This window comes from Allobosea sp. (assembly GCF_035999205.1).
GTDB lineage: Bacteria > Pseudomonadota > Alphaproteobacteria > Rhizobiales > Beijerinckiaceae > Allobosea.
In genome coordinates, this window is record NZ_DASYHA010000018.1 from 223,107 (window position 1) to 279,837 (window position 56,731).

The 56,731-nt window shown below is 66.6% G+C and carries 51 protein-coding genes (2 of these 51 only partly in view); 32 read left to right on the forward strand and 19 right to left on the reverse strand.

Features of this window, described 5'->3' with window-relative positions; all coding sequences use genetic code 11:
• Positions 1–67 carry the beginning of an MFS transporter gene (locus VGN82_RS07130; protein WP_327526302.1) on the reverse strand. Its footprint begins 1,145 nt before the window's first position, so only the first 67 of its 1,212 coding nucleotides appear in the window; it begins with the start codon at positions 65–67; its stop codon lies beyond the left edge, outside the window.
• A 46-nt stretch (positions 68–113) separates the two neighbouring features.
• Positions 114–557: a VOC family protein gene (locus tag VGN82_RS07135; RefSeq protein ID WP_327526303.1), complete on the reverse strand. Its 444-nt coding sequence runs from the start codon at positions 555–557 to the stop codon at positions 114–116.
• A gap of 112 nt (positions 558–669) precedes the next feature.
• Between VGN82_RS07135 and VGN82_RS07140 the strand changes: the two genes are divergently transcribed.
• Entirely contained in the window at positions 670–1,113 is a 444-nt protein-coding gene (locus tag VGN82_RS07140; RefSeq protein ID WP_327526304.1) for a MarR family winged helix-turn-helix transcriptional regulator, read from the forward strand.
• Between the two features lie 217 nt (positions 1,114–1,330).
• Here VGN82_RS07140 and VGN82_RS07145 read toward each other — a convergent pair whose 3' ends face one another.
• The 6 genes from VGN82_RS07145 to VGN82_RS07170 form a co-directional block, all read right to left on the reverse strand.
• Positions 1,331–3,070: an ABC transporter substrate-binding protein gene (locus tag VGN82_RS07145; protein ID WP_327526305.1), complete on the reverse strand. Its 1,740-nt coding sequence runs from the start codon at positions 3,068–3,070 to the stop codon at positions 1,331–1,333.
• Between the two features lie 87 nt (positions 3,071–3,157).
• Complete coding sequence (locus VGN82_RS07150; protein WP_327526307.1) at positions 3,158–3,439, reverse strand: DUF2160 domain-containing protein; 282 nt, start codon at positions 3,437–3,439, stop codon at positions 3,158–3,160.
• Positions 3,439–4,191: a carbohydrate ABC transporter permease gene (locus tag VGN82_RS07155; RefSeq protein ID WP_327526479.1), complete on the reverse strand. Its 753-nt coding sequence runs from the start codon at positions 4,189–4,191 to the stop codon at positions 3,439–3,441. The genes VGN82_RS07150 and VGN82_RS07155 overlap by 1 nt, the downstream gene beginning before the upstream one ends.
• A 132-nt stretch (positions 4,192–4,323) precedes the next feature.
• Positions 4,324–5,226, reverse strand: a complete 903-nt coding sequence (locus tag VGN82_RS07160; protein WP_327526308.1) for a carbohydrate ABC transporter permease — start codon at positions 5,224–5,226, stop codon at positions 4,324–4,326.
• Positions 5,226–6,305, reverse strand: a complete 1,080-nt coding sequence (locus VGN82_RS07165) for an ABC transporter ATP-binding protein (RefSeq protein WP_327526309.1) — start codon at positions 6,303–6,305, stop codon at positions 5,226–5,228. Before VGN82_RS07165 ends, VGN82_RS07160 begins: the two co-directional genes overlap by 1 nt.
• An 11-nt stretch (positions 6,306–6,316) precedes the next feature.
• Positions 6,317–7,417 carry an ABC transporter ATP-binding protein gene (locus VGN82_RS07170; protein ID WP_327526310.1) on the reverse strand — a complete coding sequence of 367 codons (1,101 nt, stop codon included), beginning with the start codon at positions 7,415–7,417 and terminating at the stop codon, positions 6,317–6,319.
• A gap of 383 nt (positions 7,418–7,800) precedes the next feature.
• On the opposite strand from VGN82_RS07170, the gene VGN82_RS07175 reads away from it, so the two are divergent.
• The gene (locus VGN82_RS07175) at positions 7,801–8,475 is read left to right on the forward strand and encodes a DUF2161 domain-containing phosphodiesterase (protein WP_327526480.1); all 675 of its coding nucleotides are present in this window, start codon (positions 7,801–7,803) and stop codon (positions 8,473–8,475) included.
• A 79-nt stretch (positions 8,476–8,554) separates the two neighbouring features.
• On the opposite strand, the gene VGN82_RS07180 is transcribed toward VGN82_RS07175, so the two are convergent.
• Positions 8,555–9,085 carry a dihydrofolate reductase family protein gene (locus tag VGN82_RS07180; RefSeq protein ID WP_327526311.1) on the reverse strand — a complete coding sequence of 177 codons (531 nt, stop codon included), beginning with the start codon at positions 9,083–9,085 and terminating at the stop codon, positions 8,555–8,557.
• Between the two features lie 239 nt (positions 9,086–9,324).
• Here VGN82_RS07180 and VGN82_RS07185 point away from each other — a divergent pair, with 239 nt between their 5' ends.
• Entirely contained in the window at positions 9,325–10,557 is a 1,233-nt protein-coding gene (locus tag VGN82_RS07185; protein ID WP_327526312.1) for a hypothetical protein, read from the forward strand.
• Between the two features lie 261 nt (positions 10,558–10,818).
• Here VGN82_RS07185 and VGN82_RS07195 read toward each other — a convergent pair whose 3' ends face one another.
• Positions 10,819–11,724: a LysR substrate-binding domain-containing protein gene (locus tag VGN82_RS07195; protein ID WP_327526313.1), complete on the reverse strand. Its 906-nt coding sequence runs from the start codon at positions 11,722–11,724 to the stop codon at positions 10,819–10,821.
• 121 nt (positions 11,725–11,845) lie between these two features.
• Here VGN82_RS07195 and VGN82_RS07200 point away from each other — a divergent pair, with 121 nt between their 5' ends.
• The 10 genes from VGN82_RS07200 to VGN82_RS07245 all read left to right on the forward strand — a co-directional run bounded on the left by VGN82_RS07200 (position 11,846) and on the right by VGN82_RS07245 (position 21,070).
• Complete coding sequence (locus VGN82_RS07200; protein WP_414644216.1) at positions 11,846–12,883, forward strand: ABC transporter substrate-binding protein; 1,038 nt, start codon at positions 11,846–11,848, stop codon at positions 12,881–12,883.
• 156 nt (positions 12,884–13,039) lie between these two features.
• Positions 13,040–14,083, forward strand: coding sequence for an ABC transporter ATP-binding protein (locus VGN82_RS07205; protein ID WP_327526314.1), 1,044 nt, complete (start codon positions 13,040–13,042; stop codon positions 14,081–14,083).
• Entirely contained in the window at positions 14,080–14,958 is an 879-nt protein-coding gene (locus tag VGN82_RS07210; protein WP_327526315.1) for an ABC transporter permease, read from the forward strand. The genes VGN82_RS07205 and VGN82_RS07210 overlap by 4 nt, the downstream gene beginning before the upstream one ends.
• On the forward strand, positions 14,955–15,755 hold the full coding sequence (locus VGN82_RS07215; protein ID WP_327526316.1) for an ABC transporter permease: 801 nt from the start codon (positions 14,955–14,957) through the stop codon (positions 15,753–15,755). The genes VGN82_RS07210 and VGN82_RS07215 overlap by 4 nt, the downstream gene beginning before the upstream one ends.
• 7 nt (positions 15,756–15,762) lie before the next feature.
• Entirely contained in the window at positions 15,763–16,893 is a 1,131-nt protein-coding gene (locus VGN82_RS07220) for an NAD(P)/FAD-dependent oxidoreductase (protein WP_327526317.1), read from the forward strand.
• Positions 16,874–17,182, forward strand: a complete 309-nt coding sequence (locus VGN82_RS07225) for a (2Fe-2S)-binding protein (RefSeq protein WP_327526318.1) — start codon at positions 16,874–16,876, stop codon at positions 17,180–17,182. The genes VGN82_RS07220 and VGN82_RS07225 overlap by 20 nt, the downstream gene beginning before the upstream one ends.
• A complete protein-coding gene (locus VGN82_RS07230) occupies positions 17,179–18,633 on the forward strand; it encodes an NAD(P)/FAD-dependent oxidoreductase (RefSeq protein ID WP_327526319.1) in 1,455 nt (484 codons plus the stop codon). The genes VGN82_RS07225 and VGN82_RS07230 overlap by 4 nt, the downstream gene beginning before the upstream one ends.
• The gene (locus VGN82_RS07235; RefSeq protein ID WP_327526320.1) at positions 18,630–19,757 is read left to right on the forward strand and encodes an NAD(P)/FAD-dependent oxidoreductase; all 1,128 of its coding nucleotides are present in this window, start codon (positions 18,630–18,632) and stop codon (positions 19,755–19,757) included. The genes VGN82_RS07230 and VGN82_RS07235 overlap by 4 nt, the downstream gene beginning before the upstream one ends.
• A gap of 42 nt (positions 19,758–19,799) precedes the next feature.
• A complete protein-coding gene (locus tag VGN82_RS07240) occupies positions 19,800–20,147 on the forward strand; it encodes a Rid family hydrolase (RefSeq protein ID WP_327526321.1) in 348 nt (115 codons plus the stop codon).
• Positions 20,148–20,422: 275 nt separating this feature from the next.
• Positions 20,423–21,070: an alpha/beta hydrolase family protein gene (locus VGN82_RS07245; protein ID WP_327526482.1), complete on the forward strand. Its 648-nt coding sequence runs from the start codon at positions 20,423–20,425 to the stop codon at positions 21,068–21,070.
• A gap of 67 nt (positions 21,071–21,137) precedes the next feature.
• Here the strand turns inward: VGN82_RS07245 and VGN82_RS07250 are convergent, their stop codons facing one another.
• The 3 genes from VGN82_RS07250 to VGN82_RS07260 all read right to left on the reverse strand — a co-directional run bounded on the left by VGN82_RS07250 (position 21,138) and on the right by VGN82_RS07260 (position 26,307).
• The gene (locus VGN82_RS07250; protein ID WP_327526322.1) at positions 21,138–23,549 is read right to left on the reverse strand and encodes a response regulator; all 2,412 of its coding nucleotides are present in this window, start codon (positions 23,547–23,549) and stop codon (positions 21,138–21,140) included.
• An 86-nt stretch (positions 23,550–23,635) separates the two neighbouring features.
• Positions 23,636–25,081 (reverse strand): UdgX family uracil-DNA binding protein, encoded by a 1,446-nt coding sequence (locus VGN82_RS07255; RefSeq protein ID WP_327526323.1) that lies wholly within the window; start codon positions 25,079–25,081, stop codon positions 23,636–23,638.
• A complete protein-coding gene (locus tag VGN82_RS07260; protein WP_327526324.1) occupies positions 25,078–26,307 on the reverse strand; it encodes a putative DNA modification/repair radical SAM protein in 1,230 nt (409 codons plus the stop codon). Before VGN82_RS07260 ends, VGN82_RS07255 begins: the two co-directional genes overlap by 4 nt.
• A gap of 181 nt (positions 26,308–26,488) precedes the next feature.
• On the opposite strand from VGN82_RS07260, the gene VGN82_RS07265 reads away from it, so the two are divergent.
• Both VGN82_RS07265 and VGN82_RS07270 read left to right on the forward strand, forming a co-directional pair.
• Positions 26,489–27,034 (forward strand): biliverdin-producing heme oxygenase, encoded by a 546-nt coding sequence (locus VGN82_RS07265; RefSeq protein ID WP_327526325.1) that lies wholly within the window; start codon positions 26,489–26,491, stop codon positions 27,032–27,034.
• Positions 27,031–29,565 carry an HWE histidine kinase domain-containing protein gene (locus tag VGN82_RS07270; protein ID WP_327526326.1) on the forward strand — a complete coding sequence of 845 codons (2,535 nt, stop codon included), beginning with the start codon at positions 27,031–27,033 and terminating at the stop codon, positions 29,563–29,565. Before VGN82_RS07265 ends, VGN82_RS07270 begins: the two co-directional genes overlap by 4 nt.
• A 47-nt stretch (positions 29,566–29,612) precedes the next feature.
• Here VGN82_RS07270 and VGN82_RS07275 read toward each other — a convergent pair whose 3' ends face one another.
• Positions 29,613–30,644, reverse strand: a complete 1,032-nt coding sequence (locus VGN82_RS07275; RefSeq protein WP_327526327.1) for a cupin — start codon at positions 30,642–30,644, stop codon at positions 29,613–29,615.
• Positions 30,645–30,843: 199 nt separating this feature from the next.
• On the opposite strand from VGN82_RS07275, the gene VGN82_RS07280 reads away from it, so the two are divergent.
• The 4 genes from VGN82_RS07280 (at position 30,844) to VGN82_RS07295 (ending at position 34,294) form a co-directional block, all read left to right on the forward strand.
• A complete protein-coding gene (locus tag VGN82_RS07280) occupies positions 30,844–33,198 on the forward strand; it encodes a xanthine dehydrogenase family protein molybdopterin-binding subunit (RefSeq protein WP_327526328.1) in 2,355 nt (784 codons plus the stop codon).
• 80 nt (positions 33,199–33,278) lie between these two features.
• Positions 33,279–33,578: a hypothetical protein gene (locus VGN82_RS07285; RefSeq protein ID WP_327526329.1), complete on the forward strand. Its 300-nt coding sequence runs from the start codon at positions 33,279–33,281 to the stop codon at positions 33,576–33,578.
• A gap of 29 nt (positions 33,579–33,607) precedes the next feature.
• Positions 33,608–33,817, forward strand: a complete 210-nt coding sequence (locus VGN82_RS07290) for a CsbD family protein (protein ID WP_327526330.1) — start codon at positions 33,608–33,610, stop codon at positions 33,815–33,817.
• Between the two features lie 189 nt (positions 33,818–34,006).
• Positions 34,007–34,294 (forward strand): hypothetical protein, encoded by a 288-nt coding sequence (locus VGN82_RS07295; RefSeq protein WP_327526331.1) that lies wholly within the window; start codon positions 34,007–34,009, stop codon positions 34,292–34,294.
• Positions 34,295–34,494: 200 nt separating this feature from the next.
• On the opposite strand, the gene VGN82_RS07300 is transcribed toward VGN82_RS07295, so the two are convergent.
• The gene (locus tag VGN82_RS07300; RefSeq protein WP_327526332.1) at positions 34,495–35,376 is read right to left on the reverse strand and encodes a tetratricopeptide repeat protein; all 882 of its coding nucleotides are present in this window, start codon (positions 35,374–35,376) and stop codon (positions 34,495–34,497) included.
• Between the two features lie 147 nt (positions 35,377–35,523).
• Between VGN82_RS07300 and VGN82_RS07305 the strand changes: the two genes are divergently transcribed.
• The 4 genes from VGN82_RS07305 (at position 35,524) to VGN82_RS07320 (ending at position 39,017) form a co-directional block, all read left to right on the forward strand.
• On the forward strand, positions 35,524–36,909 hold the full coding sequence (locus VGN82_RS07305) for a leucyl aminopeptidase family protein (protein WP_414644217.1): 1,386 nt from the start codon (positions 35,524–35,526) through the stop codon (positions 36,907–36,909).
• A gap of 81 nt (positions 36,910–36,990) precedes the next feature.
• On the forward strand, positions 36,991–37,344 hold the full coding sequence (locus VGN82_RS07310) for a MarR family winged helix-turn-helix transcriptional regulator (RefSeq protein ID WP_327526333.1): 354 nt from the start codon (positions 36,991–36,993) through the stop codon (positions 37,342–37,344).
• A gap of 64 nt (positions 37,345–37,408) precedes the next feature.
• Complete coding sequence (locus tag VGN82_RS07315; protein WP_327526334.1) at positions 37,409–38,113, forward strand: META domain-containing protein; 705 nt, start codon at positions 37,409–37,411, stop codon at positions 38,111–38,113.
• 16 nt (positions 38,114–38,129) lie between these two features.
• Positions 38,130–39,017, forward strand: a complete 888-nt coding sequence (locus VGN82_RS07320; RefSeq protein ID WP_414644219.1) for a C40 family peptidase — start codon at positions 38,130–38,132, stop codon at positions 39,015–39,017.
• Here the strand turns inward: VGN82_RS07320 and mutS are convergent.
• A complete protein-coding gene (mutS, locus tag VGN82_RS07325) occupies positions 39,014–41,758 on the reverse strand; it encodes a DNA mismatch repair protein MutS (protein WP_414644220.1) in 2,745 nt (914 codons plus the stop codon). The two genes, VGN82_RS07320 and mutS, sit on opposite strands and share 4 nt — an antisense overlap.
• Positions 41,759–41,909: 151 nt before the next feature.
• Between mutS and VGN82_RS07330 the strand changes: the two genes are divergently transcribed.
• The 3 genes from VGN82_RS07330 (at position 41,910) to VGN82_RS07340 (ending at position 48,124) form a co-directional block, all read left to right on the forward strand.
• Positions 41,910–43,781, forward strand: coding sequence for a methyl-accepting chemotaxis protein (locus VGN82_RS07330; RefSeq protein WP_327526335.1), 1,872 nt, complete (start codon positions 41,910–41,912; stop codon positions 43,779–43,781).
• An 86-nt stretch (positions 43,782–43,867) separates the two neighbouring features.
• Positions 43,868–45,700, forward strand: coding sequence for a methyl-accepting chemotaxis protein (locus VGN82_RS07335; protein ID WP_327526336.1), 1,833 nt, complete (start codon positions 43,868–43,870; stop codon positions 45,698–45,700).
• Positions 45,701–45,838: 138 nt separating this feature from the next.
• On the forward strand, positions 45,839–48,124 hold the full coding sequence (locus VGN82_RS07340) for an NADP-dependent malic enzyme (protein ID WP_327526337.1): 2,286 nt from the start codon (positions 45,839–45,841) through the stop codon (positions 48,122–48,124).
• Between the two features lie 93 nt (positions 48,125–48,217).
• Here the strand turns inward: VGN82_RS07340 and VGN82_RS07345 are convergent, their stop codons facing one another.
• Entirely contained in the window at positions 48,218–48,520 is a 303-nt protein-coding gene (locus VGN82_RS07345) for a plasmid stabilization protein (protein WP_327526338.1), read from the reverse strand.
• Between the two features lie 138 nt (positions 48,521–48,658).
• Here VGN82_RS07345 and VGN82_RS07350 point away from each other — a divergent pair, with 138 nt between their 5' ends.
• The 3 genes from VGN82_RS07350 to VGN82_RS07360 all read left to right on the forward strand — a co-directional run bounded on the left by VGN82_RS07350 (position 48,659) and on the right by VGN82_RS07360 (position 52,226).
• Positions 48,659–50,470: an ABC transporter ATP-binding protein/permease gene (locus VGN82_RS07350; RefSeq protein ID WP_327526339.1), complete on the forward strand. Its 1,812-nt coding sequence runs from the start codon at positions 48,659–48,661 to the stop codon at positions 50,468–50,470.
• A 28-nt stretch (positions 50,471–50,498) separates the two neighbouring features.
• Positions 50,499–51,074, forward strand: a complete 576-nt coding sequence (locus tag VGN82_RS07355; protein WP_327526340.1) for a hypothetical protein — start codon at positions 50,499–50,501, stop codon at positions 51,072–51,074.
• Positions 51,075–51,278: 204 nt separating this feature from the next.
• Positions 51,279–52,226 carry a lysylphosphatidylglycerol synthase domain-containing protein gene (locus tag VGN82_RS07360; RefSeq protein ID WP_327526341.1) on the forward strand — a complete coding sequence of 316 codons (948 nt, stop codon included), beginning with the start codon at positions 51,279–51,281 and terminating at the stop codon, positions 52,224–52,226.
• Positions 52,227–52,241: 15 nt separating this feature from the next.
• Here the strand turns inward: VGN82_RS07360 and VGN82_RS07365 are convergent, their stop codons facing one another.
• A complete protein-coding gene (locus tag VGN82_RS07365; RefSeq protein ID WP_327526342.1) occupies positions 52,242–52,955 on the reverse strand; it encodes a hypothetical protein in 714 nt (237 codons plus the stop codon).
• Positions 52,956–53,193: 238 nt separating this feature from the next.
• On the opposite strand from VGN82_RS07365, the gene VGN82_RS07370 reads away from it, so the two are divergent.
• The gene (locus tag VGN82_RS07370) at positions 53,194–54,432 is read left to right on the forward strand and encodes a multidrug effflux MFS transporter (protein WP_327526343.1); all 1,239 of its coding nucleotides are present in this window, start codon (positions 53,194–53,196) and stop codon (positions 54,430–54,432) included.
• 207 nt (positions 54,433–54,639) lie between these two features.
• Here the strand turns inward: VGN82_RS07370 and VGN82_RS07375 are convergent, their stop codons facing one another.
• Complete coding sequence (locus VGN82_RS07375) at positions 54,640–54,849, reverse strand: cold-shock protein (protein ID WP_054210450.1); 210 nt, start codon at positions 54,847–54,849, stop codon at positions 54,640–54,642.
• Between the two features lie 219 nt (positions 54,850–55,068).
• Here VGN82_RS07375 and VGN82_RS07380 point away from each other — a divergent pair, with 219 nt between their 5' ends.
• Together VGN82_RS07380 and VGN82_RS07385 are read left to right on the forward strand one after the other, a co-directional pair.
• Positions 55,069–55,755: a fumarylacetoacetate hydrolase family protein gene (locus tag VGN82_RS07380; protein WP_327526344.1), complete on the forward strand. Its 687-nt coding sequence runs from the start codon at positions 55,069–55,071 to the stop codon at positions 55,753–55,755.
• Positions 55,756–55,860: 105 nt separating this feature from the next.
• Positions 55,861–56,731: the 5' portion of a dihydrodipicolinate synthase family protein gene (locus VGN82_RS07385; RefSeq protein WP_327526486.1), read on the forward strand. The gene runs 59 nt beyond the window's last position; the window shows 871 of its 930 coding nt (coding positions 1–871); its start codon is at positions 55,861–55,863; its stop codon lies beyond the right edge, outside the window.

Here is a 56,731-nt window from a genome sequence, read left to right on the forward strand (position 1 = left end):
CGCCGACCGCGACGCAGCCGAGCAGGCCGCCGGCGGCAACGATCACCCAGCGATAAGGACTCTCCATGCCGATCTCCCGATGGCGCATGACGGCTCGGTTCCCGCTGGAGGCGTCAGCCCTGCGGCTTCCAATCGCCCGACGGAATGGTGTTGATCATCCAGGGGATGCCGAACTTGTCGATCAGCGAACCAAAGCCCGGCGACCAGAAGGTCTCGCCGAAGGGCATGACCGCCTTGCCGCCTGCGGAGAGTTGCTCGAACCAGCGCTGCGACTGTGACTTGTCCGTGCTGTGCAGGGTGACGTCGAAGCCGTTCTTGGGCTTCTCGATATTGGGCGCCCAGGCGGCATCCATATCCGCCCCCATCAGGGCCTGGTCACCGACCTCCAGCCAACAATGCATCAGCCAGCTCTTGTACTTCTCGTCGGTGATCGGCATGCCGGGAGGGGCGTCGCCGTAGGGGAACGCTGCCGTGATCTTGCCGCCGAGCACCTTCGCATAGAACTCGAAAGCCTCGCGGCATTGCCCCTGGAAGCTCAGGCTGGTCACGATCTTCATGGTCTTCTCCCTCTCCCGCGAAGCGCCGCTGTGGATCGAGTACGGCATCCATTGACGCTTTCCGAATTTAGTTGATATCAACGTATATCGATCGATGATGTCAACCCGTGTCATGAACGCGCAAGCCGACCTCACTTTCCAAACGACGCTTCTGGTGCGCGATGCATGCCTGTGCCTTCATGCGCAGCGCGCAGCCCGCGCGCTCGCACGACGCTTTGATCTCGCGCTGAAGCCCGTCGGCATCAGCAGCGGCCAGTTCTCGCTCCTGATGTCGCTGAATCGACCCAAGCCCCCGAGCCTCGGCAGCGTCGCCAGCTTGCTGGCGATGGACAGAACGACGTTGACTGCGAACCTCAAGCCGCTGGAGCGTCGCGGACTCGTCGAGACCTGCCCTGACGGAGCGGACCGCCGCGTTCGCCTCCTGTCTCTGACACCCGCCGGCAAGTCCGTGTTGGCGGGGGCGCTGCCGATCTGGCAGCAGTTGCATGCGGCCATCGAAGCGGAGCTGGCGGACCCGAGCCGCCTGCGGTCCGATCTGATCCTGCTATCCCGATGAGCAAATGCTCGGTGACTGGCATTGAGCGCATGCCGGCAATTGGCGCTGTCACGCAGTGCCAGTGATACGACCGACGGCGCGAGGGCGAGCGATGGCCCAATCGGTGAAGGCCGTGATCACTCTCCGCATGTAACCGACCTACGGGGCGATCCGAGATCTCGGTTGCGAGGCGCGTGCAAGCGGTTCGTTTCGTTCGCACGCGCCTGTGCGCTCCAGTTCAGTTCTTCTTGGGCGGCGTCGCCGGCCAGGATTTGATCAGAGTGTCGTAATCGATCGTCTCGCCCTTCGGCTTCTCATTGGCGAGCTTCGGCTGCGGCGCGACGTTGCCGTCCGCCTTGGACTTGGCGAACCAGGCGTCGGCCGACGTCTTCGGGTTCAGCTTCGGGCCGCAATCGCCCTGGACGCCGGAGCGCTCGAGCCGTTCAAGGACCGAGTCCTGCGCCGCCGCAAGGGAATCCATGGCTGCCTGCGCGGTCTTGGCACCCGAGGAGGCGTCGCCGATGTTCTGCCACCAGAGCTGGGCAAGGCGCGGATAGTCGGGCACGTTGTTGCCGGTCGGCGTCCACTGCACGCGTGCCGGCGAGCGGTAGAACTCGATGAGGCCGCCGAGCTTTGGCGCCCGCTCGGTGAAGCTCTTGTCCCAGATGTCGCTCTCGCGGATGAAGGTGAGCCCGACATGGCTCTTCTTTAGGCTGACCGATTTGGAGACGATGAACTGGAGGTAGAGCCAGGCCGCCTTGCGCTTCTCCAGCGGGGTCGATTCAAGCAGGGTCAGCGAGCCGGCATCCTGATAGCCGAGCTTCATGCCCTCCTTCCAGTAGGAGCCCTTGGGCGAGGGCGCCATGCGCCATTTCGGTGTGCCGTCGGCATTCACAACCGGCAGACCGGGCTTGACCATGTCGGCGGTGAAGGCGGTGTACCAGAACATCTGCTGGGCGATGGCGCCCTGCGCCGGCACCGGGCCGGACTCCGAGAAGGTCATGCCTCGCGCTTGCGGCGGCGCGTACTTGTTGAGCCAGTCGACATATTTCTGGACGGCGTAGACGGAGGCCGGGCCGTTCGTGTCGCCGCCGCGATCGACCGAGGAGCCGACCGGCCGGCAGCCCTCCATGCGGATGCCCCATTCGTCGACGGGCTTGCCGTTCGGGATGCCCTTGTCGCCATTGCCGGCCATCGAGAGCCATGCGTCGGTGAAGCGCCAGCCGAGCGAGGGATCCTTCTTGCCGTAGTCCATATGGCCATAGACCCGGACGCCGTCGACTTCCTTGACATCGTTCGAGAAGAACTCGGCGATGTCCTCATAGGCTGACCAGTTGACCGGCACGCCGAGCTCATAGCCATACTTGGCCTTGAACTTCTCCTTGAGGTCCGGACGCGTGAACCAGTCGTAGCGGAACCAGTAGAGGTTCGCGAATTGCTGGTCGGGCAGCTGGTAGAGCTTGCCGTCCGGCGCCGTTCCGAAGGACTTGCCGATGAAGTCGTCGACGTCGAGCATCGGATTGGTGACATCCTTGCCCGGCCCCGCCATCCAGTCGGTCAGGTTGGTGGTCTGCTTGTAGCGGAAATGGGTGCCGATCAGGTCGGAGTCGTTGATCCAACCGTCATAGACGTTCCGGCCGGACTGCATCTGCGTCTGCAGCTTCTCGACCACGTCACCCTCCTGGATGAGGTCGTGCTTCAGCTTGATGCCGGTGATCTCGCTGAAGGCCCGGGCCAGCGTCCGGGCTTCGTATTCATGGGTGGTGATCGTCTCGGAGACGATATTGATCTCCATGCCGGCGAAGGGCTTCGCGGCATTGACGAACCACTCCATCTCCTTGATCTGCTCATCCTTGGTCAGCGTGGAAGGCTGGAGTTCGCTGTCGACCCAGCGTCGCGCCGCATCCATGTCGGCGAGGGCAGGGACGGCGCCGAGCAAGAAGCTGAGCGCGGTAGCGGCTAGCAGTTGCTTTCTCATCGTTTCCTCCACTGGATGATTTTTTGCGAGCCCTGTCGGCTCCTTGTCGTGCAGGCAGTGATCCTCCTGGGCAGCCTCCGTGGTTGGTTAGACGAAGCGGAAAACCAGAGCGGCGAAGAGCAGCGAAAGGCCGGTCGCCCACCAGAGATCGGCCGCGGCGAGGCCGAGCCAGGCGAGGTGGATGAAGGCCGATCCGAGCAGGCTGAGGAACAGCCGGTCGCCGCGTGTCGTCGGGATGCCGAGCACGCCGACGCGTTCGACCTCGGGCCGCCAGATCGCCAGCGCCGTCATCACGCCGAGCAGCGCGAAGAGACAGGCGAAGAACAGGCCGGTCTGCGGCGTCCACGCCATCCATGCGAGATCGGGCATCAGACCCTCCCGAGGGCAAAGCCCTTGGCGATGTAGTTTCGCACGAACCAGATCACGAGCGCTCCCGGGACCAGCGTCAGCACGCCGGCAGCCGCGAGCAGCCCCCAGTCCATGCCTGCCGCCGAGACCGTGCGCGTCATCGTCGCGGCGATCGGCTTGGCGTTGACCGTGGTCAGGGTGCGCGCCAGCAGCAGTTCGACCCATGAGAACATGAAGCAGAAGAAGGCGGTGACGCCGATGCCGTTGGCGATGATCGGAGTGAAGATCCTGACGAAGAAGCGCGGAAAGGAATAGCCGTCGAGATAGGCGGTTTCGTCGATCTCGCGCGGTACGCCGGACATGAATCCTTCGAGGATCCAGACCGCGAGCGGCACATTGAACAGGCAATGGGCGAGCGCCACCGCAAGTGGCGTGTCGAACAGTCCGATCGCCGAGTAGAGGTTGAAGAAGGGCAGCGCGAAGATCGCCGGCGGCGCCATCCGGTTCGAGAGCAGCCAGAAGAACAGGTGTTTGTCGCCGAGGAAGCGGTAGCGCGAGAAGGCGTAGGCCGCCGGCAGCGCCAGCGTGATCGAGATCACCGTGTTCATGACCACATAGGTCAACGAGTTGATGTAGCCGGAGTACCAGGACGGATCGGTGAAGATCGTCCGGTAATTCTCGAATGTGATCTGCCGTGGCCAGAGTGTCATGCCGGAATTGATCTCGGCGTTGGTCTTGAGGCTCATGACGACGAGCCAATAGATCGGCAGCATCAGGAAGATCAGGTAGAGGCCGAGCGTCAGCGCGCCGCCATTGAAGCGGAAGGCGGAGCGAGCCTTCGTCGTCGCCTGGGCGGCGGAAAGCGTCGTGGCGGAGCTGAGGCTGTCCGTCGTCATCGGCCGCCCTCACGCATCCGTCGGCGGGCGCCGACGCTCGACATCGAGATTGGTCATCACCGTGTAGAAGACCCAGCACACGGCGAGGATGATCAGATTGTAGACGATCGACATCGCGGCGGCCTTGCCGAGGTCGAACTGGCCGAGAGCCAGTTTCACCAGTTCGATCGAGAGGAAGGTCGTCGAATTGCCCGGCCCGCCGCCGGTGACGACGAAGGGCTCGGTGTAGATCATGAACGAGTCCATGAAGCGCAACAGCACGGCAATGATCAGTACGCGCCGCATCTTCGGCAGCTGGATGAAGCGGAACACCGCCCAGCGGCTGGCGCCATCGATGCGGGCCGCCTGGTAGTAGGCGTCCGGGATCGATTTCAGGCCGGCATAGCAGAGCAGCGCGACCAGCGAGGTCCAGTGCCAGACATCCATCACGATGATGGTGATCCAGGCCGCCAGCGGATCGGCCACATAATTGTAGTCGATGCCGAGCCGGTTGACCGTGTAGCCGAGCAATCCGATATCGCTGCGCGCGAAGACCTGCCAGATCGTTCCGACCACGTTCCAGGGCACGAGCAGCGGCATCGCCATCAGCACCAGCGTGGCTGCGACCTTCCAGCCTTCGCGCGGCATGGCGAGCGCGACCGCGATGCCGAGCGGCACCTCGATCGCGAGGATGATCGCGGAGAACAGGAGGTTGCGCCAAAGGGAGTCGCGCACGCGGCCGCCGAGATCGGTCGTCGGGTCGAGCAGCTCCCTGAACCATCCCGTCCCGTTCCAGAAGAACTGGTTGTTGCCGAAGGTGTCCTGCACCGAATAGTTGACCACCGTCATCAGCGGGATCACAGCCGAAAAGGCGACGATCGCGAGCACCGGCAGGACGAGGAACCAGCCGCGGTTGTCATAGGGCTTGTCCATCAGGCCCTCCCCTCCAGCCGCTCGCCATCTGCATAGACATGGATGTGATCGGGTTGCAGGACGAGGCCCGCCGTCTCGCCGATGTCGCCGAGCTCGCCCGGCACGCTGGCAGCGATGGCGTGTTCCTGCAGGCGTAGCCGCGCCAGCCGGGAGCGGCCGAGATCTTCGATGCGCTCGACCGTGACGGGTACCCCTTCGCCGGGCCGGACGAGTGTCGCGAATTCCGGCCTGACCCCGATCTCGATCCGCTTGCCAGGCGGAATGTCGTAGCTCCGCCGCAGCCCGATCGTCGCCCCGGCGATATGGGCCTGGCTGCCCGCGACGGAGGCCGGGATCACGTTCATGCCTGGCGAGCCGATGAAATAGCCGACGAAGGTGTGGGCCGGCTTCTCGAAAAGCTCGTCCGGTCGGCCCACCTGGACGACCCTGCCGTCATGCATCACAACGACCGTGTCGGCGAAGGTCAGCGCCTCGGTCTGGTCGTGCGTCACATAGATCATGGTGACGTCGAGCGCCTTGTGCAGCGCCTTGAGCTTGGAGCGCAGCTCCCATTTCAGCTGCGGGTCGATGACGGTCAGAGGCTCGTCGAAGAGGATGGCTGCAACATCCGGACGCACCAGGCCGCGCCCGAGCGAGATCTTTTGCTTGGCGTCGGCCGTGAGGCCGCGGGCCTTGCGCCGGAGCTCTCCGGTCAGGTCCAGAAGCGTCGCGATCTCGCGCACGCGGTCATCGACGGCTCTCGGCACCAAGCCACGATTGCGCAGCGGGAAGGCCAGATTCTCGTAGACGGACATCGTGTCGTAGACGACGGGAAACTGGAAAACCTGCGCGATGTTGCGCTTCTCGGTCGGCAGATGCGCAACGTCGCGGCCATCGAACAGCACGCGGCCTTGCGACGGGATCAGCAGGCCCGAGATGATGTTGAGCAGGGTGGTCTTGCCGCAGCCTGAGGGGCCGAGCAGGGCATAGGCTCCCCCCTGGCGCCAGGTCAGGTTCATCGGCTTCAGAGCGAAATCGGCGGGTGCCGAGGCGCCCGGCCTGTAGGAATGCGCGAGATCGGAAAGCTCGATGCGCGCCATGGGGCGTCTCCTCAAGCAGCCGAACGGAAGGCCGGGGCAAGAGCAAGTTTCCCGGCGGAATCAAAGACGAAGACCGCCGACGGGTCGATATAGGCGGAGATGGCGGTGCCCGGCTCCAGCCTGTGCACGCCCGGTGCAAGCGCCACCCAGCGCCCGCCGGAGCATTCCAGATGGACGAAACTCTCGGAGCCTGCGATCTCGGACACGATGACCTTTCCGTCGAAATGCAGGCTGGAGCTGGCGGGGCCTCGCAATTCGAGCTGATGGGCCCGGAAGCCCAGCTGGTAGCTTCCATCCGCCAGTCCGTTCAGCGCTCCCGTCGCAGGGGCTTTCGAGCCGTCGGGCAGCAAGATTTCCGCGCCGGTTTTCGTGACAGGCAGGAGGTTGAGCGGAGGATCGGAGAAAATGCGCGCCGTGATGAGATCCTGGGGGCGCCGGTAAACCTCCGCGCTCGGCCCGTATTGCGTCACGTGGCCTTGCCACAACGTCGCGGTATGCTCGCCGAGCAACAGCGCTTCCTGCGGTTCCGTGGTCGCGTAGACGACCGTCGCATTCGACATGCGCACGATCCGCGGCAACTCCTCCCGCAGCTCTTCGCGCAGCTTGTAGTCGAGGTTGGCAAGCGGCTCGTCGAGCAGGACGAGATCGGCGCCCTTGATCAGCGCGCGCGCCATGGCGGTGCGCTGCTGCTGCCCGCCGGAAAGGTTGAGCGGCATCCGTTCGAGGAAGGGCTCCAGCTGCATCAGCCGCGCCATCGCGCGCACCTTGCTCTCGATCTCCGGCGCCGGCAGACCCTTGACCCTGAGCGGCGAGGCAATGTTCTCGAAGACGCTGAGGTTCGGGTAGTTGATGAACTGCTGGTAGACCATCGCGACCGAGCGCTCGCGCACGGGCAGGCCGGTGACGTCCCGCTCCCGGCCGTTCTCCTCGACCAGGATCCGCCCTGCGGTCGGCCTGTCGAGTCCGGCCATCAGTCGCATGAGTGAGGTCTTGCCGGCGAGCGTCGCGCCGAGCAACACGGTCATCGTTCCTGGCGGGAGCCGCAGCGTGGTCTCGTGAATATGCGTGAGCGCTCCGACGTCGCGACGCACCTTGTCGAGAACAAGACCCATGCGAGCCTCCTTCACGCCCTCTGGGCGGGCGGAGTGTGACCGATCTCACGCGCAGCGTCGAGCGCTTCTCGCCATGCGTCGAGCGCCAGGCCGCATCGAGCAGCCGCGCCGTGGGCATGCCGCGCATCGCGATCCCCCGGTACCCAGGGGCAATGTCACTTGACCTCGTGCCACCGGCTGTAGGTGCGGGTGAGGCGTGAAGATCGGTCAAAACGCCATCGGCCTGCCCCACAAGGGCAGTTGGCCACATGTCCGGCACGCGCCTGTCGTGGCTGGCGGACCGACCGCGGCGGGAGGTGAACCAGTGCGTGCACGACCCCTCGCATTTGCCTCTGCGAAACGACTATCAGGCATATCTGATGGTCGGTGATCCGGAGGCTCGTGTGGAAACGTCGCTCTATCTTCCCGTCAAGGCATTCCTCGAAGGCTTGGGCTACACCGTCAAGGGAGAGGTCGGGCATTGCGATCTTGTTGGACTTCGAGACGATGATCCGACTGTGGTCGTAATCGGCGAACTGAAAATGACCTTCAATCTCGAGCTCATCCTCCAGGGGGTGGATCGGATGAGCGTCGGCGACGAGATATGGCTGGCGGCCAAGCTTTCTGCGCGAGGCAAGGGCCGGGAGAGCGATCCGAGATATCGCAATCTCTGTCGGCGGCTGGGTTTTGGATTGCTGGGCGTCGACATCGCAGGCCGTGTCGAAGTCCTGATTTCGCCGGCGGCGCCGCTACCGCGCAAGGATCCGCGCCGGCGGTCGCGGCTGGTGGACGAGCACAAGCGGCGACGGGGCGATCCTTCCGCCGGCGGAGGTACCCGCAAACCCGTCATGACCGCATATCGCCAACAAGCGCTCGCCTGCGCGGCGGCGATGACTTCGGCACCGCAGCGGCCGCGCGACCTCAAGCAACTGTACCCGGATGCGCAGAAGATCCTGCACCGAAACGTTTATGGCTGGTTCGAACGCTCCGGACGGGGCGTCTACGCCCTCACCGAGGCCGGTCGCCTCGCGGCGGCAGGGTGGTGCGCCGAGTTGGCCGCCAGTCCGGGCAGTCACTGACCGTCGCGGCAGAGAAACAGAACTGGAGCGCCGCGCCAATGTCGGCTTTCGGGCCTTGTCGGCGTCCGTCGTCGGGCGATCAGGCGGGAACGTAGGTCAACCTGATCACGTCTTCGCCAAGCAGATCGTTTCCCACCAGCCGGAGTGGCGGCCGAGGGCCCGCGAAGAACGGCGTGCCGCGACCCAGCACGACGGGGTGGAGATAGAGGCGATACTCATCGATGAGTCCGACAGCGGTCAGGCTCTGCGCCAGCTCCGGTCCGGCCACTGCGATCTCGCCGCCAAGTCGCGCCTTCAGCCCGCGGAGCACCGCCTCGAGGCCATCCCTGACAAGCGTGGCATTGGGGCCGACAGACTTCAACGAGCTCGATACGATCCATTTCGGGTGGCTCCGCCACGCCATCGCGAAATCGCGCCGCTCCGCGTCCCACTCGGGGTCGTCATCATCCCAATAGCGCATGAGTTCGTAGACGCGGCGGCCATACACGCTGCCGGCCAGGCCGCGCACATGCTCGATCCAGTGGCGGAACAGCGCGGGGCCTGTCTGAAATGCCAGGTGGTCGACATAGCCGTCCAGGGACTGGTTCATTCCAAAGACGAGTTTCGCCAAGCGACCAAACCTCCATCCCGCAGTGCTTCAGAATAGCTCCGGCCATGGCTGCGCGGAAGCGCGTTCGTACGGTCTCGAGCCGAGGCGCGCCACGTGCCCGGCGCAAGCGGAACAGCGCAAGGCCAGGCGATCGGCAGCGGCAGCCTTCGGCGCCTGACGGTCTCGACGCGCATTGCCAGGATGTGTGTAATGTTGCCGTCGAGCCAATCGCTCCGGGGGGCATTTCCATGTGTCTGGCAATGGGTTTCGGACGTGCCCGCGGGCGAACTTCGCAGTGCGGCTCCAGGCCGTTCGGTATTCTCCTCGGGCTCGTTCTGGCCGTCTTCTGCCTGGGCTCCGCCGCTGCCTTCGAAGCCCCGCCAACGGTCAGCGCTGCTTCGATCCTGGGCGCGCAGGCCTCTGGCCCGAATTATCGCGTCGATCCGGAGGTGCACAGCGACGGGCTGTTACGCCTCTTCGTGCTGAGAACGGCATTCGGCACTTTTGAGATCGCCGGCGAAGGCCTGATGCGTGAGCGCATCCGCGAGTTGTCGGCGCTGCGCAAGCTGAACGAGATGTCCGCGTCGGATGTTTTCGTGAAGGCCCTCGAGCGGCAGGCGACTGCTCCTCTACGCTTCGGCGCCGACCTCATCACGTCGCCAGCGGAGACGCTGAAGCGATCCGCGTCAGGGGTCGCCAACATGTTCAGCCGGATTGGAACCGGGATCACCAACAACAGCGCCAGCCGCGACAGCATCGCTGGCAGTGTTCTGGGCGTCGATGCAGCTCGACGGGCGCTGGCGGTCCAGTTGGGCGTCGATCCCTACACCGATTTCTCGCCGCTTTCGGCCAAGCTGAACGACATCGCCTCAGCCAGCGCGATGGGCGGGCTTTCCGTCAGGGGTATGATGCTGGCGATCCCCGGGGGCGCCGGCGTCGCCATCAGTTCCACGACGACCGTCGACAGCATCCGGTCGACCCTGGCCGAACGGACGTCCGCTCAGATCGTTGAACAGGTGGTTGGCATGCTTGTGCGCGCGAAGGTGTCGCGCCCGCTTGCCGAGCGCCTCGTTCAGAACCGATCCTATACGCCAACCGACCTGCTGGTGATCGCAAAGGCCCTGGCCTCGCTCAAGGTCGGTGGAAGCGCGCTCTTCGTGGCGAAGGCCGCTGAGGCGACGACGCGCGAGGAGGCCTATTTCCAGCGCAGCCGCGCTGTGCTGCTCGCAGCCAACGCCAAGGCTCTTGGCATCGGCTCGTTCGTTCAGCTTGGTGGCTTTCCGCTGAACCGCTTGAAAGATGGGCGTCTGCTGGCCCTGTTTCCCCTCGATGAGATTGCCTGGACCGAGGGCGTCGCCGGCATGTTCGGCAAGGTCGCATCTGCGAACGGTGCTGACGGACAAGCTCCGGTGCTGGCGACGAACGGCACGCTCACGCCCATGGCGCAAGCCGAGATCACCCGGGCTGGGTGGACTGTCGAGCGCCTCAAGTAACGGCGAACCCTCTCAGCCGACCTTCGCCTGCAATTCGAGGCAGAAGGCGCGAGCGCTGCATCGACAACCGGCGTCCCGGTGGCCTCGCCAACGGGGCTGTCGGCGAGGCCCTCGCCCGGCAAGACACCGAAATTCTTGAGTTCAGGGCTGAGACTAGACCGCAACTGGGTCTGAACCACGTCGGCTACGGATCCCAGATCGATCCCCGCGCCCCGAGGTCGTTTCACCAGCTGTCCTGCCCGCGGCAGCAGCAATTCCGGGTCAATCCTGATCGCTGTTCGCCATGGCTTCGACCGCGGCCCTGACCTTCTCGACGAAGTCGAGCGCCAGCGTCGAGCGCAGGCGCCTGGCGCCCCAGACGACGCCGACATCGTAGTGGATAGCTGGCCGGAAGGGGCGTGCGACGACGCCGCGGCCATCGTACTCGGCGGCCGTGAAGGGATCGACGATCGAGAGTCCGGCGCCGGCCGCGACGAGGGAGCAGGCGATCATCGACAGTGGCGTCTCGACGCGGGATTGTCGGCTGATGCGGGCTGCCGAGAACAGGGCATCGGTGTGGTAGCGCATCGGCGTCGACTGTTCGAGCAGCACGAAGGGCTCGTCCGCGAAATCGGGGGGCTCCAGCACCGCCTTCGTGGCCAGCCGGTGCCCTTCCGGAAGCACCGCGACGCCGGGGACCGGCGCCATCAGCTCGACCTCGATATTGGGAAAGTCGAGCGGAGACTGGGCGAAGCCGACATCGCAGAAGCCGCTCGCGACCCACTCCATCACCTGCGACGAAATGCTGCCATAGATCGAGACTTCGAGCCCCGGTTTCTCCTTCAGGAAGGCGCCGACAATGCGCGGCAGGAAGCCGACATTGAAGGTCGGAAGCGCCGCGATCCGGAGCCGGCCGGACTCGCCCTCGCGCAGCTTCCGGGCGGCGCTCTCGATGCGGTCCAGCCCGACGAACTGCCGCTCGACCTCGCGGTATAACGAAAGCGCCTCATTGGTAGGCACCAGCCTCGTTCCGCGCCGCTCGAACAGCGTCAGGCCAAGCGCATACTGCAGATCATGGATCAACCGCGTCACGGCTGGTTGGCTGATATGAAGCGCGCGAGCCGCCGAAGTGATGCCTCCGGTGACGATGACAGTGCGGAAGGCTTCGATCTGTCGGGGGTTGAGCATGGGCCGTGGCTCGCAAAACCGTATCATAACATTTCGGTATGGAGTCAGCGAATCATTAGATTTGACCAGTCCCAGACTGTCGCCGAACCTTCACGGATCACTCGCAAACGAGGAGGGGATCATGAAATTCGGATGGGTAGGACTGCTGCTGGCCACGACCGCGCTGGGCTCGGGCTCGGCCGCCTTGGCCCAGCAGAAGACGATGTTCGTCGCCGGCTATGGCGGCTCCTATGAGCAGACGATGCGCAAGGAGGTGATCCCGGTCTTCGAGAAGCAGGCCAACGTCAAGATCGAATACGTTGCCGGCAACTCGACCGACACCCTCGCCAAGCTGCAGGCGCAAAAGGGCAACCAGCAGATCGACGTCGCGATCGTCGATGACGGCCCGGCCTATCAGGCGGTCGCGCTCGGTTTCTGCGGCACGCTGACCGACGGCGCCGTCTACAAGGACGTTGCGCCGGTGATGAAGTTCAAGTCGAACAAGGGCGTGGGGCTCGGCCTCGTCGGCACGGGCCTGTTTTACAACAAGAAGGTCTTCGACGAGAACAAGTGGCCGGCGCCGACCTCTTGGAACGACCTGAAATCCAAGACCTATGGCAAGAAGATCGTCAGCCCGCCGATCAACAACACCTATGGTCTGCACGCGCTCATCGCCTTCGCGCAGATCGGCGGCGGCGGCGAAAACAACATCGAGCCGGGCTTCGAGGCCTTCAAGAAGGACATCAATCCCAACATCGTCGCCTATGAGCCTTCACCGGCGAAGATGACCGAACTCTTCCAGAACGGCCAGGCAGTGCTTGGCGTCTGGGGTTCGGGTCGCGTCAAGGCCTTCGCCGACACCGGCTTCCCGGTCGAGTTCGTCTACCCGAAGGAGGGCGGTTACGCGCTCGGCGTCGCCGCCTGCCCGATCGAGGGGTCGAAGAACGCGGCCGAGGCCAACGCCTTCATCCAGTTCATGCTCTCGCCCGCGATCCAGAAGATCATGGCGACCGGCGCCGGATTCGGCCCCGCCAACATGACCGTGACTCTGACGCCCGACGAGCAGAAGGGCCTGCCCTATGGCGAGGACGTGAAGAAGCTCAAGGCGGTCGACTGGGATGTCGCCAACGCCAAGCGCGAGGAATGGACCCGGCGCTGGAACCGCGAGGTCGAGCGTTAAGCCGGACTCTCTCCAGGAAAACCTCCCCGTCATCCCGGCCGTAGCGAAGCGGAGCGCCGGGATCCATCGAAGGGCGGCCCGCTCTGTGATGGATCCCGGGGCAGGCCCGGGATGACGGTCGCGCTTCTTTCGCTTGCACAAGAAGACCGTTCACCCATGTCCCATCTCGTTCTCGAAGGCCTCGGCAAGTCCTATGGCAGCGCCGTCGCGGTCGACGGGCTCAACCTCTCCGTCGAGCGCGGCGAGTTCGTCTCGCTGCTTGGCCCATCCGGCTGCGGAAAGACCACGACGCTGCAGATGATCGCCGGCTTCGTGCCGGTCGATCGCGGGCGGATCCTGCTCGACGGGCAGGATCTCGGTCATGTGCCGCCGAGCAGGCGCGGCCTCGGCATCGTCTTCCAGAGCTATGCGCTCTTCCCGCACATGACGGTCGCCGAGAACATCGCCTTCGGGCTTGAGATGCGCGGCATCGACAAGGCCGAGCGTGAGAAGCGCACCCTGGAAGCCATGGCGCTGGTCGGGCTCAAGGGCTTCTCCGACCGCTATCCGAGGCGCATGTCCGGCGGCCAGCAGCAGCGCGTCGCGCTGGCCCGCGCGCTGGTGATCAAGCCGGCACTGCTCCTGCTCGACGAGCCGCTCTCCAATCTCGACGCCAAGCTGCGCGAGGAGATGCAGGGCGAGCTGCGCCAGATCCAGCGCTCCGTCGGCACCACCACCATCCTCGTCACCCACGATCAGCACGAGGCGATGGCGCTGTCGGACCGCATCGTCCTGATGAACCATGGCCGCGTCGAGCAGATCGGCGCACCTGACACCGTCTACGGAACGCCGGCGACCTCGTTCGTCGCGCATTTCCTCGGCAAGACCAATGTCCTGACGGCGAACGGGGACGGCGCCGGCACGATCGCCATCGAGGCGCTCTCGCTGCCCCTGCCGGGAGCGCGGCGTGGACCGCTCCGCATCGCGGTCAGACCGGAGCGTCTCGTTTTCGCCACGCCGGACAAGCCCGGCTTCGAGGCGAAGATCACCACACGCGTCTTCCAGGGCGCGCATTGGCTGCTCGGCGCCGAGAGCGCGGCCGGCTCGCTCACCATCATCCGCCATAATGACGGCGCTGCGGTGCCGGCCGAGGGTGAGAGCGTGCGCCTGGCCTTTGCGGCGGACGATGTCGCGGTTCTGCCCGAGGAGGCGGCGCCATGACGATCGCCACCTCGCTGGCCATCCCGCAGCGGGCCACTCCCTATGCGCTGACCGGGCCGGCGCTCGCCGTCTTCCTCGGGCTCGTCATCATCCCGCTCGGCATGACCGTGCTGCTCTCCTTCTACGACTGGGGGCAGTACAAGGGCATCGTGCCGGAATTCACGCTAAAGAACTGGTTCGAGATCGCGACCGATTCCTATTTCTTCGAGATCTTCCTGCGGACGTTCCGCATCTCGGTGCTGGTCACGCTGGCGACGATCCTGATCGGCGTGCCCGAGGCCTATATCCTGAACCGGATGGCGCCGGCCTGGCGCAGCGCCTTCCTGCTCGTGGTCATCGGCCCGCTCTTGGTCTCGGTCGTGGCGCGCACGCTCGGCTGGGCCCTGCTGCTCGGCTCGACCGGCCTTGTGAACCAGGGGCTGATCGCGCTCGGCCTGATCACGACGCCGCTCGAATTCATGTTCACCGAGACCGGCGTCGTCATCGCCCTGACGCATGTGCTCATCCCCTTCATGATCCTCGCCGTCTGGGCCTCGCTGCAGCGCCTCGATCCGCAGGTCGAGAACGCCGCCGCCTCGCTCGGGGCCGGTTCGCTCACCATCTGGCGCCGGGTCATCCTGCCGCAGATCGTGCCGGGCATCCTCTCGGGCTCGATCATCGTCTTCGCTCTGGCCGCCAGCGCCTTCGCCTCGCCGGCGATCATCGGCGGGCGCCGGCTCAAGGTCGCCTCGACGCTGGCCTATGACGAGTTCCTCAACACGCTGAACTGGCCGCTCGGAGCGGCGGTCGCGACGCTGCTGCTGGTCGCGCTGGTGCTGATCATCGTCGGTTCGAACAAGCTGGTCGAACGCCGCTACGCACAGGTGTTCGAATGAAGCGCAACGGCACGCTCGCGCTGGTCTTCCACGCGCTTTTCGTCGTCTTCATGCTGGCGCCGCTGGCGATCGTCTGCATCGTCGCCTTCACGCCGGAAGGCTATCTCTCCCTGCCGACGCGCGGGCCGAGCCTGCGCTGGTTCAAGGCGATCTTCGATTACCCCGAATTCATGCGCGCTTTCCGCGACTCGCTTTGGCTCGCGGCCTTGTCCTCGACCATCGCGATCATGCTGGCGGTGCCGGCGGCGCTCGCCATCGCGCGCCACCGCTTCCCCGGCCGCGACGCCATGACGGCGCTGTTCATGTCGCCGTTGATGGTGCCGCATGTCGTGCTCGGCATCGCCTTCCTGCGCTTCTTCACGCAGATCGGCCTGTCCGGCACCTTCACCGGGCTGGTGCTGAGCCATGTCATCGTCATTCTGCCCTTCGCGCTGAGGCTGGTGCTGGCCTCCTCCTACGGCATCGACCAGCGCATCGAGCACGCCGCGACATCGCTCGGGGCTGGAACCGCGACGGTGTTCCGCCGCGTGACGCTGCCGCTGATCCTGCCCGGCGTCGTCTCGGGCTGGCTGCTGGCGGCGATCAACTCCTTCGACGAGGTCACGATGACCGTGTTCATCGCCTCGCCGCAGACCACCACGCTTCCCGTCCGGATGTTCCTCTATATCCAGGACAATATCGACCCGCTGATCGCCGCGATCTCGGCCTGCCTGATCGCGCTGACCGCGGTGATGCTGTTCGCGCTCGACCGGTTGTTCGGGCTCGACCGGCTGTTCGTCGGAACCGGAAAAGGCTGAGAAAACCGTGTCTTCACCCATGACCAAGGAGCCCGATGCGGTCGTCATCGGCGGCGGTGTCGTCGGCGGTGCGATCGCGCTCGGGCTCGCCCGCAGCGGCGCCAGCGTCGCCATTCTCGACGAGGGCGACGACGCCTTCCGGGCCTCGCGCGGCAATTTCGCGCTGGTCTGGGTCCAGTCCAAGGGCTTCGGCATGCCCGAATACGCGCTCTGGTCGCGCCGCTCGGCGGATGACTGGAACGGGCTCGCCGGCATCCTGAAGGTCGAGAGCGGCATCGATGTCGCACACAGCCAGCCGGGTGGGTTCATGCTCTGCCTGTCGGACGGCGAGCTGCAGAAGCGCGTCGACATGATGCACCGGCTCCACAACCAGGAGACGATGACGAACTTCAACTACGAAGTACTCGATCATGCCGAGACCAAGCGTCGCCTGCCGGCGATCGGCAAGGACGTCGTCGGCGCGCTCTACTCGCCCCATGACGGCCATGTGAATTCGCTCAAGCTGTTCCGGGCGCTGCGCGAGGCCTGCGTGCGGCGGGGTGTCGACTATCGCCCGAGCCATGCCGTCGAGACGATCGAACCGCGCGAGGGCAGCTTCTCGATCCGCGGCCCCTGGGGCGAGATCCGGACCGGCCGCGTCGTGCTCGCAGCCGGCCTCGGCAATGCCCGGCTCGCGCCGATGGTCGGGCTCGATGCGCCGGTGACGCCCAGCAAGGGCCAGATCATCGTCACCGAGAAGACCGAGCCCTTCCTGAACAATCCGATGGTAACGGTCCGCCAGACCGACGAGGGCGGCGTCATGATCGGCGATAGCCAGGAGGATCGCGGCTTCGACACGGTCGTGCGCCAGCCGATCCTGTCGGTGATGGCCGAGCGCGCGGTCAAAATGTTTCCCCGCCTCGCCGGACTCAACGTCGTCCGCACCTGGTCGGCGCTACGCGTGATGAGCCCGGACGGCTTCCCGATCTACGACCAGTCCACCACCCATCCCGGCGCCTTCGTCGTCACCTGCCATTCCGGCGTGACGCTTGCCGCGAACCACGTCCTGACGCTCGCGCCCGCCATCCTCTCCGGCACGCTGCCGGATGCGGTCTCGACCTTTTCCGCGAGGAGATTCCATGTTCCGGCCCATGCGTGAGCGCGCGGCTGCCGCCGCGCTCAACTTCACCTTCGACGGCAGGCCGATGACTGGCCGCGCCGGTGACACTGTCGCGGCCTCGCTGCTCGCCAACGGCATCGTCGCCTGCCGCGAGACGCCGGTCTCGGACACGCCGCGCGCGCCCTATTGCCTGATGGGCGTCTGCTTCGACTGCCTGGTCGTCATCGATGGCATCGGCAACCGGCAGGGCTGCCTCGTTCCGCTCAGCGAGGGCATGCGGATCGAGACCCAGCATGGCCGTCGCCAGTTCGGGGAGGCGCTGTCGTGACGCCGGTCAAGGATATTGCCACCGTCGCGGAGGCCTACGACCTCATCGTGGTGGGAGCCGGCCCGGCCGGTCTCTCAGCGGGCGTCCGCGCGGCCGAACTCGGCCTGTCGGTGCTGCTGGCCGACGAGAACCCGACGCCCGGCGGGCAGATCTATCGCGCGATCACCACGACGCCGGTCACCGACCGCAGCATCCTCGGCGAGGATTACTGGCGCGGCAGCGGCATCGTCGCCCGCTTCGAAAAGAGCGCGGCGACCTATGCGCCGGGCTGCACGGTCTGGTCGATCGGCCCCGACGAGGCGACACCAGGCAGCTTCGAGCTCGGCCTCTCGCTCGGTGGCAAGGCGCGGATGATCTCGGCCGCGCAGGTCATCCTCGCGACCGGCGCGCAGGAGCGCCCCTTCCCGATTCCGGGCTGGACGCTGCCCGGCGTGATGACCGCGGGCGCGGCACAGATCGCACTCAAGGGCTCCGGCATCGTCCCGTCGGGCCGCACCGTCATCGCCGGCTGCGGACCGCTGCTCTATCTGTTGGCGAGCCAGCTTGCCGCCGCTGGAACCGAAATCGTCGCGGTGCTCGACACCACGCCACGGTCCAACTGGAGCAAGGCGCTCGCTGCATTGCCGGATTTCCTGCGTTCGCCCTATCTCGCCAAGGGGCTGAAGCTGATGGCGGCGACGCGCGGTAAGCTGCGCTTCCTTACCGGCGTCACCGGCCTGGCCGCCCAAGGCGAGAAGCAACTCGGCGGTATCCGCGTCGAGCGTGGCTCACGCGTCGAGACGATTCCTTGCGACGCGCTGCTGCTGCATCAGGGCGTGCTGCCGAGCGTCAACTTCTCCAACGCAGCCGGCTGCGAGCACTATTTCGACGAGGAACAGCATGCCTGGCTGCCGCGACTCGACGAATGGTACGCCTCATCCGTGGCGGGCATTGCGATCGCGGGCGATGGCGCCGGCATCGGCGGCGCCGAGAGCGCGGCGCTGCGTGGCGAGATCGCGGCTTTCGGCGCCGCCTTCCGGCTGGGCAAGCTCGGCGAGAGCCAGCGCGATGCGCAGGCCGCGCCTGTCCGCGCCGAGCTGTCGCGCCGCCTGCGAGGACGCCGCTTCCTCGACCTGATCTACAAGCCGGCTCCACAGTTCCTCGCCCCACCACAGGACGAGACGATCATCTGCCGCTGCGAGGAGGTCACGGCCGGTCAGGTCCGCGATGCGGCGGCGCGCCTCGGCGTCACCGGACCGAACCAGATGAAGGCCTTCCTGCGCTGCGGCATGGGCCCCTGCCAGGGCAGGCTCTGCGGCCCGACCGTGGTCGAGCTGATCGCTCAGACGCGTGGCGTCTCGCCGGCCGAGACCGGCTATTACCGCCTGCGCCCGCCGGTGAAACCAGTCACGCTGGCCGAGCTCGCGGCCCTGCCGGCGACGGAGGCTGCGGTCAAGGCGGTTGTCCGGTGAGGACCGGCCGCGACAGCGCCGATGTCGTGGTCATCGGCGGCGGTATCCATGGCTGCTCGACCGCGCTTCACTGCGCGCTGCGCGGGCTCTCGGTCATCCTGATCGAGAAGGACCACGCCGGGCGTCATGCCTCGGGCGTCAATGCCGGCGGCGTGCGCCAGCTCGCCCGTCATGTCGCGGAGATCCCGCTGTCGAATGCCTCGATGGCGATCTGGCACGATATTGCCAACCTGGTCGACGACGACTGCGGGTTCAGTTCCGACGGGCAGGTGCTGGTTGCCGAAAACGAGGCCGACCTCGCTCAATGCCGCGCCCGAGTCGAGGATCTCAACCTGCGCGGCTTCCACCATGAGGAGATGATCGACGCAAAGGAGCTGCGCGAGATCGTCCCGGCCGTCTCGGAGGATTGCCCGGGCGGCGTGATCTCGCGCCGCGACGGGGCTGCGATTCCGCTCCGCGCCACCCAGGCCTTCAAGCTCAAGGCGCAACGGATCGGCGTGGATGTCCGCGAGGGCGTGCGCGTCACGAAAATCGAGCACGACGGCGCGAACTGGCGCGTCGTCACCGATGCCGGCGAGTGCCTCGCGCCCCGCATCGTCAACGCCGCTGGCGCCTGGGGCGGCCGCATCGCCGCCGATCTCGGCGAGCCGGTTCCGCTTGAGGCGGTCGCGCCGATGCTGTCGATCACGGCGCCGCTGCCGGCCTTCATCAAGCCGGTGGTGATCCTGCGCGGGCGCAAGCTCTCCTTCAAGCAGTTCGGCAACGGCACGGTGTTGATCGGCGGCGGCTATCTCGGCCGCGCGCTTCCCGACGAGAACCGCACCATCCTCGACTGGTCCAAGCTCGCCTCGAACCTGAAGACCGTCTGGGAGCTGTTCCCGATCATGCGAGGCGCTTCGATCGTGCGCGCCTGGGCTGGCATCGAGGGACGCATCGCGGACGAGCTTCCGGTCTTCGGCCGGAGCGCGAAGCACGAGGGCGTCTATCATCAGTTCGGCTTTTCGCTGCACGGCTTCCAGCTCGGGCCCGGTGCCGGTGCCGTAATGGCGGAGATCATCGCCACCGGCCGCTCGAACGTACCGATCGACGGACTCGGCATCGAGCGCTTCGCCGGCTCACATTGATTGCGATCCCATCACCGACTTCAATCCGAAGGAGAAGACCACATGACGATCAAGCGCAGCATCAAGACCCCGATCCAGAACCGCGTCGTCGAGACCGGCAACCTCGTCTTCGTCGGCGGCTGCATCGCCGATGACACGACCCAGTCGATGGGCCCGCAGACCGAAAACATCCTCGGCAAGATCGAGGGCTATCTCGGCGAGGTCGGCCTCGACCGCAAGGCGATCGTCGCCGCGCAGATCTACGTCACCGACCTCTCCCAGAAGAAGGAGATGGACGCCGCCTGGACCGGCTTCTTCGGTGACGAGCTGCCGACCCGCGCAACGGTCGGTGTCGCGGATCTCGGCGGCGGTGCGATGATCGAGGTGGTGGTCACGGCCAGCCGCGGCTGAGACTAGCCGCCGGCAAGCGGACCACCATGCCGGACGGCGTTGTCTGGTCCATTGTGCTCCGGCCGTGGCGTCTGCCACGGCCTTTCCGTGCATGACGGCGCGCAGGCGATCGCCGGGCGGCGCGGGCGCGGGCGGGGCGACGGCATCGGATCACGGCCGTCGGAGCGACATCGTCCTTTACCGAGTGGGTCTCGCCCCGCTCCAAACTCAATCTGGACATGAACCCGGACCCGGTTCGAGATGCCGGTCATCTTGAACCGTTCGCAAGGCGTAGCATGACCTTCCTCTTTGATGGCCCGGAGCAGGCCCGGCAGACCATCCTGCTCGCCCATGGCGCCGGTGCCCCGATGGATTCGGCGTCGATGTCCGCCGCGTCTGCCGTTTTGGGCAAGGTTGGATTTCGCGTGGCCCGTTTCGAGTTCGATTACATGGCCAGCCGACGCCATCAGGTTGGCCGCAGGCCGCCCCCGCGGGCGGACAAGCTGATTCCCGAGTATCTCGCCGCCGTGGCGGCCCTTGGCGCCGATGGCCCGCTCGTCATCGGCGGCAAGTCGATGGGCGGCCGGGTGGCCAGCATGGTGGCCGACGAGCTCGCAAAGTCGGGACGCGTCAACGGCCTGCTCTGCCTCGGCTATCCATTCCACCCGCCGGCCAAGCCCGCTGAACTGCGGACCGCGCATCTCATCGGGCTGAAGACGCCGACGCTGATCGTGCAGGGCACACGAGACGAATTCGGCGCGCGCGAGGAGGTCGCAGGCTACGAGCTTTCGCCGGCGATCGAATTCCTCTGGCTCGAGGACGGCGATCACGATCTGAAGCCGCGCAAGAGCGTGTCGGGGTTCTCAACGGCAGATCACCTCAGGACCATGGCCGAGACGGTTTCAGCATGGGCACGCCGGCTCACGATCCCGCAGGCATCCTGACGGACTTCGGCTATCTGGCTCCTGAACGCCGCCGACACGCGTCCGGAAGCGCCGCCGTTCGACTGGCCTATTTCCTCCGCGCGCGCTCGATCGCATTGATGATGGCCGAGGGGCTGTAGGGCTTGGGCACGACAACCTCGCCATGAAGGCCGGTCTTCGAAATGTCCCCCGTCGCGAACACCACGCAAAGTGCGCCTATCTGCTCTCTTGCCTGGTGAGCGAGTTCGACGCCCGATGCGCCGGGCAATTTCACATCGGTCACGAGCACCTCGACCGGATGGTCCTGCAGAATGGCGAGGGCCTGTTCGGCGCTGCTGGCCTCGAGTATCGAGAAGCCGGCATCCTCGAGGATGTCGCAGGTGTTCATGCGGATCAGCGCATCGTCTTCGACGATCAGAACGGTGCCGGGCTTCGCCAGTTCGGGTCCCGCGCCGCTGCCCGATGTTGTCGGCGCCTGCTCTGCCATGTTGGCAGAGCGGGCCTTCTGGCTCGAGAGCACCAGGCGGATCTTTCGTGCCAATGCCTCCCGGGTATAGGGCTTGGACAGCAGCTCCACGCCGACATCCAGGCGGCCGCCGTGAACGATCGAGTTCTCCGTGTAGCCCGAGGTGAACAGCACGGCGAGATGCGGCAGCCGCTCGCGTGCCAGCCGCGCCAGCTCGGGGCTCTTCAATTGCCCGGGCATCACCACATCGGTGAACAGAAGGTCGATGGGAACGCCGCTTTCGACGACGTGAAGCGCGCTCGTCGCATCGCTGGCCCGCAGAACGCGATAGCCGAGATCGGTCAGCAGCTCGATCACCGTAGCGCGGACCTGCTCGTCATCCTCGACGACCAGGACGGTCTCGGTTCCGCCGGCGATCGGGCTGTTGTCGACGACCGTCTCGACGGCTTCCTTCTGGAACGACCGGGGCAGGTACAGCCTGACCGTCGTGCCGTGGTCGAGCTCCGAGTAGATTTTGACGTGGCCGCCGGACTGCTTGACGAAACCATAGACCATCGACAGCCCGAGCCCGGTGCCCCTGCCTTCCGGCTTCGTCGAGAAGAACGGATCGAAGGCTTTCGCCAGCACCTCGGCCGACATGCCGGAGCCGGTGTCGCTGACCGCCAGCATCACATACTGCCCGGCCGCGACATCGCTGTGCCTGGCGGCATAGCTGTCATCGAGATGCGCATTGGCCAGATCGATGGTCAGCTTTCCCGAACCATTCATGGCGTCACGGGCATTGATCGCCAGGTTGAGCAGCGCATTCTCGACCTGAGTCGGGTCGATCAGGGAGTTCCAGAGCCCGCCGCCCACGACCGTCTCGATCTCGATTCCCTCGCCGAGGGTACGGCTGAGCATGTCGTCCATGCCGCGGACGAGTCGGCCGAGATTGACGACCTTCGGTTCGAGCGGCTGTCGTCGGCCGAAGGCGAGCAGCTGCGAAGCGAGCTTCGAACCACGCGCAACGCCCGTCATGGCATTGGCGATGCGGCGCTCGGCCTTTTCGTCTCCAACGACATCCTTGGCCAGCAGCTGCAAATTGCCCGAGATGACCTGCAGCAGGTTGTTGAAGTCATGTGCGACTCCGCCGGTCAGCTGGCCGATCGCCTCCATCTTCTGGCTGTGGCGCAGGGCCTCTTCGGCCGCGATCAGCTTCTGCGTGCGCTCGGCAACGATCTGTTCGAGCGTCTCGTTCAGCTTGGCCAGCGCCAGCTCCGCCTGGCGCCGGGCTGTGATATCCTGAAACAGGACCGCGACCTGCCGCTTGCTCTCCGGCTCGATCCGGATCGCCGCCAGTTCCAGGAATCGGCCGGTGGCGACGAGCTCCTGCTGAAAGCGGATCGGCGTGCCCGTGCGCAGGACCCCGCCATAGCGTTCGACCCAGGCATCGGCCTCGGCGCCCACCATCTCCCGGAGTTTCTGGCCGACGACATTCGGAATCCCGGCATGCCGGGCATAGGCGGCATTGGCCTCGACATGGATGTAGTCGCTGTCGGGACCGTGCGGGCCATCGAAGAACTCGATGATGCAGAAGCCTTCGTCGATCGCGTCGAACAGGCCCTTGTACAAGGCCGTGCTCTCGGACAGCCGCCGTTCGGCCAGGCTGCGCTCGGTCGTGTCGCTGCCCTGCACGAAGATGCCGGTCACGTTGCCCTGCGGGCCGACGAGCGGCTGGTAGACGAAATCGAGGAAGCGCTCCGCAGTCGGTCCGCTAGGCTGGGACTGGACCACGAACCGCGCGCCTGCCGCGGTGTAGGCTTTCCCGGTCCGGTAAACCTCGTCGAGAATCCGGACAAAGCCCTGGGCATCCGCTTCCGGAAGCGCCTCGGAGACGGTCTTTCCGATTACGTCGCGGCCACCCACCAGCTTCAGATAGCTGGGATTGGCGAGCTGGAAGCGATGGTCCGCGCCCTGCAGCACCGCCATGAAGGTTGGCGCCTGGTCGAACATCTCGGTGAGGAACGAGGCGATATTGACGTCGCTGGCGGGCAAGGCCGTTATCCTGAGAACAGAGCGGTTGGTCGGTCGTACGGTATCTGCGAGCCACGGCAAAGCGGCCTGCGCCTTGCCGCGATCGTCTAGTGCCGGAACATCCGTTGCTGCACGCGCTTGAGGTCCGATACGAAGCGAGCGTACTCGCGCAATCGGGCCTCCTCATCCCGCAGCCGCAGAAGAAAGGATGGGTGGACGGTCGCGAGCAGCGGTGTGCCGTCTTCGAGAGCGAGCTCGTGGTCGCGCATGCTCGCCAGCGAGCCCGCATGCCCGGTCAGCGATCGCAGGGCGGTCGCACCGAGAGCGACGACGAGTGCGGGTCTCACGAAGCGAAGTTCGAGATCGAGCCAGAAGCGACAAGCCTTGATCTCACCGACATTCGGCTTTTCGTGGATGCGGCGCTTGCCGCGCAGCTGGAATTTGAAGTGCTTGACTGCGTTGGTCACGTAGGCGCGGTCGCGGTCGAGGCCAGCCTCCCGCATAGCACGGTCGAACATCTGGCCGGCAGGCCCAACGAAGGGCCTGCCGGCGAGATCCTCCTGGTCGCCGGGCTGCTCACCGACGAAGAGCACCGGTGCATCCAGCGGGCCTTCTCCGAAGACCGTCTGCGTGGCGTGGCAATGCAGATCGCAGAGTCTGCAGCGTTGCGCCGCAGCGGCCGCATCCTGCCAGGACATGATCGCGGGTTCATCGGCCGGGGCCTCGGGTCGATGCCGAAGCTGCCTGACATGTCGTTCGGGTGGCTGCGTCGGAGCGCGCATCACCATATCCTCTGCTCGCCGGGCGGCGCTTGCGATCAAAGGCACAATCAATTCGGCCTCGGGTAGGTTCCGCCAGTACTTCACCGGCATCTCGCTTTTCATCGCCTTGGGCTTGAGGCGCGCCGGATTGAAGATGCTGGCGTAATAGGTCAGCCAGTAGGCCTCCATGGCATCGCCGTCCGGGGCCTCGGCCTTGTGGGCTGCGGGACCGAACTGCAGGGCCTTGCCATCCCAATGCAGCGAGCCCTGCGGCGTCATGATCGACCAGGTCATCCCCGCGAAGCGTGCGGTGAAGAAGGCCGCTGCCCGTTCGAGGATGAAATGCTCGGGCTCGAACCAGGCGATGAAGGGACCGTCCTCGCCCGCGCCGGCCACGGCCCTGAAGCGCACGAACGCGGTCATCTTGTGCAGGTCGCGACGGACCGAGCGAGCCATTGCCGCGGCTTGCGCGACATCGCGATCGACGCTGTCTTCAAGCAGGCGCGGCTCTCTTTGCAGGCGCAGCAACAAGCGATGCAGCAACGCGAAACGGCCGGAATCCCGATGGCAGATGACGCTTTCGGCGAGTTCGAGAAAGCGCCTGGGCACCGTGAGCGTCAGGGTGCCGTCGCCCTCGGGCAGCATGGCAACCACCGCAGCGAACAGCCCGGCCTCATCCTGGCCCGTCAGCCAGGTGACGGCTTCGGGCTTGATGCCCGCCAGTGCCAGCCTGCGTGCCTCGCGGCGCCAACCCGCGAAATCGGCTGGCCCGCTCAGGCGGGCCGCTATCACGGGAACAGCGTCAACTGCCGCGGCGCCGGCATGAGCCGGGCCCGCAGGTTCGGGGCGTCGAGGGCGCTCGGGCGCCAGCCCTCCGCCACGATGAAATGCCGGATCGTCGAGAGCGAGCGCGCGAGCCGCCCGATATCGTCCAGCCTGAGCCGGCGGAACCGGCGCGAGGCCAGGATGCGGTCGACGCTGCGGGTGCCGAGCCCGGGCACGCGCAGCAGCGTCTCGCGATCGGCCCGATTGACGTCGACGGGAAAGCGGCCACGCTCCCGCAGCGCCCAGGCGAGCTTCGGGTCGATCTCCAGATCCAGCATCTCGTCTTGCCCAAGGATGTCCTCGGTCGCGAAACCATAGAAGCGCGTCAGCCAGTCCGCCTGGTAGAGCCGGTGCTCGCGCATCAGCGGCGGCGGCTGGAGCGGCAATTGGCGCGAGGCATCCGGGATCGGGCTGAAGGCGGAGTAATAGACGCGCTTCAAGCCGAAGCTGCCATAGAGCCAGGCGCTCCTTTTGAGGATGTCTGCATCGCTCGCTTCATCGGCTCCGACGATCATCTGCGTACTTTGCCCGGCCGGTGAGAAGGCCGGCGCCTTCGCGCTCCTGTCCCGCGCCTCGCGCGCTTCGTCGATCTTCAGCTTCAGCCCGCCCATCGCGCTCTTGATCTCGCCGGCACGCTTCTCCGGGGCGAAACGCGAGAGCGCCGCCTCGCTGGGCAACTCGACGTTCATCGACACACGGTCGGCGAAGAGCCCGGCACGTTCGATCAGGTCGCGGCTCGCACCGGGGATGAGCTTGAGGTGGATATAGCCGCGGAAGGCATGCTGCCGGCGCAGTGTTTCGGCGACGCGAACCAGTTCCGCCATCGTGTAGTCGGCCGAACGGATGATGCCCGATGACAGGAAGAGCCCCTCGATATAGTTGCGCCGGTAGAAATTCAGCGTCAGCGCGACGACCTCCTCGACCGAAAACCGCGCGCGGCGGACATTGCTCGACGATCGGTTGATGCAGAACACGCAATCGAAGCTGCAGAAATTCGTCAGCAGGATCTTGAGCAGCGAGATGCAGCGGCCATCCGGCGCATAGGAATGGCAGATGCCGGCGCCCGTCGTCGAGCCGAGCCCTTTCCCGTCGCGCGAATCCCGTTTCGTGGTGCTGCTCGACGCGCAGGAGGCGTCGTACTTCGCGGCGTCGCTGAGGATCTCGAGTTTCTCCAGAACCGATAATTGCGCCATCGCCTTTCCTTTTGTTCTTTATATGTTCTTAACGCGTTGCCGCTCGAAATTCAAGCCAGCGGGCTGGATGGCCGCATCTGCGGACGGTGTCTGCGACGAGATCCGCTATGAAAGCAGAACGTTTTCCGCTGATGCTGCGTTATAGCGATGTCGATACGGGCCGATTCTGGATGCTGGCGGAATGATTGAGATCAGAAGTTTCCTGCGCGACGAGACGGGTGAGCTCCATCGCGAGCTGGATGCCATCGTTGGCGTCTTTTCGAGTCGCGCCGCATATGCCCGCTTCCTGCAAGGCACGTTTCGTCATCGTGCGCCGGTCGAGGCGGCATTGCTGGGGGCGGTTGCCCAGCCTTCATCCTGGCGGCCTCGCAAGCTCCTGCCCGAGCTGAAGGCGGACCTTGCGGACTTGGCAATCCCGCTGCCGGAGGCCGAACCTTTCTGCCTGTCAAATGACATGGCTGCGTACCTGGGCGCTGCCTATGTTCTCGAAGGTTCGGCTCTGGGGGCCCGCGTGCTCGTGAAGGGCGTCGATGTTCTCGGGTTCGGGCCTGAATTCGGAGCGCGCTATCTTTCGGCCCAGGCAGGCTCGCTCGATAGCTGGCGGACGCTTCTGCCCGCGCTCGAAGGCCTCGACCGGCAGGCCTGGGACGTTGCGGCGCAATCGGCCCGGACCGTATTCTCTCACGCCATTCAGGCCTTCACATCGGAAGAACTCTTGCCTGCATGACGACCGTTGACCTGACGAACTGCGATCGCGAGCCGATCCACATCCCCGGCAGCGTCCAGTCCCATGGCTGCATGATTGTCTGCGATGCGGAGGTGGTGACGATCAGGCGCCATTCCGCCAATGCCAGCGCCTTCCTTGGTCTCAAGGAGTTCGAACTCGTCGGCCGCAAGCTCGAGGAGGTCCTCGGCGGGCCGGTTGTGCACGAGATTCGCAATGCGCTCGCCCGCTCGGGAGCACCGTCGCGCGCCGGATTGATGCCGCGCTATCGCATGGCGGCGCCAGACCGCGAATTCGACATCTCGATCCATGCCTTCAAGGGCAATGCCATCATCGAGTTCGAGGCGAGCGTGCCGGCCGGGCCGAGTTCGCCCCTGGAATTCGCGCGGACGTTGGTTGGCCGGCTTTCGGACGTCACGACGCCAGCCCAGCTGATCAAGAATGCGGCGCGCCTGCTCAGGGGGGTGCTCCAGTATGACCGGGTGATGATCTACCAGTTCGCGCCGGATGGTTCGGGCAAGGTCGTCAGCGAAGCGAAGCGCCCGGATCTGGAGAGCTTCCTCGGCCAGCACTTCCCGGCCAGCGACATCCCGCAGCAGGCGCGGCAGCTCTATCTGCTCAATCCGATCCGGGTCGTCTCGGATGCGAGCGGCGAGAACTTTCCGATCACCCCAGTCCTCGATGGCGCAGGCGAACCGCTCGACCTGTCCTACGCCCATCTGCGCAGCGTCTCGCCGATCCATTGCGAGTATCTGCGCAACATGGGCGTCTCGGCCTCGATGTCGGTGTCGATCATCGTCGACGGCGCGCTCTGGGGGCTGATCGCCTGCCACCACTACAGCCCGCGCTCGCTCTCGATGAATCGCCGCATCGCGGCGGAGATTTTCGGGGAGTTCTTCGCCCTCCAGCTCGGCGCTCTGACCCAGAAGCAGATGCTGCTCGCGGCTGAGCGGGCCCGCGACTTCCTCAACGGCCTGCTGGCCTCGGCATCCCACGTGACGGATGCCTCCAGCTTCCTCGGCCAGCACCTCGCCGCCTTCCGCAATCTCGTCGAGAGCGACGGCGTCGGCGTCTGGGTCCAGGGCGAGTGGCGTGCCGAAGGCAGCGCGCCGCCGGCCGAGTTCGCCGAGGAGCTGGCGGCCTTCGCCGGCGAGGTCTGCGAGGGGCGGATCTGGGCGACGACGGCGCTGGCCGAGGCGCTGCCTGCGGCACGCGAGCATGCCGATCGCTTCGCCGGGCTGCTCGCCATCCCGCTGTCCCAGATTCCGCGCGACTACCTCTTCTTCTTCCGCAAGGAGCTGGTTCACACGATCGAATGGGGCGGCGACCCCAACAAGACCTACACCTCTGGGCCCCATGGCGATCGTCTCACGCCGCGGCAGAGTTTCGCTGTCTGGAAGGAGACGGTGGCCGGACATTCGAAGATCTGGACACCGGTCGAGCGCGAGCTGGCCGAGTCGGCGCGCCGGACCCTGATCGAGGTCGTGCTGCGGCAGAGCGAGCTTCTGGCGGACGAGCGGAACAAGGCGGAAATCCGCCAGAAGATGCTCAACCAGGAGCTCAACCACCGGGTCAAGAACATCCTGGCGCTGATCAAGTCGATCGTGGCGCATCCGCTCGCCGAAGGCGCGACGATCGAGGCCTATGTCTCGTCGCTGAAGGGGCGGATCGAGGCGCTCGCGCTCGCCCATGATCAGGCCATGCGCGCGAGCGGGGGCGGGTTGCTGCTCGACCTCGTCGACGCCGAAGCCTCGCCCTATCGCACGAGCGGCGGGACGATCACGGTGCGCGGGCCGGCCGTCGCTCTCGACGCCCGCGCCTTCTCGGTCGTCGCCCTCGTGATCCACGAACTGATCACCAATGCCGCAAAGTACGGGGCCTTGTCGGTCAAGTCGGGCGAACTCACCATCGACTGGTCGGCCAATGCCGCGGGCGATTGTGAGATCGTCTGGCAGGAGCGGGGAGGCCCGCCGGTCGTGGCACCGTCGCGCCAGGGTTTCGGCAGCATCCTGATCGACCGCAGCATTCCGTTCGATCTCGGTGGCCGAAGCGAATTGGCCTTTGCGCCCGACGGGGTGACGGCGACGCTCTGCATCCCCTCCCGGTTCGTGCGCTGGACGGAGACCGCGAGCGCGCCTGCGGATGCTCCCGCGCCTGTCCGGGGCAAGCCCGGCCGGCCGCTCGAAGGCAAGCGCGTGCTGCTGGTCGAGGACCAGTTCATCATCGCGATGGATTGCGAGGATATGCTGGCGACGCTGGGAGCGAGCCAGGTCGAGGTCTGCGCGAATGTCTCCGAGGCCCTGACGTTCCTGGGCCGGACGGTGCCGGATCTCGCGGTCCTCGACGTCAATCTCGGCTCGGAAACCTCCGAGCCGATCGGCAACCGCTTGCGCGAGCTCGGCGTGCCCTTCGCTTTCGCGACGGGCTATGACGATCTGGCACTTCTGGGCGTTGCGGAGGCTGTCACGCTGCGCAAGCCCTACAACCTCGCTTCGCTAGAGGGAGCGCTGCGGAAACTTCTGGGGGCCGGCTAGCCTTCGAGCCTGTGGTGGCGCCTCAGGCCGCCTCTGAATTCGGGGCACTACGCCGTTGATGGCGTGCCCGCAGCGTGACTGGTCGCGCCAACCTCCAGCAAGACGACCTCGCAGCGCTCTTCGAGCGCGGTCGGGCAGCGTTCGACACCGTGCGGCACGACGATGAACTCGCCTTCTTCGATGATCTCGTCGCGGTCGCGGAATTTCATTAACATCCGGCCCTTGTGGACGAAGAAGACCTCGTCCTCGCAGTTGTTGAAATGCCATCCGACTTCGCCTTCGAACTTGGCGAGCTTGATCTGCAGATTGTTGACCCCCGCAGCGATCTGCGGCGGCCATGTGTCGGAGAAGCGGCCGAACGCGCTGTTCAGGTTCTCCTTGTGGAACGGCGAGATGTGCCGGTTGAGCAAGGCGACATCGCGGATGATGGTCTTGAGCTGGCTCGGCACGTCCTTGCCTTCGGCCGGGTAGTTTCCGTCGAGCGCGGCCGTGCCGATGGTGAAGCCGGCGGCCCCGGCTTCCTTCAGCGCAGCGATCCGGCCGGGAGTGTCGATCGACCCGGCGACATAGACAGGCTTGGCCACGGCGGAGCAGACGGCTTCGATCAGCGCCGGGACGTTCTCATGGGAGCGATAGGCCAGCAGGTCGAGCCCGTGCACACCGTCGCGTGACGCCAATGCCCGCGCGCTGGCGACGATCTCGTCGATGCTTCCTTCCAGAACGCTCGGATGTCCGGAGATCGTTCCCGGGAACGGGCAGTATTGGATCGTCGTGCCGGCGATCAGCGGCAGCACGTCATCGACCCTCGTGCCCCCGAGCAGAATGTCGATGCCGATCTCGACTGCGGCCCTTGCCGACGCGATTTCGCTGTCGCGATCGAGCGAGACGACTTCGAGATAGGAGGTCGCGCCACCGGCCTTGATGGCGCTGTTGAGCGCCTTCAGCTTGTCGAGCGGCAGGCCGATATCCTTGAAGCCGATATGCCGGACGCCGAGGGCCAGGGCCGTCCGAAGCTGTTCCATAGCGTCGGCGACCGTGCGGTCGTTGCGCGTGAGCATGAAGATGAAGCGAAGGCCCATCGGACACCAGTTCCCTTCCGCTTGTCCGGACTGCGCGGCGAAGCGCCGCCCTGCGTCCGTGACTATGCTGGCTCAATCTGCGCTTTAAGCAACCGCTGGGCGCTTGGCGGGGCTGCGGCTGACGCTCTTTGAGCCGATCGGACGCCCCCCTATCAAGGGGGGCTGAAATCCTTTCTTTCGTTCTGACGGCCGGTCCTTGATGAACTCTCGCGTTTCCCCTGGCCGTCGCCCCGAGGCTTCGGTCGGCATTGGTCAGCCCGTTCCGCGCCAGGAGGATGCGATCCTCGTGCAGGGGCAGGGGCGTTACACGGACGATCTGAACGTCGAGAAGCAACTCTTCGCCGCTTTCGTTCGCAGTCCCCATGCGCACGGCCATCTGCGCGCCGTCGATGGGACCGAGGCGCGAGCGATGAAGGGCGTTGTCGCGATCTATACCGCGGCGGATCTCGACGGCCAGGGCTACAACGCCATCCTCGCGCCGGCCGATGTGCCGGGCCGCGACGGCGTCCCGATGCGAAAGCCGCCCAGGGCGGCCCTGACGGCCGACAGGGTCCGCTTCGTTGGCGACCCCGTCGCTGTGGTCGTCGCCAGGACGGCCGATCAGGCCCGCAACGCCGCGGAGGCGGTCGCGCTCGACATCGATGTCCTGCCCGCCGTGACCGACGCCGAAGAGGCGCTGCGCGCCGACACCGCGCAGCTCTATGATGATGTCCCCGGCAACCTGATCGTGGATTACCGCTTCGGCGACGGCGAGAAGGTCGCTGCAGCCTTTGCCGGGGCCGCGCATGTCGCCAAGCTGCGGATCGTCAACAACCGCGTCATCGTCAACCCGATCGAACCGCGCGCCGCGATTGCGAGCTTTGACGGCAAGTCGAAGCGCTACACGCTGCATGCGCCGAGCCAGGGCGCCTTCGGCATGCGCAACAACCTGGCCGCGGCGATGGGCGTGAAGCCTGCCGCCATGCGCCTGGTCACCGGCCATGTCGGCGGCTCCTTCGGGATGAAGTCCGCCGTCTTCCCGGAATATGTCGCGCTTCTCCACGCCGCCCGCATGCTGAAGCGCCCGGTCAAATGGACCGACCAGCGCTCGGAGAGCTTCGTCTCGGATCACCATGGCCGCGACATGGTTTTCGAGGCCGAACTGGCGCTGGACGCCCGCGGCCATTTTCTCGCCACGCGCTTCAAGGGCATCGCCAATATGGGCGCGTACCTCACGCCCGTCGGCGCGATGATGCCGACGATGAATGTGGGGAAGAACTCGATCGGCATGTACCGGACGCCGCTCGTCGAGATCCAGACGCGTTGCGCGGTGACGAATACGCCGCCGATCGGCGCCTATCGCGGCGCGGGTCGCCCGGAGGGCAACTATTTCATGGAGCGCCTGATCGACACGGCGGCCCGCGAGATGGGAATCGACAGTGCGAGCCTGAGACGGCGCAACCTGATCCCGCCCGCCAAGCTGCCCTGGGCCACGCCGATCGGGACGGTCTATGACAGCGGCGATTTCCCGGCACTCTTCGAACGGGCGCTCGAAGCCTCCGACTGGAAGGGTTTTGCCGCGCGGCAGAGGACCAGCCGCAAGGCGGGGCTGCTGCGCGGGCGCGGCATCGGCTGCTATCTCGAGGTCACGGCGCCACCGACCAATGAGATGGGCGGGATCCATTTCGCCCCGGACGGCAGCGTCGAGATCGTCACCGGCACGCTCGATTACGGCCAGGGTCACTGGACGCCCTTCGCCCAGCTCCTCACCAGCCAGCTCGGCGTGCCCTTCGACCGGATCAAGCTCATCCAGGGCGACAGCGATCTGCTGATCGCCGGCGGCGGCACGGGCGGGTCCAAGTCGCTGATGGCGAGCGGCTCAGCCATCATCGAGGCGAGCGATCTGGTCATCGAGAAGGGCAAGCTGCTGGCCGGCCACTTCCTCGAGGCCAACACCGCCGACATCGAATTCGCGGCAGGCCAGTTCGGCGTCATCGGAACCGACCGCTCGATCGGGATCATGGACATCGCGGCTCGCCTGCGCGCGGGCGCTGCAGTTCCCTCGGACCTGCCGCAGTCGCTCGACGTCGATCATGTCTTCAAGGCGGCCCCTTCGGCCTATCCGAACGGCTGCCATATCGCCGAGGTCGAGATCGATCCGGAGACCGGCCATGTCGAGGTCGTGCGCTATGTCATGGTCAACGACTTCGGGACCGTGGTGAATCCGATGATCGTCGAAGGGCAGCTCCATGGCGGCGTCGTCCAGGGCATCGGCCAGGCGCTGTTCGAGCGGACGGTCTATGATGACAGCGGCCAGCCGATGACCGGGTCCTACATGGACTACGCATTGCCCCGCGCAGCCGATGTCCCCATCTTCTCGTTCATGAGCCAGGGCGTGCCGACCCTGACCAACCGGGTTGGCGCCAAGGGTTGCGGCGAAGCCGGTTGCGCCGGCTCGCTGCCCTCGGTGATGAACGCGGTCGTCGACGCCCTGACGCCCTATGGCATCAGGCATCTCGACATGCCGGCGACGCCTCAGGCGGTCTGGCGGGCGGTTCAGTCCGGACGGAACTGATCGACGCCAACGGAACCCGGTCGAGCGTCAAAGGGTTTTCCTCCGAGGAGGATTGCACCATGGCGAAAGAGCGCAATCGCATGACCGATGCCCCGGCGACCTACCACACGGCCCGACGGCCCGGTCAGTCGGGAGGCGAAACCGAGCATCGGGCCGGCCCGAACCCTCGCTCGGCCCATCCGACGGGACCGAATGCGCCTTACGAGCCCTGGGATCGCGAGGGCATCGCAGCAGAGAAGCACCATTCCGACCCGGTCGCCGACACGGCGATGAGCGAGGGATCGAAGCCGCCCGCCAGCGGCACGATCAAGGTCGTCGATCTGCGTTCAGACCCTCTTCGCCAATCTGGTGAACCAAAGACCCGCTCGCGCGTTTCCTAGGTTCAGCCACAGCGAAGATGGAGGATCCAATGGATTGGAGCCGCGTCGAAGGAAACTGGAAACAGCTCAAGGGCAACATCAAGGAACAGTGGGGCAAGTTGACGGACGATGATCTCGACATCATCGCCGGCAAGCGCGACCAGCTCGAAGGCAAGATTCAGGAGCGCTACGGGCTTGCCAAGGATCAGGCGAAATCCGACGTCGATACTTGGTACAATCGTCAAACCTGGAATCACTGACGATCGAGCAAGCTCGCCCTCCAGCGAATGCTCTTGTCAGTGAGGGCCCGGCGTCTTCCAGGAGGGCGCCGGGCTCATTGTGTGAGCTGTCGGAAGTCGGCAGCGCCCGGCACGGTGCCCCTGGGCTAGCGCTCGTGACCGTTGGAACATTCCGCCTCGCGCGAGCTTCTTCAGGGACAGGAGGAAGCCATGCAAAAGCCTCGCGAAAATCCGGCGTTGCTCGAGGACGAGCGCAAGCCGCTCACGCCTGCAGAGAGCCCACTGGAAGCCGATCCCATCGCGACCGGCCGGCGTGTCAGTGATCGCACCAATGTTCACGATGAAGGCAGCGACGCCAACGACACGCCAGACGGACTGACCGAATTCGAGGAAGCTGTCCGGCACGCCGCCGAAGACATTCCGACAGGCAGCTCGCTGGCCGGCCCCACCGAAGCCATACCCGTGTTCGATCGCGCTGCGCTGCCGCCGAGGGTTTGACGGCTGCCCGCTTCATCATCCGGATCCGGCGGGCATCCGAGAGGGTGAAACGCGGCAGGGTACCGATCGAAGCCAAATCAATCACCGTCTCTTCAAGAGACGGTGTGTGCTTGTCCGGCACATTCGCGAGCACCTGCGCTCAGACGATCGCGTCAGGTCGCATGGACGCCCACGAGCCCGAGCCAAGGCCGGAAACGCTTTCAGCCTTGTGGCGTGACTGATTCCGGAGCGCGCGCTTGAGCGGGAGAGGGGGAGGGGGCCGTCTTCGGCTTGCCCTTGGAATTGCCGCCCCTGAGCATGTCCCAGCTATTGGGCTGGCTGACGCTGCGCTTGAGATAGGCGACCGTCGCCGCCGCTTCGGCCGGGCTCTGGTCCTGTTTCGCCAGCGTCTCGGCCTCGCCGAAACGACCCTGAAGTCCCAACACCAGCACCAGATTCTGTCGCACGCGTGAGTCGCCGCTTCCGGTGGCAGCCGCTTCGCGCAGGACTCGCTCGGCCTCGGGCAGTTGTCGCGAGAGCGCGAGCGAGAGGCCGAGATTGGACAGCACGGTCGGCTCGCCCGGCGCGATCTTGAGCGCGGCCTGATAGATTTGCTGGGCCCGGGCATGCTCGCCGAGCTGGTCGGCGACGGTACCCTGCGCCGAGAGGATGCGCCAATCCGGCCGTTCCGGCGAATGGGCCCGCGAGAGCACCTCATCGGCTTCCTTGAGGCGCCCGTTGTCGGCCAGCGATCGGCCATAGGCGCCGAGCATCTCGCGATCGTTGGAGTGGGTCAGAACGGCGCTCTGCAGCACGGCGAGGGCCTGCGCGTTCTGGTCGAGCGCGCGGAGCGCACGCGCATAGTTGAAGGCCGCGTCGCGATCCTTCTGGTTGGCCTCGTAGCGCTTGCCCCAGCGCTCGCTCTCCGCATGCCAGTCGGCGGAGGTGCGCGGCTGCGTCGTGCTCTTGTTGATCGACCCCGTGATGTCGCCCAGCCCGCCGCGGCCCTGGCAGCCGGCCAGCGCGAGCGCGGCGAGGCAGACGCTCAGTCCCAGCCCCGGCGCGGAGAAGCGGCGCGCGGAAGCGGAAGGGTGACGGCGCATCCGAAACATGGAAGACAGATGACTGGAAAACATGAGTCTCATCGCCTTGCCACGATGGAAGCTGCGGTTCCTCCGGTGATAAAACGTTAACCCTAACGCATCCTTAACCGGCGCTCGCCACCCCTCCCGACCACGGAACAGATCCTCGTGAACAGCCTCATCGTTCAAGCGTCGCCGGCTGCCGTTCCGGTTCATTGCGTGACGAAGCCGGGGCTGCCCGCGCTTCTTGCGGAGCTTTCGCCCGTGAGCCGGCGCTTTGCCGAGGCACAGGGCTTTGCCGGCAAGCCTGGCCAGCATCTCGTCCTGCCCGATGCCTCCGGCGCGGTCGCGGCAGTGCTGCTCGGCGTCGAGGCGGGCGATGTCCGGCGGCGCGATCCCTTCGCTCCGGGGCGACTCGCCACCTCGCTGCCCGCCGGGGACTATGCGCTGCGGGGAGAGGTCGGCGATCCGGCACTCGCGGCACTCGGCTGGTTGCTCCAGGGCTATGCTTTCGGGCGCTACCGCAAGGCGGCCCCGGCCACGGCGCGGCTGGTCCTTCCCGACGGCGTCGACGGCGCGGACCTGATCCGGATCGCCACATCGGTCGCGCTCGCGCGCGATCTGGTGAACACGCCTGCCAACGACATGGGCCCAGCCGAGATCGAGACGGCAATCCGCGCGCTTGCCGCCGAATGCGGTGCCACGGCCACGGCGATCGTCGGCGACGAGCTGCTCGTCCGCAACTTCCCGATGATCCATGCGGTCGGCCGGGCTTCGCCGCGTGCCCCGCGCTTGGTCGATCTCGTCTGGGGCGATCCGGCCCATCCACGGATCACGCTCGTCGGCAAGGGTGTCGCCTTCGACACCGGCGGACTCGACCTCAAGACATCGGCCGGCATGCTGCTGATGAAGAAGGACATGGGCGGTGCGGCCGCGGCGATCGCGGCGGCGCGCATGATCATGCTGGCGAAGCTGCCCGTTCGCCTGCGCCTGCTCGTGCCCGCCGTGGAGAATGCCGTCTCGGGCTCCTCCTTCCGTCCCGGTGACGTGCTGGCCAGCCGCAAGGGCCTGTCTGTCGAGATCGGCAACACCGATGCCGAGGGCCGGCTGATCCTGGCCGATGCGCTTGCTCTGGCGGATGAGGAGGCCCCGGAACTCCTGATCGACTACGCCACGCTGACCGGTGCCGCCCGGACCGCATTGGGCCCGGAGCTGCCGCCCTTCTACACCCATGACGAGGGGCTCGCGGCCGAGATCGCGAGGCAGGGCGAGGCCGTCAACGACCCGGTCTGGCGCATGCCGCTCTGGCCGAACTACGAGCGCATGCTCGATTCCCGGATCGCCGACCTCAACCATGTTTCCGGCGGGGCCTTCGCGGGCTCGGTGACGGCGGCGCTGTTCCTCAACCGCTTCGTCGAGAAGTCCGCGTCCTATGCCCATTTCGACATCTATGCCTGGAATCCGTCGTCGAAGCCCGGACGACCGGAGGGCGGGGAATGTCAGGCGGCGCGGCTGACCTACGCACTGGTCAGGCAGCTTTACCCGGCCGGTTAAGCCTGTCGCCAGAAGCCGATTGCGCCTTCGCGTATGCGGGACAATGATACGGACCCGTAACGATCGGGACCGCGCGCGCTCATGCCCTTGGAGATCAGGCCTTCTCAGGCGCTCAAGCTCTGGCGTCAGGTGCATCTCGATCTCGTGCGCGACGGGCAGGCCGATCTCTCGGCCCGCCAGACGGCGATCCTGCTGACGATCTATCTGGAGCTGCCGCCGCATACCGTGCGTGGCCTGGCCGCGCAGCTCGGCGTCACCAAGCCGGTCATCACCCGCGCCCTCGACACCATGGGCAAGCTCGGCCTCGTCACCCGCAAGCGCGACGAGTTCGACCGCCGCAACGTCGTGATCCAGCGCACCGTCGCGGGAGCGCTCGCGGTCGAGCGGCTGGCGGATCTCGTCGTCGAACATGCCCGCGAGATCGGTGGCGGCTGACCGGGAGCGCGTGGCGCTGCCGGGCCGTCGGGACTATGGTCGCGTCGTCCGTCGGGGAATCACCATGTCTCGGAAGAACCGCCTCGGCCGCCTTGCCGGCCTCGCCGCCCTTGTCCTGAGCGGCGGTGCCTTCGCGGCCCCGCTCGGCGCGCCGCCCTATTCCGCGCGCGGTCAGGAGCCGGGCTGGCATCTGACGGTCTCGCAGGACAACATCGTGCTGGAAATGGCGGCCGGAGAGCGGTTCCAGGCGCCGACGCCAAGGGCGCGCCGGACCGGCCGGCGGGCCCGTTACGACATCGTCTTCGGTGGCCGTCCGTCCCGGGTCGCTATCGAGCGCAGGCTCTGTCATGACACGATGAGCGGCATGCCGCATCCCGACAGCGTGGCGATCTTCGGCCTCGGCGCGGTGCTGCGCGGCTGCGGCGGCCTGCCGCGCGATCTGCTCGGAACCGATGAGTGGACGGTGACGCAGATCGGCGGCAAGCCCGCCCTCGCCAAGGCCGGCGCGACGCTGCAATTCCTCGAGGACAGCGCGCTCGTCGGCAAGGCGTCGTGCAATCGCTTCCGGGCCACGTTCAAGCTGACCGGCGAAGGGCTCTCGATCGGCCCCGCGGCAGCGACGATGATGGCCTGCGAGCCGGCGATCATGCAGCAGGAGCAGGTTCTGCTGCGCCAGCTCGAGGGCGTCGTCGGCTTCGATATTCGCCCCAACGGCAATCTCGTCCTCAAGGGGAAGGCTGGCGAGGCACTCGTTGCCCGCCGTCGCTGAAATGGATTCGTGACACATGACCAAGATGCTCGACGGCAAGACGTTCGACCGCCGGACCACGCCCGCCCGCCCCGATCTCGCCGCGCGCCGTCTGGAGGGGCAGGTCGAGGCGAGGACCTTCGTCGATCCCGTCCCGATGCGCGTCGCCGCGCCGTCGGCGCCGCTGCGCCGCGAGCCGCGTCCGGACGCCCCGCTCGACACGGAGGCGCTCTGCGGCGAGCGCGTCGATGTCTATGAGAGCTTCGAGGGCTGGGCCTGGGTCCAGCTCCGCTCGGATGGCTATGTCGGCTATCTCCCCGACGATGCGCTGCGTGGCGATGCGCTCGCCCCGACGCATCATGTCAGCGCGCTCAGGACCTTCGTCTATCCCGGCCCTTCGATGAAGCTGCCGCCGCTGGCGGCGCTTTCGCTCGGCGCGGGCGTCACGGTTGTCGGCGAGAGCGGGGATTTCGCCGTGCTCTCGGAGTTCGGCCGATACGCCAACGGCTATGTCTTCGCCGCTCACGTCGCCGCGGTCGAAGCGCCGGCGCCTGATTTCGTGACTGTGGCCGAGCGCTTCCTGAACGTGCCCTATCTCTGGGGCGGCAAGACCAGCCTCGGGCTCGACTGCTCGGGGCTGACGCAGCTGGCCCTCGCCGCGGCCGGCATCGCTTCGCCGCGCGATTCCGACATGCTTGAGGCCGGCATCGGCACGGCGCTGGACTTCGACGACAGCCTGCAGGGCCTGAGGCGCGGCGATCTCGTCTTCTGGAAGGGCCATGTCGGCATCCTGACCGATCCCGAAACCCTGCTCCATGCCACCGCCTATTCGATGACCGTGATGAGCGAGCCGCTGCGCATCGCCCGCGATCGCATCCAGGCGAAGAGCTTCGGCGCGATCACGAGCATCCGGCGCTTGGGCTAACCGAGTCCCTTCAGCCGATACAGCGCCTCCAGCGCCTGGCGCGGCGTCATCTCGTCGAGGTCGAGGCCGTCGAGCGCAAGTCGCAGCGGGTCTTCCGCCGGCAGGGCGGGCGTCGGCGCGACTCGCCGGGGCGGTGCCGCAAAGAGCGGCAGGTCGTCGACCAGCGACGCGACGGGCTTCTCGCGCTCGCTCTTTTCCAGCTCGCCGAGAATGGTACGGGCCCGGTCGACCACGGCCGGAGGCAGGCCGGCGAGCTTGGCGACCTGGATCCCGTAGGAGCGATCGGCGGCGCCCGGAACGACCTCGTGCAGGAAGACGACCTCGCCGTTCCATTCGGTGACGCGCACGGTCGCATTGGTGATGCGCTCCAGTCGGTCGCCGAGAGCGGTCAGCTCGTGATAATGCGTCGCGAACAGGCCCCGGCAGCGATTGATCTCGTGCAGATGCTCGATCGCGGCCCAGGCGATCGACAGACCGTCGAAGGTCGCGGTGCCGCGCCCGATCTCATCGAGGATGACGAGCGCGCGCGGTCCGGCCTGGTTGAGGATCGCGGCGGTCTCGACCATCTCGACCATGAAGGTCGAGCGCCCGCGCGCCAGGTCGTCGGCGGCGCCGACGCGCGAGAACAGCCGATCGACGATGCCGATATGCGCGCTCGCCGCCGGCACGAAGGCACCCATCTGGGCGAGCACCGCGATCAGGGCGTTCTGCCGCAGGAAGGTGGATTTACCGGCCATGTTGGGGCCTGTGATCAGGCAGATACGGCCGCCCTTCGCCCCAGGGCCTGGTGGAGACAGCTCGGTTTCGTTGGCGACGAAGGGCTTGCCGTCGCGCTTCAGCGCCGCCTCGACGACCGCGTGTCGACCGCCGCTGATGGTGAAGGCCTCGCTCGCGTCGATCAGCGGCCGGTTCCAGCCCTCCCGCGCGGCGAGCTCGGCAAGCCCGGCCGCGACATCGATCTCGGCCAGCGCCGCCGCAGCCCGCTTGATCGCTTCGGAATGGCCGAGGACATCCTCGCTGAGCGCGGCGAAGATCCCGAGTTCGAGCTTGAGTGCGCGGTCGGCCGCCGAGGCGATCTTGGCTTCGAGCCCCCCGAGCTCCACGGAGGAGAAGCGCATCGCATCCGACATGGTCTGCCGGTGCACGAAGGTTGCCCGCCAGGGTTCCTTCAGAAAGTCCTCGCCGGTGGCCTGCGGCACCTCGACGAAATAGCCGAGCATCGAGTTGTGCTTGATCCGCAGCGTGCGGCAGCCGGTCTCCGCGGCGTAGCGCGCCTGCAGCTGCGCGATCACCTTGCGTGAATCGACCTGCAACAGCCGCAACTCGTCGAGGGCCGGATCATGCCCCTCGCGCACGAAGCGGCCGTCGCGGCGGTTCAGCGGCAGCTCGTCGGCGAGCGTCGCCTCGAGTCGGGCCGGCAGGTCGGGGTCGACCTCGGACAGGGCGCGCGCTGCCTTCGACAATTCGGCCGGCAAGGCAGCCCGGCCGAGCAGCATGGCCACGATCGCGCGCGCGGCACTCAAGCCGAAGCCCAGCGCCGCCAGATCGCGCGGCCCGCCCCGATCGAGCGACAGCCTTGCCAAGGCGCGGGAGATGTCGGGGACCTTGGCGAGCGCGGATTGTAGATCCTCGCGCAGCGCACCGTCCGCAACCAGCGCCTCGACGGCATCGTGGCGCTCGGCGATGGTCGACGGGTCGGTCAGGGGACCGGCCAGGCGCTCGGCGAGCAGTCGCGCCCCGCCCGGCGTCACGGTGCGGTCGATCGCGGCCAGCAGGCTGCCGCTTCGCTCGCCCGACAGCGTCCGTGTCAGTTCGAGATTGGCCCGCGTCGCAGCGTCGATCAGCATCGTGGCCGAGCCGGCGTCCCGCACCGGCGGCGAAAGCGGTGGGCGCGCACCGAACTGCGTGCGCTCGACATAGGCCAGCGCTGCGCCGGCAGCCGCGACCTCCGCCCGGCTGAAGCTGCCGAAGGCGTCGAGCGTCGCGACGCCGAAGAAGTCCTTGAGCCGCCGTTCGGCCGAGGCCGCATCGAGCCCGTCGCGCGCGAGCGGCGTCACCGGAACTCCGATCTCGCGCCAGAAATCCTTCAGCTCCGGATCGTCATGGATCGCATCCGGGCAGACGATCTCGCGCGGCTCTAGACGGGCGAACTCGATCGCGAGCCGCTCCTGCGGCGCCTCCATCACGCTGAAACGCCCCGTCGAGATGTCGATCGCGGCGATGCCGTAGAGAGCGCTGGCGTCGCCGAGCTTGCGCCGCGCCACGGCAACCAGCAGGCTGGCGCGACCAGGTTCGAGCAGCCGTTCCTCGGTGATCGTGCCGGGCGTGACGAGGCGCACCACATCGCGCCTCACCACGGATTTCGGGCCGCGCTTCTTGGCCTCGGCCGGATCCTCGACCTGCTCGCAGACCGCGACGCGGTGTCCGGCCGCGATCAGCCGCTGCAGGTAGTCGTCGGCGCGCTCGACCGGCACGCCGCACATCGGGATGTCGTCGCCCTGATGCTTGCCGCGCTTGGTCAGCACGATCCCGAGCGTGCGCGAGGCGATCTCGGCATCACTGAAGAACAGCTCGTAGAAATCGCCCATCCGGTAGAACAGCAGGCAGTCGGGATTGGCGGCTTTGATCTCGACATACTGCGCCATCATCGGCGTGACGCGGCCGCTCTCCTCCTTGGCGACGGCAGGGGGAGCGACGGGCGGATCGACCCGTTCGTGATGAGGAGGCAGGGTGCGGTGCATGGCTCGCGGACGCTAGCGTCTCGGCCCAGGCTTGGGAACCGCAGAGCCGCTTCGGCGCTCTGCTCGCCGATTTTTGGTGTGGATGCGGGTCAGGAAGGCGCTGGCCCGACAAGGTTTAGCATTCGTTAGCTGCAGCCGGCGTAGATGTTGGATGGATGCCGTCATTGGCCGCAGCGGGCAAGCCCATATGCTACTGGAACTGACCAGGGGTCTTGGTTACCTCATCGTCGCTGCGGTGCTGGTATCGCTGGCGACGCAGCGGCTCGGCGACCATCACAGGCTGCGCCAGGTTGTCGTCGGGCTCGTGCTCGCGGCAGGTGGCTGCGCCAGCATGCTGGACGCGATAACCGTACAGCCTGGCATCCTGCTCGACTTCCGCAACATCGTCGCCGTCCTCGCCGGCCCGCTCGGCGGCCCGCTCGCGGCGCTCGTTTCGGCGATCGTGCTGTCCGCATTGCGGCTTTACCTTGGCGGGGGTGGCACGATGGCGGGGATCGCCGGCATCGTGCTCTGTTCGGCCATCGGCGTGGTCTATGCGATCAGGCTTCAGCGAGACGGACGGATGGTGTCCCTGGCCGGGCTGTTCGGCCTCAGCCTCGTCGCAGCCTGGATGCCGGTGGTGATGATCCTGCTGCTGGTCCCGTTTCCGCGAGCTTCGGTCCTGATCATGACCTTGTCCGGACCAGGCACGACAGTCGTCAATGTCCTGGGCACTTTCCTCGTCGGCTATATCATGAGGAACGACCAGCAGCGGGTCGAGGCCCTGCTGCGCCTCGAGGCTTGCACGGCCAACATGCCCGGTGTCCTCTACCAGAAGATCTTGCGACCGGATGGCTCGATCCAGCACAAGCTCGCGAACTCCAAGATCGAGGACTTCCTCGATGTGACGCGCGAAGAGGTCGAGCGCGATCCGACCAGCTGGCTGCGCTGGATGGTGCCCGAAGACCGTGAGTTCCTCGCGAATGCCAATGCCCAGGCCGCCGCTGAGAGGACGCTGAAGCCGTGGCGGTTCGAAGGACGTCACCGGCGTGACGATGGCTCGATGATCTGGCTCCGGACCGACGCGGCCGCGCGGCGCCTGGCGGACGGCTCGATCTGCTGGGACGGCATCATGACCGATGTCACGGCGGAGCGGACGCTCGAGCAGCGGCGGCTCGAATTCGACGATGAGCGCAAGGCGGCCCTCGGCAACCTCGCCTCGCAACTCGAGGTGACGGTCGGCAAGGCGCTGCAGGATGTCGCGTCTTCTGTGCGCGGCATGTACGAGGCGGCGAACGAAATGGTCGGCAGTGCCAACAATACGGCGCTGCGCGCCGGCGAGGTCACGCGCGAGGCGGATGTCGCGTCGCGGCGCGTCAGCAGCGTCGCGGTCGCGGCGGAGGAGATCGAGGCCTCGATCCGCGAATTGACGCGCCAGACCGCCCATGCCGACCAGACGGTGCGCGATGCGGCGAGCTATGTCCGCTCCACCCGCCGCGACGTTGCCGGTCTCGGCGAAGCCGCCGACAAGGTCAGTTCCGTGCTCGATTTCATCGAGGACATCGCTGCGCGCACCAATCTTCTGGCCCTCAATGCGACGATCGAGGCAGCCCGTGCCGGGGCGGCGGGGCGCGGCTTCGCCGTCGTCGCCGGCGAGGTCAAGAACCTGGCCGAGCAGACCCAGAAGGCCACCCGCGACATCGCCGAGACGCTGCAGGAGATTCGCGGCGCGGCGGCGACCGCCTCCGATGCCGTGGCCCATATCGAGGGAACGATGACCACGATCGAGCAGACATCGGGTGCGATCGCCGATGTCGTCAGCCGGCAGGCCGACATCGCCTCGACGATCACGGCCGATGCTCAGGCCGTCGCGGGCAGCACCAGCGCCGTCACGACCAGCGTCGGTTCGGTCGCGGACGAGGTCTCCGTTACCGGCGCCGCCGCCGAGCGCGTTCTCGGCGTCGCTCGCAAGGTCGATGAACAGACCGCCTCGCTCGACCGCTATGTCGGAGAGTTCGTGGGCAGTCTGCGCCGTCGTCTCTAGTTTTTCATCGTGTAAACGCCGGTCACGTTAGGAAGGCGTTCAGCAATCGCGGCCATGGTTGTTCGATCGTTAACCGAGCCGGCTCGATGTTGCTGTTCGTCACCCTGATCGAGAGTCTGTCGTTCATCCTGCTGGCAGCGCTGGCCGTGATGGTCATCACGGCGCCTCTCGAGCGCTATCCGCTGGCCCGCCGGCTCGCGATCGCGCTGCTGTTCGCTGGCGCCGGCCTGTTGAGCATGGTGCATCCTTTCGTGTTGCAGCCGGGCGTGGTCGTGAGCTCGCGCAACATCGCGGCGTTGCTCGCCGGAGCCTTTGGCGGGCCGCTGGCAGGGGTGCTGGTTGGCGGCACGCTGTCGGCCTACCGCTATTTCGAGGGCGGCGGCGGTACGGTCGCGGGCATTTTCGGCATCGTGCTCTCGACGCTCGCCGGTCTTGCGATGCACTGGCATATCCAGGCGCGACGGCGTCCTCCTTCCCGCAGTGACGTCGTGTGGCTGGCCCTCGCCAGCGGTCTGGTCCTGCTGCCTCCAATCCTGCTGCTGCCCAACCGAGGCATGATGTGGGCCGTGCTGACCGAGGCATTTCCGCCTGTCCTCGTGATCAACGTCATCGGCACGGTGCTGGCGTCAGTTCTGATCATCGTCGATTCCGAGCGGCGCGAAACGGGCTATCGCTTCAAAACCCTGGCGCAGCGCGTCCCCGGTACGCTCTATCAGCGCATCCTGAGCCCCGAGGGCACGGTCAGTTATCGCTTCGCCTCCTTCGGCCTCGGCGAACTGCTCGGGATCAAGCAGGAGGATGTCGAGCGCGACGCTCGCGTCTGGATCGACAGGATGATCCCGGAGGACCGGGTGCGTTTCGAGGAGGCCTGCCGGACAGGCTTCGACGAGAAGGACAATTGGCGGCTCTACCTGCGCTATCACGGCAAGGACGGCTCGATTGTGGCCATGCGCAGCGAGGCGACCATGCGTCGCCTGCCCGACGGAACCCGGATCTGGGACGGCATCCTGTTCGACGTCACTGATGAACGGACGCTCGAAGCCCGCCGCGCGGAGCTCGAAGAGGCGCGCAGGAGCCAGCTCGACGAGCTCGCGGGCCAGCTCGAGGTCACCGTCGGCAAGGCGCTCCAGGATGTCGGGCAATCGGTCCGCGGCATGCACGAGGCCGCAGGCGCCATGACGCGTAGTGCGGACAACACCACGCAACGTGCCGTCGCGGCGGCGCGGGAAGCGGAGAGCGCCTCGAGCCGCATCGGCAGCGTCGCGATCGCGGCGGAGGAGATCGAGGCTTCGATCCGCGAACTGACCCGACAGACCGAGCATGCCGATCTCGCCGCTCATGATGCCGCGAGCTATGTCCGCGAAACGCAGAGCGACGTCGCGGGCCTGAACGCTGCCGCCGACAAGGCGAGCGCGGTGCTCGACTTCATCGAGGATATCGCGGCCCGGACAAATCTGCTCGCGCTCAACGCCACGATCGAGGCCGCACGAGCCGGAGCGGCCGGTCGCGGCTTCGCCGTCGTCGCCGGGGAGGTCAAGAACCTCGCCGAGCAGACGCAGAAGGCGACGCGCGACATCGCCGATACGCTGCAGGAGATCAGGGCGGCAGCGGCGACAGCGTCCGGCGCCGTGGCCTTCATGGACAAGACCATGAGCGATATCGAACAGAGCTCCGGCGTGCTCGCGCGCGTCGTGAACCGGCAGGCGGACATCGTGTCCTCCATCGCGGCCGACGCTCAGGCCGTCGCCGGCAGCGCGATCCTCGTGACGAGCAATGTCGGCTCCGTCGGCGACGAGGCGCGCGTGACGGGCGAGGCCGCGCGTCTGGTCGTCGAGGCGGCGCGGACGGTCGAGCAGCAGACCGGCGCCCTCGACAAGTATGTCGGCGATTTCGTCGCCAGCGTGCGCAGCCGCCTCTGACGGCTTCACCCCGACTCGCGGGGCTCATCTTCAACCCGGCGGCATGAGCGTTCGTCATCAGCGCGGCTTGTGGGCGCGCGGGGGCTTGCCTATGGTCCGCGTCCCCCCAGGAAACGCTCACAAAAAGAACACGCCCCGATGTCCGACCAGCCGCCGATCAAACGCTCCCGCCCGACCTTCACCGATCAGGAAGCCCTGCTGTTCCACTCCGAGGGGAGGCCCGGCAAGCTCGAGGTCGTGGCAACCGTGCCGATGGCGACGCAGCGCGACCTGTCGCTCGCCTATTCGCCGGGCGTTGCCGTGCCTGTGCTGGCGATCGCCGAGGATCACACCAAGGCCTATGACTACACGGCCCGCGCCAATCTCGTCGCCGTCATCAGCAACGGCACCGCGATCCTCGGCCTCGGCAATCTTGGCGCGCTCGCCTCGAAGCCGGTGATGGAGGGCAAGGCGGTCCTGTTCAAGCGCTTCGCCGACGTCGATTCGATCGATCTCGAGGTCGACACCGAGGACAGCGACAAGTTCATCGAAGCCGTTCGCTATCTCGGCCCGTCCTTCGGCGGCATCAACCTCGAAGACATCAAGGCCCCCGAATGCTTCATCATCGAGCAGCGCCTGCGCGAGCTGATGGACATCCCCGTCTTCCATGACGACCAGCACGGCACTGCGATCATCGCCGCCGCCGGCCTGATCAACGCGCTCGATCTCACCGGGCGCGACGTCAAGACGACCCGGCTCGTCATCAACGGCGCCGGGGCGGCCTCGATCGCCTGCACAGAGTTGCTCAAGGCGATGGGCTTCAAGCCCGACAACGTCATCCTCTGCGACACCAAGGGCGTGATCTACCAGGGCCGCGCCGAGGGCATGAACCAGTGGAAGTCGGCGCATGCCGCCGTGACCGACCGGCGCACGCTCGCCCAGGCACTGGAAGGCGCCGACGCCTTCTTCGGCCTGTCGCAGAAGGGCGCCGTGACCCCGGAGATGGTGGCCTCGATGGCGCCGAACCCGATCATCTTCGCGATGGCCAACCCTGATCCGGAGATCACGCCGGAGGAGGTGGCCGCCGTGCGCGACGACGCGATCATGGCGACCGGCCGCTCGGACTATCCGAATCAGGTCAACAACGTCCTCGGCTTCCCATTCATCTTCCGCGGCGCGCTCGACGTGCGTGCCACCTCCATCAACATGGAGATGAAGATCGCGGCGGCCGAGGCGTTGGCCATGCTGGCCCGCGAGGATGTGCCGGACGAGGTCGCGGCCGCCTATCAGGGCGCACGCCCGCGCTACAGCAAGGACTACATCATCCCGGTCCCCTTCGATCCGCGGCTGATCCATGTCGTGCCGATGGCGGTGGCCAAGGCCGCCATGGAGACCGGCGTTGCCGGCAAGCCGATCGTCGACATGAACGCCTACAAGGCGCAGCTTTCGGCCCGTCGCGACCCCGTCGCCGGCACGCTCAACCGCGTCTTCGAGCGGGTTCGGCGCTATCCGAAGCGCGTCGTCTTCGCCGAGGGCGAGGAAGAGCAGGTCATCCGCGCCGCGGTGTCCTTCGTCAATCAGGGCCTCGGCCACGCCATCCTCGTCGGCCGCGAGGAGCGCGTCTACGAGACCGCGACCTTCCTCGGCATCGATCTCGAGACGAAGGGCATCTCGGTCCAGAATGCGCGCCTGTCGAGGCGCAATACGGCCTATGCCCAGTATCTCTATGAGCGCCTGCAGCGGCAGGGCTATCTCTTCCGGGACTGCCAGCGCCTGATCAACCAGGACCGCAACCACTTCGCCGCCGCCATGGTCGCGCTCGGGGACGCCGACGCCATGGTGACGGGCGTGACCCGCAACTACTCCATCGCGCTGGAGGAAGTCCGCCGCGTCATCGACGAGAAACCGGGCCATCGCGTCATCGGCGTCTCGATCGTGCTCTCGCGCGAGCGCACCGTGCTGGTCGCGGACACCGCGATCACCGAGATGCCGACGGCCCGCGAACTGTCGGAGATCGCGATCGAGGCCGCCGGCGTGGCACGGCGGCTCGGCTACGAGCCCAAGGTCGCGATGCTCGCCTTCTCGACCTTCGGCCATCCTGCCGGGGAACGCTCGGAGAAGGTGCGCGAGGCGGTCAAGCTACTCGACGGCCAGCGGGTCGATTTCGAGTATGACGGCGAGATGGCGGCCGATGTCGCGCTCAACCGCGATCTGATGACGCAGTACCCGTTCTGCCGTCTCAGCGGTCCGGCCAACGTGCTCGTCATGCCGGCGTTCCACTCGGCCTCGATCTCGACGAAGATGCTGCAGGAACTCGGCGGCTCGACCGTCATCGGCCCGCTGATCGTCGGTCTCGACAAGCCCGTGCAGATCGTGCCGCTCGGCGCCAAGGACAGCGACATCGTCAACATGGCGGCGCTGGCGGCCTTTAACATCGGCGGGTGAGGCAGGGCGTCATGGTCGGGCTTGGCCCGACCATCTCGTCGAGGAGGCCGGCAAGAGATGCTCCGGTCAAGCCCGAGCATGACGCCGACCAGTTCACGAAGCCCGCTTCCTCCGCGTCCCGGCGGCCTTCTTCGCCGAGGCCGATCGTTCCGACGGGGGGCGGGCGGCGGCTGCCTTGCCGCCGAGCTTTCCACCGCGCTTCGACGAGACCTTGGTGTCGGGCTTGCCCCGGCCGGAGCCGGACAGGTTGCCGCCGCCGCTCTCCTTGTTGACGGTGGCCCAGGCGCGCCTTTCCGCCTCTTCCTGGGCAACGCCGCGCTCCTCGTAGCTCTTCTCGATATGCTCGGCCTTGCGCTTCTGCTTGTCGGTGTAGGTCGACTTGTCGCCGCGCGGCATGGTCGCCTCCTGGGCTGGGTCCTTTGCGGTCGAACGCTGGCCGCGCCGACGCAGTTCCCGTTCATTTCGAGTTCATTCGGTACCAGCCAGCCTGTCCCCAGTGCCGCAGAAGCGGCCGGAGGGGGATCATCGGAAATCGTGCAGGCGCGCAGCGAGACGCCGGGCGTGATGATGGCTGCGCCGAGCGACCGGCAGGTCGCACTGCGCTTTGCGCAGCTGACGGGCGGTTTCTGGCGCGGTCAGAGTGCCCGCCGCGCCTGGTTCTGGTCGCTGCTGCTGGCCGCCGCGATCATCCTCTCCGTCTTCGCGAACGTCACCGTCAACCGCTGGAACGGCTGGTTCTTTGACGCGCTCGAGAAGCGCGACAGCGAGAGCGCGCTGGTCGCGATGGCGGTCTTTCCGGTGCTGGTGCTGGTCGTTGCCGGGCTCGGCGTCGTCATCCTGGTCTCGCGCGAGACTTTCCAGGTGCATTGGCGCCAGTGGGTCACGGCGAAGCTCGCCGATAGCTGGGTCGGCCAGCGTCGCTTCTTCCGGCTCAGCCTCTCCGGCTACGAGCCTGCCAATCCCGAATATCGCATCGCCGACGATGTCCGCTGGGCGACCGAGCCTGTGGTCGATTTCGCCATCGGGCTGCTCTCGGCGGTCATCACCATCATCACCTTCATCGAAATCCTCTGGGAGATCGGCGGCGCGTTGACGTTGCGGATCGGTGGCGCGCCGATCGTCATCCCGGCCTATCTGGTGCTGGCCGCGATCGTCTACGCAGTCCTGGTCTCGGCACTCGTCACCTTCGTCGGCCGCCGGCTGCCCAGCCTGATCGCGGCGCGCAACGAGGGCGAGGCGCGCCTGCGCTTCTCGCTGATGCGCATCCGCGATCATGGCGAGACGATTGCGCTTTCGCGCACCGAGGCTGGCGAGCGTCGCGCCGTGGCGCGCACCTATGACAGCCTGGTCGGGCGTTGGCTCGCGATGATCCGACAGCGTGGCCGCCTCACCTGGATCACCAATGGCAGCGGCGCGCTCGTGCCGGTGGTGCCGCTGCTGCTTGCCGCGCCGAAATATCTCTCCGGCGAGATGTCGCTCGGCGGTGTCGTCCAGGTCGCGGCGGCCTTCGTCGCCGTCCAGAACGCCTTCAACTGGGTGCTCGACAACTTCATGCGCATCGCCGAGTGGCTCGCGGCGGCGCGACGGGTCAACGAACTGGCCGATGCGCTGGAGCGCGTCGATGGCGAGCCGCCTGGCGAGCATCTCGCGCTTTCTCCCAGCCATGCCGGCCTGCTGCGCCTCGACGAGATCACCTTGATCGACCGCGACGGGCGCACGCTGGTCGCGGATATCTCCTGTTCCGTGCCGCGAGGCGCGACGCTTCACGTCTCCGGCGAACTCGGCCTCGGCAAGGCGGCGCTGATCCAGGCGGTCGCTGGGCTCTGGCCCTGGGGCCGCGGCGCGATCATGGTGCCGCAAGGAGCCTTCGTGACAGCCGTTCCGCAGAAGCTGCATCTTTCGGAAGGCACTTTACGCGCGGTTCTGGAGACCGGCAGGGCGGTCCCGGAGGAGCAGTTGGAGAGCGCGCTGCGCCGCTACGGGCTGTCCGGCCTCGCGCCTTTGCTCGACGAGAGCCGCGATTGGGACAAGGAGCTGGCGACGGGCGACCGCCAGCGTCTGGCTCTGGCCCGCGCCGAGCTTGAGCAACCCGACATCATCCTGCTCGACGAGGCGACCAGCGCGTTCGACACCGATGCTGCGCTCGAACTCCTCGGTGAACTGCGGGCGGCGCGGCCGGATGCGATCATCATCGCCTTCGGGCAGGGCGCGGGCTTCGTCGAAGCCGCGAGCCACCGGCTGCTGCTCAAACGCGCCGGCGGCGTGGTGCGCATGGCGCGCCAGCCGGGGGCGGAACCATCCCCCGTGTCCATCGCACAACCCGTTCCGGCCGAACCGGCCGAATGATCATCATCTTGTCCAGGAGCCGACTGTCATGACCGCCGCGACGATGAACATCTGGGACGTCTATTGGGGCCTGCGCGTCGAGCAGTGCCCCTGCGACGTGCACTTCGTCGAATGGCTCGAGGAAGAAGGGCTTTCCGGCAAGCGGATCTACCATTTTGGCACTGGCGGCCACCATTATGTCGGCATCCGCTGCGCAGAACCCGAGCTCGACTGCACCGTGCTTGGGATCACCGCCTCGCCGAAGGAGTACGACGCCTTCGTCAAGCTTGCGACCGGCAACCCGACGATCACCAAGACCTACAGCGCCTATTTCGGCGACATCTACACCAGCAATGCGAAGCTGCTGCCGCACTTCGACATCGTCACGCTGTTCCACGCCTGCGAGTTCCGGACCGAGGCTAACGATGCCTATGGCGCGTTGACGGACCGCGAGGTGATCGATCTCTTCACGGCCCAGACCGATGTCGGCGGCTATCTCCTGTTTTACACCGGCTCGTTCGCCTATGCGACGGCCGAGCCGATCATTGCCGATTGGGCGGCGACGGCGCAGGTCGACGAGGTCGCGAGCTTCAAGACGCTGCGCATCTTCCGCAAGACGGGCTGAGCGAGGCCAGGCCGGGCGCGCACTGCGCCGGGCTCATGGCGTGCATTCGTCGCGCCGTGGCGCCTTGTGCATTGGCTGGGAGGCGCTATGTCTGCGGCCGGGGCCGTCTGACGCCTCACGCCCGCAATCGGCGCCGCTGGCCTTACGCCTCCTGCGCGAAACCGACCATGAGTGCGTATGTCGTTCGGCCAGCCAGAGCCAGGAATGCCCGCGCGCAAGCGCAGCCGCTGGTGGTGGCTCGGGCCGCTCGCCAGCATCGTTATCTTCAGCGCCTCGCTCGTCGTCCTCTGGTTTATCATCCAGGAGATCGAGCCGGGCGAGCTCGCTGGCGCCTTTGCCAATGCCAGCCTGCGTCAGCTCGGGCTCGCCTGCGGCTTCACCGCACTGAGCTATCTGCTTCTCACCGGCTATGATGCGCTGGCGCTGAGGCGGCTTGGCCTGTCGATCCCCTACCGGACGACCGCGCTCGCCTCCTTCACCAGCTATTCGGTGTCCTTCACGCTCGGCTTTCCGATCGTGACTGGCGGTACCGTGCGCTACTGGATCTATTCGCCCAAGGGCGTGCGCGCTTCCGAAGTCGCGAGCCTGACGGTCATTGCCGGGCTGACGTTCTGGCTGGGGCTGGGTGCGATCCTTTGCGCGAGCCTGTTCTACGCCACGCAATCGGTGGCGATGCTGGCGCGTACCTCGCCGCTGGTCGTACAGGCGGTCGGTGCCGGTGTGGCGATCGGCACGCTCGGTTACCTCGCCTGGATCGCGAGCGGCGAGCGCACCATCCGCGTGCGCGGGTGGAACCTGCCGCTGCCGGGGCTTGCCATCACGCTCGGCCAGATGTTCCTCGGCGCGGCCGAGGTCTGCGCCGCGGCGGCCGTGCTGTTCGTGCTGCTGCCCGGAGGGCACAACATCGACTATCCGAGCTTCCTGGCCGTCTATGTCTTCGCCTGCCTCGTCGGTATCGCCAGCCATGCGCCGGGCGGCCTTGGAGTCTTCGAGGCGACGATGCTGGTCGCGCTGAGCCGCCTGCCCTTCGAGCACGTCCTCGGCGCGCTGCTGATCTTCCGGATTATCTACTACATCCTGCCCTTCATCCTGGCGCTGGTGCTGCTGGCGCTGAACGAGATGATCAGGCGCATCAGGCGGCATGAAATCTGAGAGCGCGGCTGCGCGCTACTTCAGGGCGACCACGATCAGCAGGAACATCAGCACCAGGGCGATCTGCTTGAGGCTCCAGTTGATCCGGCCGAGCTGATCGGCGGTCGCCTCCAACGGTTCTTCCTCGGTGGCCGTTTCAGGCACCTCGGCCGCGGGCGCGCGCCGCCAATCCAGCGTCTCGACCAGTCCGCGTGCCGGCGCGCTGCTGCGCCCATCAGCCTCCAGTCCGAGATGCCAGGCGACCGGCAGCCCGGGAAGGGCTTCGCGCTGGCTCTCGCGCACCCACAGGCTGGTCGTGGCGGAGAGAGTGAGAATCTGCGCTGCTCCCGACAGGATATCCTGCTTCAGCGCGTCGAACGCGGCTGAGGGCGCAAGCATCTCGGCGCGGAAGCCGCCGGCCTCGCCCTCGCTTTCATCGAAGCCGAGAACCAGCAGGATGCGCCCGTCTTCGCCCGCGGCCAGGGGGCGGATGGTCAGCGCGATCTCGCCGGCTTCTCCGGCCATGCCGGCCCGGTGCAGGCTGTCGCCGGCAAGCGTGGCTCGCCCAAGGATCTTCGTGGTCTCGTCGAGACGCCCGTCACGGCGGGTGAAACCGCGGGCGAGGCCGAGGTCGCTGGCGGTGAGGCGCAGGTGCCGGCCGAGGCCTTGCACGAAGCGCTCCGAAACACCGTCGATGGTCATCACGCCCTGGGTGATGGCGACCTGCCGGATCCCGCCCTTCTCGACCATCGAATCCCCGCCCCGTTCCAGCCCGGCACGATAGCAGCTCGACCGCGCCAGACGAAGCCGATGATCCGCAGGCTCTTGGCCGGGGTCCGTGTGCCCCGCGGCGCGCCGCTCGCCGAACGCATGGCGAGCCCCGGCCAGACCGGGTTGTCATGCATTTCGCCAGGCCCTAGAGCAGCAGGCAGGGGTTTGCCATCACCCACGTCCGCCGGCCGGCGAGCGCGACTCCAGACAGGCTGCCATGAACGACGCCTCCCATCCTGCCGGGTCCCGCCACGGCATGCGCTTCCGTTCCTTCGTGGCGCTGATGGCCGCGCTGATGGCGGCGAACGCGCTTGCGATCGATTCGATGCTGCCGGCACTGCCGCAGATGGCCGATGCGCTCGGCATCGCCGAAGCGAACGAGCGGCAATGGATCATCACCGCCTATCTGCTCGGCTTCGGCACCGCCCAGATCGTGTATGGCACGCTGTCGGACCGCTTCGGCCGCAGGCCCGTGCTGCTGTTCGGCCTTGTCGTCTATGTCGCGGCCAGCATCGCGGCCGCCTTTGCTGGCTCTTTCGAGGCCATGATGGTGGCCCGCGTCATCCAGGGCGTCGGTGCCGCGGCCACGCGCGTGCTGGTCGTCTCGATCGTGCGCGACTGCTACTCCGGCCGCGACATGGCCCGCGTCATGTCGCTGGCGATGATCGTCTTCCTGGCGGTGCCGATCCTGGCGCCCTCGATCGGACAGGCGATCCTGCTCGTCGCGCCCTGGCGCTGGATCTTCGGCGGGCTGGCGACCTTCGGCGCGCTGGTGATGCTCTGGGTCGTGCGTAGCCTGCCGGAGACGCAAGATCCCGAGGATCGCAAGCCGATCGAGGTCGCGACCGTCGTCGCCGCCTTCCGCACAACTCTGACGACGCGGCTCGCCGTCGGTTACATGCTGGCGATGGCCTTCGTGCTCGGCGGGCTCTTCGGCTTCATCAACTCGGCGCAGCAGGTCTTCGTCGATGTCTTCCATGCACCGGAATGGTTCACGACGATCTTCGCCTTGATCGCGATGGGCATGGCGGTGGCCTCGCTGGTCAATTCGCGGATCGTCGTCAGACTCGGCATGCGCCGGGTCTCGCATGGCGCGCTACTGGCCTATATCGCGCTGACCGGGACACATGCGCTGCTGGCTCTGTCCGGCCATGAATCGCTCTGGAGCTTCGCCCTCTTCCAGGCGGGCGCGATGTTCTGCTTCGGGCTGGTCGCGCCCAATTTCGGCGCCATGGCGATGGACCCGCTCGGCCATGTCGCCGGCACGGCATCCTCGGTGCAGGGCTTCGTCACCACGGTCGGCGGCGCTCTGCTGGGCTTCTTTATCGGGCAGCATTTCGACGGCACGGTCGTCCCGATCACGCTGGGCTTCGCGCTTTGCGGGTTGGTGGCGTTGGGGATCGTGCTGGTGGCGGAGAAGGGCCGGCTGTTCTGCCCGGCCGCCGGGCGCAGCTAGCGAGCGCCGTCAGGAGGGAGATGTGCCTTGCGGGGGCCGGGCTTGAGCCGGATGGCTCTGCCTGGAGCCTGGAGGGGCAGGGCCCTCGACCGCCGCCATCTGGGCGACGGGCATGCCGGGAATCGTCTTCAGTCCGGATAGATCGATAGAGATTCGCATTGGCTCGGGAAGCGACGCCGCCGATCGGCCTCCCGTCTAGGTATCAGATCAGGCCGTCTTGAGATTGACCGCCGAGGACTTGCCGGTCTTGCGATCGGCCTCGAGATCGTAGCTGATCTTCTGACCTTCGTTCAGGCCGCGCATGCCCGAGCGCTCGACGGCGCTGATATGCACGAAGACATCGCTGCCGCCCTGGTCAGGCGTGATGAATCCGTAGCCCTTGGTCTCGTTGAACCACTTTACGGTACCCGTGCTCACGTGCTGTTCCCTCAGTCTCAGTTCAGGTCGGCTCATGCCGCCCGGCCCTACTCTATGGGGCAATTCGCCTAGGTTGCAATGACGCGCCGCACAACGGCTGGTTCTACCGCCCTTCGACATGCCGCCTGAGCAACGCTGGTCGCGAACAGGGGCCTTGCTCCGCGGCGCGGCGTCCCGCATGAACGGCGGCGAAAGCGCTGTCGCAGGAGAACCGCCGCCATGACGAATTATGTGATCGACCCACCGGCCGTCACGGCCGTCCCGGTGGCGGGCGGCGGGTTCTTCCCGGTGCGACGCGTCTTCTGCGTCGGCCGCAACTACGCCGAGCATACCCGCGAGATGGGCGGCGACCCTGATCGCGAGGAGCCGTTCTTCTTCACGAAGCCCGCCGACGCGCTGCTGATCAACGGCGCCGACATGCCCTATCCGACGAAGACGAACGACCTGCACCACGAGATGGAGCTGGTCGTGGCGATCGGCACCGGCGGCAAGGACATCGCCGAAGCCGATGCGCTGAGCCATGTCTATGGCTATGCCGCCGGCCTCGACATGACGCGGCGCGATCTGCAGGCCGCCGCCAAGAAGGCCGGTCGGCCCTGGGACATGGCCAAGGGCTTCGATTTCTCCGGGCCGGTCGGCGAGATCGCCCATGCCAGCCATATCGGGCATCCCAGCGCCGGCAAGATCGAACTCGTCGTCAACGGCGTGCCGCGCCAGAGTTCGGATCTCGCCAAGCAGATCTGGAACGTGCCGGAGACGATTGCCTATCTCTCGGGGCTGGTCGAACTCGCACCGGGCGACCTGATCTTCACGGGCACGCCCGAGGGCGTCGCCGCCGTGGTTCGCGGCGACGTGCTCGAAGGCGAGATCGCCGGCGTCGGAACGGTTCGGACCCGCATCGTCTAGTCTCGCGAACCTCTCTGTCACCCCGGGTCCCCGCTTCGCTGCATCGGGGTGACGGGGAGGCCGTCATCAGCGTCAATTCCCCCGAAGTTGGACTAAGACATGACCGTGACCCTCACCCCCGACGCCTCTGGCGTCTTCCCGATCGCGCCGACCCCGTTCAATCCGGACGGCACGCTCGACTGGGCCTCCACCGAGAAGCTCTTCGCCTTCTATGACGAGATCGGCTCGGATGGCACGACGGTGCTGGGCATCATGGGCGAGGCGCCCAAGCTTGAGCCCGAGGAGTCGCTTGGCATCGTCAAGCGCGCCGTCGCCGGCATGCCCGGCAAGCCGGTCATCGTCGGGGTCTCGGCGCCGGGCTTCGCTGCGATGCGGACGCTCGCGCGTGAGTCGATGGAACTCGGCGCCGCCGCGGTGATGATCGCGCCGCCGCCATCCTTGCGCACCGACGACCAGATCACCGGTTACTACGCGCAGGCCGTCGAGGCGATCGGGACCGACATCCCCTTCGTGATCCAGGACTACCCGCTGACGCTCTCGGTGATCATGACCCCGGCTGTGATCCGCAAGATCGTCACCGACAACCCGTCTTGCGTGATGCTGAAACATGAGGACTGGCCGGGGCTTGAGAAGATCTCGGCCCTGCGCAAGTTCCAGGCGGACGGTTCGCTGCGGCCGATCTCGATCCTGACCGGCAATGGCGGGCTCTTCCTCGATTTCGAGATGGAGCGCGGCGCGGACGGCGCGATGACCGGCTATGCCTTCCCGGAACTGCTGATCGATGTCGTCAAGCTGCAGAAGGCCGGCAAGCGCGACGAGGCGCATGACATCTTCGACGCGCATCTGCCGCTGATGCGCTACGAGCAGCAGCAGGGCGTCGGCCTCGCCGTCCGCAAATACACGCTGATGAAGCGCGGCATCCTGAAGAGCGACGCCCAGCGCAAGCCGGGCTCGGCAGTCACCGCCGCGGCTAAGG

Bases quoted from the DNA above. Each gene is read 5' to 3' on its own strand.
- VGN82_RS07270 (WP_327526326.1), top strand. From the start codon at position 27,031: ATGACGACCGTTGACCTGACGAACTGCGATCGCGAGCCGATCCACATC.
- VGN82_RS07140 (WP_327526304.1), top strand. From the start codon at position 670: ATGAACGCGCAAGCCGACCTCACTTTCCAAACGACGCTTCTGGTGCGC.
- VGN82_RS07245 (WP_327526482.1), top strand. From the start codon at position 20,423: ATGACCTTCCTCTTTGATGGCCCGGAGCAGGCCCGGCAGACCATCCTG.
- VGN82_RS07365 (WP_327526342.1), bottom strand. From the start codon at position 52,955: ATGGTCGAGAAGGGCGGGATCCGGCAGGTCGCCATCACCCAGGGCGTG.
- VGN82_RS07170 (WP_327526310.1), bottom strand. From the start codon at position 7,417: ATGGGTCTTGTTCTCGACAAGGTGCGTCGCGACGTCGGAGCGCTCACG.
- VGN82_RS07340 (WP_327526337.1), top strand. From the start codon at position 45,839: ATGTCCGACCAGCCGCCGATCAAACGCTCCCGCCCGACCTTCACCGAT.
- VGN82_RS07225 (WP_327526318.1), top strand. From the start codon at position 16,874: ATGTTCCGGCCCATGCGTGAGCGCGCGGCTGCCGCCGCGCTCAACTTC.
- VGN82_RS07295 (WP_327526331.1), top strand. From the start codon at position 34,007: ATGCAAAAGCCTCGCGAAAATCCGGCGTTGCTCGAGGACGAGCGCAAG.
- VGN82_RS07160 (WP_327526308.1), bottom strand. From the start codon at position 5,226: ATGGACAAGCCCTATGACAACCGCGGCTGGTTCCTCGTCCTGCCGGTG.
- VGN82_RS07315 (WP_327526334.1), top strand. From the start codon at position 37,409: ATGTCTCGGAAGAACCGCCTCGGCCGCCTTGCCGGCCTCGCCGCCCTT.
- VGN82_RS07275 (WP_327526327.1), bottom strand. From the start codon at position 30,644: ATGGGCCTTCGCTTCATCTTCATGCTCACGCGCAACGACCGCACGGTC.
- VGN82_RS07380 (WP_327526344.1), top strand. From the start codon at position 55,069: ATGACGAATTATGTGATCGACCCACCGGCCGTCACGGCCGTCCCGGTG.
- mutS (WP_414644220.1), bottom strand. From the start codon at position 41,758: ATGCACCGCACCCTGCCTCCTCATCACGAACGGGTCGATCCGCCCGTC.
- VGN82_RS07145 (WP_327526305.1), bottom strand. From the start codon at position 3,070: ATGAGAAAGCAACTGCTAGCCGCTACCGCGCTCAGCTTCTTGCTCGGC.
- VGN82_RS07240 (WP_327526321.1), top strand. From the start codon at position 19,800: ATGACGATCAAGCGCAGCATCAAGACCCCGATCCAGAACCGCGTCGTC.
- VGN82_RS07320 (WP_414644219.1), top strand. From the start codon at position 38,130: ATGACCAAGATGCTCGACGGCAAGACGTTCGACCGCCGGACCACGCCC.
- VGN82_RS07370 (WP_327526343.1), top strand. From the start codon at position 53,194: ATGAACGACGCCTCCCATCCTGCCGGGTCCCGCCACGGCATGCGCTTC.
- VGN82_RS07200 (WP_414644216.1), top strand. From the start codon at position 11,846: ATGAAATTCGGATGGGTAGGACTGCTGCTGGCCACGACCGCGCTGGGC.
- VGN82_RS07290 (WP_327526330.1), top strand. From the start codon at position 33,608: ATGGATTGGAGCCGCGTCGAAGGAAACTGGAAACAGCTCAAGGGCAAC.
- VGN82_RS07345 (WP_327526338.1), bottom strand. From the start codon at position 48,520: ATGCCGCGCGGCGACAAGTCGACCTACACCGACAAGCAGAAGCGCAAG.
- VGN82_RS07185 (WP_327526312.1), top strand. From the start codon at position 9,325: ATGGGTTTCGGACGTGCCCGCGGGCGAACTTCGCAGTGCGGCTCCAGG.
- VGN82_RS07205 (WP_327526314.1), top strand. From the start codon at position 13,040: ATGTCCCATCTCGTTCTCGAAGGCCTCGGCAAGTCCTATGGCAGCGCC.
- VGN82_RS07215 (WP_327526316.1), top strand. From the start codon at position 14,955: ATGAAGCGCAACGGCACGCTCGCGCTGGTCTTCCACGCGCTTTTCGTC.
- VGN82_RS07360 (WP_327526341.1), top strand. From the start codon at position 51,279: ATGCCCGCGCGCAAGCGCAGCCGCTGGTGGTGGCTCGGGCCGCTCGCC.
- VGN82_RS07150 (WP_327526307.1), bottom strand. From the start codon at position 3,439: ATGCCCGATCTCGCATGGATGGCGTGGACGCCGCAGACCGGCCTGTTC.
- VGN82_RS07355 (WP_327526340.1), top strand. From the start codon at position 50,499: ATGACCGCCGCGACGATGAACATCTGGGACGTCTATTGGGGCCTGCGC.
- VGN82_RS07330 (WP_327526335.1), top strand. From the start codon at position 41,910: ATGGATGCCGTCATTGGCCGCAGCGGGCAAGCCCATATGCTACTGGAA.
- VGN82_RS07195 (WP_327526313.1), bottom strand. From the start codon at position 11,724: ATGCTCAACCCCCGACAGATCGAAGCCTTCCGCACTGTCATCGTCACC.
- VGN82_RS07210 (WP_327526315.1), top strand. From the start codon at position 14,080: ATGACGATCGCCACCTCGCTGGCCATCCCGCAGCGGGCCACTCCCTAT.
- VGN82_RS07285 (WP_327526329.1), top strand. From the start codon at position 33,279: ATGACCGATGCCCCGGCGACCTACCACACGGCCCGACGGCCCGGTCAG.
- VGN82_RS07300 (WP_327526332.1), bottom strand. From the start codon at position 35,376: ATGCGCCGTCACCCTTCCGCTTCCGCGCGCCGCTTCTCCGCGCCGGGG.
- VGN82_RS07310 (WP_327526333.1), top strand. From the start codon at position 36,991: ATGCCCTTGGAGATCAGGCCTTCTCAGGCGCTCAAGCTCTGGCGTCAG.
- VGN82_RS07165 (WP_327526309.1), bottom strand. From the start codon at position 6,305: ATGGCGCGCATCGAGCTTTCCGATCTCGCGCATTCCTACAGGCCGGGC.
- VGN82_RS07260 (WP_327526324.1), bottom strand. From the start codon at position 26,307: ATGGCGCAATTATCGGTTCTGGAGAAACTCGAGATCCTCAGCGACGCC.
- VGN82_RS07155 (WP_327526479.1), bottom strand. From the start codon at position 4,191: ATGCTGCCGATCTATTGGCTCGTCGTCATGAGCCTCAAGACCAACGCC.
- VGN82_RS07265 (WP_327526325.1), top strand. From the start codon at position 26,489: ATGATTGAGATCAGAAGTTTCCTGCGCGACGAGACGGGTGAGCTCCAT.
- VGN82_RS07280 (WP_327526328.1), top strand. From the start codon at position 30,844: ATGAACTCTCGCGTTTCCCCTGGCCGTCGCCCCGAGGCTTCGGTCGGC.
- VGN82_RS07135 (WP_327526303.1), bottom strand. From the start codon at position 557: ATGAAGATCGTGACCAGCCTGAGCTTCCAGGGGCAATGCCGCGAGGCT.
- VGN82_RS07335 (WP_327526336.1), top strand. From the start codon at position 43,868: ATGTTGCTGTTCGTCACCCTGATCGAGAGTCTGTCGTTCATCCTGCTG.